Source organism: Microbacterium sp. Soil_N32 (assembly GCF_057655505.1).
The window spans coordinates 57,672-113,736 of sequence record NZ_JBDGME010000016.1; the positions used below are offsets into that span (position 1 = coordinate 57,672).

At 69.1% G+C, this 56,065-nt stretch carries 53 protein-coding genes and 2 pseudogenes (2 of these 55 only partly in view); 27 read left to right on the forward strand and 28 right to left on the reverse strand.

Annotated elements, in window-relative coordinates; all coding sequences use genetic code 11:
• Positions 1-1,027, reverse strand: partial view of a hypothetical protein gene (locus AC3A3J_RS04390; RefSeq protein ID WP_487671114.1) — the beginning only. The gene continues 1,169 nt to the left of window position 1, outside the view; 1,027 of the gene's 2,196 nt are visible here — the first part of the coding sequence; its start codon is at positions 1,025-1,027; its stop codon lies off the left edge, out of view.
• 57 nt (positions 1,028-1,084) lie between these two features.
• Here AC3A3J_RS04390 and AC3A3J_RS04395 point away from each other — a divergent pair, with 57 nt between their 5' ends.
• A complete protein-coding gene (locus AC3A3J_RS04395) occupies positions 1,085-1,468 on the forward strand; it encodes an HNH endonuclease (RefSeq protein WP_487671115.1) in 384 nt (127 codons plus the stop codon).
• Between the two features lie 132 nt (positions 1,469-1,600).
• Here AC3A3J_RS04395 and AC3A3J_RS04400 read toward each other — a convergent pair whose 3' ends face one another.
• Positions 1,601-2,185 (reverse strand): recombinase family protein, encoded by a 585-nt coding sequence (locus AC3A3J_RS04400; RefSeq protein ID WP_487671116.1) that lies wholly within the window; start codon positions 2,183-2,185, stop codon positions 1,601-1,603.
• Positions 2,186-2,361: 176 nt separating this feature from the next.
• Here AC3A3J_RS04400 and AC3A3J_RS04405 point away from each other — a divergent pair, with 176 nt between their 5' ends.
• The 3 genes and pseudogenes from AC3A3J_RS04405 to AC3A3J_RS04415 all read left to right on the forward strand — a co-directional run.
• Positions 2,362-2,901, forward strand: coding sequence for a hypothetical protein (locus AC3A3J_RS04405; RefSeq protein ID WP_487671117.1), 540 nt, complete (start codon positions 2,362-2,364; stop codon positions 2,899-2,901).
• 4 nt (positions 2,902-2,905) lie between these two features.
• Entirely contained in the window at positions 2,906-3,292 is a 387-nt protein-coding gene (locus AC3A3J_RS04410) for a hypothetical protein (protein WP_487671118.1), read from the forward strand.
• Positions 3,285-3,410 (forward strand): annotated as a pseudogene (locus AC3A3J_RS04415) (LLM class flavin-dependent oxidoreductase); the annotation flags it as partial. The gene AC3A3J_RS04410 and the pseudogene AC3A3J_RS04415, both read left to right, overlap by 8 nt.
• Before the next feature lie 114 nt (positions 3,411-3,524).
• Here AC3A3J_RS04415 and AC3A3J_RS04420 read toward each other — a convergent pair.
• On the reverse strand, positions 3,525-3,995 hold the full coding sequence (locus AC3A3J_RS04420) for an ASCH domain-containing protein (RefSeq protein WP_487671119.1): 471 nt from the start codon (positions 3,993-3,995) through the stop codon (positions 3,525-3,527).
• Between the two features lie 17 nt (positions 3,996-4,012).
• Positions 4,013-5,770 carry an alkaline phosphatase family protein gene (locus AC3A3J_RS04425; protein WP_487671120.1) on the reverse strand — a complete coding sequence of 586 codons (1,758 nt, stop codon included), beginning with the start codon at positions 5,768-5,770 and terminating at the stop codon, positions 4,013-4,015.
• Between the two features lie 100 nt (positions 5,771-5,870).
• On the opposite strand from AC3A3J_RS04425, the gene AC3A3J_RS04430 reads away from it, so the two are divergent.
• Positions 5,871-6,164, forward strand: coding sequence for a hypothetical protein (locus AC3A3J_RS04430; RefSeq protein WP_487671121.1), 294 nt, complete (start codon positions 5,871-5,873; stop codon positions 6,162-6,164).
• Between the two features lie 164 nt (positions 6,165-6,328).
• Positions 6,329-7,756, forward strand: coding sequence for a CCA tRNA nucleotidyltransferase (locus tag AC3A3J_RS04435; RefSeq protein WP_487671122.1), 1,428 nt, complete (start codon positions 6,329-6,331; stop codon positions 7,754-7,756).
• A gap of 4 nt (positions 7,757-7,760) precedes the next feature.
• Here AC3A3J_RS04435 and AC3A3J_RS04440 read toward each other — a convergent pair whose 3' ends face one another.
• From AC3A3J_RS04440 to AC3A3J_RS04450, 3 genes are read right to left on the reverse strand one after another with little or no spacing between them, the layout of a single operon-like run.
• The gene (locus tag AC3A3J_RS04440) at positions 7,761-7,913 is read right to left on the reverse strand and encodes a hypothetical protein (RefSeq protein WP_487671123.1); all 153 of its coding nucleotides are present in this window, start codon (positions 7,911-7,913) and stop codon (positions 7,761-7,763) included.
• Positions 7,910-8,971, reverse strand: a complete 1,062-nt coding sequence (locus AC3A3J_RS04445; RefSeq protein ID WP_487671124.1) for a DUF1700 domain-containing protein — start codon at positions 8,969-8,971, stop codon at positions 7,910-7,912. The genes AC3A3J_RS04440 and AC3A3J_RS04445 overlap by 4 nt, the downstream gene beginning before the upstream one ends.
• Positions 8,968-9,321, reverse strand: a complete 354-nt coding sequence (locus AC3A3J_RS04450) for a PadR family transcriptional regulator (protein ID WP_487671125.1) — start codon at positions 9,319-9,321, stop codon at positions 8,968-8,970. Before AC3A3J_RS04450 ends, AC3A3J_RS04445 begins: the two co-directional genes overlap by 4 nt.
• Positions 9,322-9,470: 149 nt before the next feature.
• Here AC3A3J_RS04450 and AC3A3J_RS04455 point away from each other — a divergent pair, with 149 nt between their 5' ends.
• From AC3A3J_RS04455 to AC3A3J_RS04465, 3 genes are all read left to right on the forward strand, one after another.
• Complete coding sequence (locus AC3A3J_RS04455; protein WP_487671126.1) at positions 9,471-10,799, forward strand: AfsR/SARP family transcriptional regulator; 1,329 nt, start codon at positions 9,471-9,473, stop codon at positions 10,797-10,799.
• A gap of 114 nt (positions 10,800-10,913) precedes the next feature.
• Entirely contained in the window at positions 10,914-12,479 is a 1,566-nt protein-coding gene (exaC, locus tag AC3A3J_RS04460; protein ID WP_487671127.1) for an acetaldehyde dehydrogenase ExaC, read from the forward strand.
• A gap of 74 nt (positions 12,480-12,553) precedes the next feature.
• Complete coding sequence (locus tag AC3A3J_RS04465; protein WP_487671128.1) at positions 12,554-12,940, forward strand: DUF779 domain-containing protein; 387 nt, start codon at positions 12,554-12,556, stop codon at positions 12,938-12,940.
• Between the two features lie 258 nt (positions 12,941-13,198).
• On the opposite strand, the gene AC3A3J_RS04470 is transcribed toward AC3A3J_RS04465, so the two are convergent.
• Entirely contained in the window at positions 13,199-14,323 is a 1,125-nt protein-coding gene (locus tag AC3A3J_RS04470; protein WP_487671129.1) for a hypothetical protein, read from the reverse strand.
• Entirely contained in the window at positions 14,320-15,288 is a 969-nt protein-coding gene (locus tag AC3A3J_RS04475) for a hypothetical protein (RefSeq protein WP_487671130.1), read from the reverse strand. The genes AC3A3J_RS04470 and AC3A3J_RS04475 overlap by 4 nt, the downstream gene beginning before the upstream one ends.
• Before the next feature lie 48 nt (positions 15,289-15,336).
• Between AC3A3J_RS04475 and AC3A3J_RS04480 the strand changes: the two genes are divergently transcribed.
• Positions 15,337-15,696, forward strand: coding sequence for an avidin-fold protein (locus AC3A3J_RS04480; RefSeq protein WP_487671131.1), 360 nt, complete (start codon positions 15,337-15,339; stop codon positions 15,694-15,696).
• Between the two features lie 34 nt (positions 15,697-15,730).
• On the opposite strand, the gene AC3A3J_RS04485 is transcribed toward AC3A3J_RS04480, so the two are convergent.
• A complete protein-coding gene (locus AC3A3J_RS04485; protein ID WP_314648235.1) occupies positions 15,731-16,318 on the reverse strand; it encodes an Lrp/AsnC family transcriptional regulator in 588 nt (195 codons plus the stop codon).
• A 152-nt stretch (positions 16,319-16,470) separates the two neighbouring features.
• Between AC3A3J_RS04485 and AC3A3J_RS04490 the strand changes: the two genes are divergently transcribed.
• The 5 genes from AC3A3J_RS04490 to AC3A3J_RS04510 are packed head-to-tail and all read left to right on the forward strand — an operon-like array spanning position 16,471 to position 21,646.
• A complete protein-coding gene (locus tag AC3A3J_RS04490) occupies positions 16,471-18,054 on the forward strand; it encodes an ABC transporter substrate-binding protein (RefSeq protein ID WP_487671132.1) in 1,584 nt (527 codons plus the stop codon).
• Positions 18,055-18,065: 11 nt separating this feature from the next.
• Positions 18,066-19,127 (forward strand): ABC transporter permease, encoded by a 1,062-nt coding sequence (locus AC3A3J_RS04495; RefSeq protein WP_487671133.1) that lies wholly within the window; start codon positions 18,066-18,068, stop codon positions 19,125-19,127.
• On the forward strand, positions 19,124-20,032 hold the full coding sequence (locus tag AC3A3J_RS04500) for an ABC transporter permease (protein ID WP_314648231.1): 909 nt from the start codon (positions 19,124-19,126) through the stop codon (positions 20,030-20,032). The genes AC3A3J_RS04495 and AC3A3J_RS04500 overlap by 4 nt, the downstream gene beginning before the upstream one ends.
• Positions 20,029-20,817, forward strand: a complete 789-nt coding sequence (locus tag AC3A3J_RS04505) for an ABC transporter ATP-binding protein (RefSeq protein ID WP_487671134.1) — start codon at positions 20,029-20,031, stop codon at positions 20,815-20,817. Before AC3A3J_RS04500 ends, AC3A3J_RS04505 begins: the two co-directional genes overlap by 4 nt.
• Positions 20,810-21,646 carry an ABC transporter ATP-binding protein gene (locus AC3A3J_RS04510; RefSeq protein ID WP_487671135.1) on the forward strand — a complete coding sequence of 279 codons (837 nt, stop codon included), beginning with the start codon at positions 20,810-20,812 and terminating at the stop codon, positions 21,644-21,646. The genes AC3A3J_RS04505 and AC3A3J_RS04510 overlap by 8 nt, the downstream gene beginning before the upstream one ends.
• Before the next feature lie 175 nt (positions 21,647-21,821).
• Here the strand turns inward: AC3A3J_RS04510 and AC3A3J_RS04515 are convergent, their stop codons facing one another.
• Positions 21,822-22,532, reverse strand: coding sequence for a hypothetical protein (locus tag AC3A3J_RS04515; RefSeq protein ID WP_487671136.1), 711 nt, complete (start codon positions 22,530-22,532; stop codon positions 21,822-21,824).
• A gap of 203 nt (positions 22,533-22,735) precedes the next feature.
• Here AC3A3J_RS04515 and rpsF point away from each other — a divergent pair, with 203 nt between their 5' ends.
• The 4 genes from rpsF to rplI are packed head-to-tail and all read left to right on the forward strand — an operon-like array spanning position 22,736 to position 24,387.
• Positions 22,736-23,104, forward strand: a complete 369-nt coding sequence (gene rpsF, locus AC3A3J_RS04520) for a 30S ribosomal protein S6 (protein WP_314648224.1) — start codon at positions 22,736-22,738, stop codon at positions 23,102-23,104.
• Positions 23,105-23,108: 4 nt separating this feature from the next.
• Positions 23,109-23,609 carry a single-stranded DNA-binding protein gene (locus tag AC3A3J_RS04525; RefSeq protein WP_487671137.1) on the forward strand — a complete coding sequence of 167 codons (501 nt, stop codon included), beginning with the start codon at positions 23,109-23,111 and terminating at the stop codon, positions 23,607-23,609.
• Positions 23,610-23,668: 59 nt separating this feature from the next.
• Positions 23,669-23,923 carry a 30S ribosomal protein S18 gene (gene rpsR, locus AC3A3J_RS04530; protein ID WP_017829850.1) on the forward strand — a complete coding sequence of 85 codons (255 nt, stop codon included), beginning with the start codon at positions 23,669-23,671 and terminating at the stop codon, positions 23,921-23,923.
• Positions 23,924-23,934: 11 nt separating this feature from the next.
• The gene (gene rplI, locus AC3A3J_RS04535) at positions 23,935-24,387 is read left to right on the forward strand and encodes a 50S ribosomal protein L9 (RefSeq protein WP_314648221.1); all 453 of its coding nucleotides are present in this window, start codon (positions 23,935-23,937) and stop codon (positions 24,385-24,387) included.
• A 363-nt stretch (positions 24,388-24,750) separates the two neighbouring features.
• Here rplI and AC3A3J_RS04540 read toward each other — a convergent pair whose 3' ends face one another.
• The gene (locus tag AC3A3J_RS04540) at positions 24,751-25,953 is read right to left on the reverse strand and encodes a chaplin family protein (protein WP_487671138.1); all 1,203 of its coding nucleotides are present in this window, start codon (positions 25,951-25,953) and stop codon (positions 24,751-24,753) included.
• A gap of 107 nt (positions 25,954-26,060) precedes the next feature.
• Positions 26,061-27,071, reverse strand: coding sequence for a hypothetical protein (locus tag AC3A3J_RS04545; protein ID WP_487671139.1), 1,011 nt, complete (start codon positions 27,069-27,071; stop codon positions 26,061-26,063).
• Between the two features lie 536 nt (positions 27,072-27,607).
• Between AC3A3J_RS04545 and dnaB the strand changes: the two genes are divergently transcribed.
• A complete protein-coding gene (gene dnaB / locus AC3A3J_RS04550) occupies positions 27,608-28,987 on the forward strand; it encodes a replicative DNA helicase (protein ID WP_487671140.1) in 1,380 nt (459 codons plus the stop codon).
• A gap of 259 nt (positions 28,988-29,246) precedes the next feature.
• On the opposite strand, the gene bla is transcribed toward dnaB, so the two are convergent.
• Complete coding sequence (bla, locus tag AC3A3J_RS04555; protein ID WP_487671141.1) at positions 29,247-30,176, reverse strand: class A beta-lactamase; 930 nt, start codon at positions 30,174-30,176, stop codon at positions 29,247-29,249.
• A 169-nt stretch (positions 30,177-30,345) separates the two neighbouring features.
• On the opposite strand from bla, the gene AC3A3J_RS04560 reads away from it, so the two are divergent.
• The gene (locus AC3A3J_RS04560) at positions 30,346-31,578 is read left to right on the forward strand and encodes an ATP-binding protein (protein ID WP_487671142.1); all 1,233 of its coding nucleotides are present in this window, start codon (positions 30,346-30,348) and stop codon (positions 31,576-31,578) included.
• A gap of 43 nt (positions 31,579-31,621) precedes the next feature.
• Here AC3A3J_RS04560 and AC3A3J_RS04565 read toward each other — a convergent pair whose 3' ends face one another.
• Positions 31,622-32,884: an MFS transporter gene (locus AC3A3J_RS04565; RefSeq protein ID WP_487671143.1), complete on the reverse strand. Its 1,263-nt coding sequence runs from the start codon at positions 32,882-32,884 to the stop codon at positions 31,622-31,624.
• Between the two features lie 102 nt (positions 32,885-32,986).
• Here AC3A3J_RS04565 and AC3A3J_RS04570 point away from each other — a divergent pair, with 102 nt between their 5' ends.
• The gene (locus AC3A3J_RS04570) at positions 32,987-33,580 is read left to right on the forward strand and encodes a CGNR zinc finger domain-containing protein (RefSeq protein WP_487671144.1); all 594 of its coding nucleotides are present in this window, start codon (positions 32,987-32,989) and stop codon (positions 33,578-33,580) included.
• A 38-nt stretch (positions 33,581-33,618) separates the two neighbouring features.
• Here the strand turns inward: AC3A3J_RS04570 and AC3A3J_RS04575 are convergent, their stop codons facing one another.
• Positions 33,619-35,103, reverse strand: coding sequence for a helix-turn-helix transcriptional regulator (locus AC3A3J_RS04575; protein WP_487671145.1), 1,485 nt, complete (start codon positions 35,101-35,103; stop codon positions 33,619-33,621).
• 271 nt (positions 35,104-35,374) lie between these two features.
• Positions 35,375-35,530, reverse strand: coding sequence for a hypothetical protein (locus AC3A3J_RS04580; protein ID WP_487671146.1), 156 nt, complete (start codon positions 35,528-35,530; stop codon positions 35,375-35,377).
• A gap of 121 nt (positions 35,531-35,651) precedes the next feature.
• Here AC3A3J_RS04580 and AC3A3J_RS04585 point away from each other — a divergent pair, with 121 nt between their 5' ends.
• A complete protein-coding gene (locus AC3A3J_RS04585) occupies positions 35,652-40,469 on the forward strand; it encodes a DUF7927 domain-containing protein (protein WP_487671147.1) in 4,818 nt (1,605 codons plus the stop codon).
• 242 nt (positions 40,470-40,711) lie between these two features.
• Here AC3A3J_RS04585 and AC3A3J_RS04590 read toward each other — a convergent pair whose 3' ends face one another.
• A complete protein-coding gene (locus tag AC3A3J_RS04590) occupies positions 40,712-41,374 on the reverse strand; it encodes a response regulator (protein ID WP_487671148.1) in 663 nt (220 codons plus the stop codon).
• Entirely contained in the window at positions 41,371-43,137 is a 1,767-nt protein-coding gene (locus tag AC3A3J_RS04595) for a sensor histidine kinase (protein WP_487671149.1), read from the reverse strand. The genes AC3A3J_RS04590 and AC3A3J_RS04595 overlap by 4 nt, the downstream gene beginning before the upstream one ends.
• 264 nt (positions 43,138-43,401) lie before the next feature.
• Between AC3A3J_RS04595 and AC3A3J_RS04600 the strand changes: the two genes are divergently transcribed.
• Entirely contained in the window at positions 43,402-44,829 is a 1,428-nt protein-coding gene (locus tag AC3A3J_RS04600; RefSeq protein WP_487671286.1) for a CitMHS family transporter, read from the forward strand.
• A gap of 28 nt (positions 44,830-44,857) precedes the next feature.
• Here the strand turns inward: AC3A3J_RS04600 and AC3A3J_RS04605 are convergent, their stop codons facing one another.
• The 6 genes from AC3A3J_RS04605 to AC3A3J_RS04630 form a co-directional block, all read right to left on the reverse strand.
• Positions 44,858-45,370 carry a metallophosphoesterase family protein gene (locus tag AC3A3J_RS04605; protein WP_487671150.1) on the reverse strand — a complete coding sequence of 171 codons (513 nt, stop codon included), beginning with the start codon at positions 45,368-45,370 and terminating at the stop codon, positions 44,858-44,860.
• A gap of 3 nt (positions 45,371-45,373) precedes the next feature.
• Entirely contained in the window at positions 45,374-45,703 is a 330-nt protein-coding gene (locus AC3A3J_RS04610) for a sugar ABC transporter ATPase (protein ID WP_487671151.1), read from the reverse strand.
• A gap of 243 nt (positions 45,704-45,946) precedes the next feature.
• The gene (locus tag AC3A3J_RS04615) at positions 45,947-46,843 is read right to left on the reverse strand and encodes an SDR family oxidoreductase (RefSeq protein WP_487671152.1); all 897 of its coding nucleotides are present in this window, start codon (positions 46,841-46,843) and stop codon (positions 45,947-45,949) included.
• 42 nt (positions 46,844-46,885) lie between these two features.
• Positions 46,886-48,694: a glycoside hydrolase family 15 protein gene (locus tag AC3A3J_RS04620; RefSeq protein WP_487671153.1), complete on the reverse strand. Its 1,809-nt coding sequence runs from the start codon at positions 48,692-48,694 to the stop codon at positions 46,886-46,888.
• A 361-nt stretch (positions 48,695-49,055) separates the two neighbouring features.
• On the reverse strand, positions 49,056-49,424 hold the full coding sequence (locus AC3A3J_RS04625) for a hypothetical protein (RefSeq protein ID WP_487671154.1): 369 nt from the start codon (positions 49,422-49,424) through the stop codon (positions 49,056-49,058).
• Positions 49,425-49,513: 89 nt separating this feature from the next.
• Positions 49,514-49,735, reverse strand: a complete 222-nt coding sequence (locus AC3A3J_RS04630) for an RNA-binding S4 domain-containing protein (protein ID WP_487671155.1) — start codon at positions 49,733-49,735, stop codon at positions 49,514-49,516.
• 117 nt (positions 49,736-49,852) lie between these two features.
• Between AC3A3J_RS04630 and AC3A3J_RS04635 the strand changes: the two genes are divergently transcribed.
• The 3 genes from AC3A3J_RS04635 to AC3A3J_RS04645 all read left to right on the forward strand — a co-directional run bounded on the left by AC3A3J_RS04635 (position 49,853) and on the right by AC3A3J_RS04645 (position 53,179).
• Positions 49,853-51,358, forward strand: a complete 1,506-nt coding sequence (locus AC3A3J_RS04635; RefSeq protein WP_487671156.1) for an AMP-binding protein — start codon at positions 49,853-49,855, stop codon at positions 51,356-51,358.
• Positions 51,334-52,593: an acyltransferase family protein gene (locus AC3A3J_RS04640; RefSeq protein ID WP_487671157.1), complete on the forward strand. Its 1,260-nt coding sequence runs from the start codon at positions 51,334-51,336 to the stop codon at positions 52,591-52,593. The genes AC3A3J_RS04635 and AC3A3J_RS04640 overlap by 25 nt, the downstream gene beginning before the upstream one ends.
• Positions 52,594-52,717: 124 nt before the next feature.
• Positions 52,718-53,179 carry a hypothetical protein gene (locus tag AC3A3J_RS04645; RefSeq protein WP_487671292.1) on the forward strand — a complete coding sequence of 154 codons (462 nt, stop codon included), beginning with the start codon at positions 52,718-52,720 and terminating at the stop codon, positions 53,177-53,179.
• Here the strand turns inward: AC3A3J_RS04645 and AC3A3J_RS04650 are convergent.
• The 3 genes and pseudogenes from AC3A3J_RS04650 to AC3A3J_RS04660 form a co-directional block, all read right to left on the reverse strand.
• Positions 53,156-53,575 (reverse strand): annotated as a pseudogene (locus AC3A3J_RS04650) (ATP-binding cassette domain-containing protein); the annotation flags it as partial. The gene AC3A3J_RS04645 and the pseudogene AC3A3J_RS04650 sit on opposite strands and share 24 nt — an antisense overlap.
• Positions 53,572-55,059 (reverse strand): ABC transporter permease, encoded by a 1,488-nt coding sequence (locus AC3A3J_RS04655; RefSeq protein WP_487671158.1) that lies wholly within the window; start codon positions 55,057-55,059, stop codon positions 53,572-53,574. The pseudogene AC3A3J_RS04650 and the gene AC3A3J_RS04655, both read right to left, overlap by 4 nt.
• A 56-nt stretch (positions 55,060-55,115) precedes the next feature.
• A protein-coding gene (locus AC3A3J_RS04660; RefSeq protein WP_487671159.1) for an iron ABC transporter substrate-binding protein crosses the window boundary here: on the reverse strand, positions 55,116-56,065 show its 3' portion. 79 nt of this gene lie beyond the right edge of the window; the window shows 950 of its 1,029 coding nt (coding positions 80-1,029); the start codon falls outside the window, past its right edge — the gene reads right to left on this strand; its stop codon occupies positions 55,116-55,118.

Here is a 56,065-nt window from a genome sequence, read left to right on the forward strand (position 1 = left end):
TGTGGCTTGCGACTGCCTCAGCGACGAGTTCCTCCGACATCTTGAGATAGGTCACCCAAAGTTTCTGCTTGAAGAGTTCGATGTTCTGGAACTCGGCAAGCAGTTCGGGACGATCGGAAACGAGCTTGAAGAAGTCGCGCGTGGCCTGGTTCGCGTTCAGCGCCTTCTCCAGCGCACTCAGTCGCTTGGTTAGCTCGTCGTCGTCTGAGATTCGTTGCTTCTCTTCGGCAATCAGGGCTGTCAGTTCCTTCTCGCTGGCCACTTCCCTCGGGCTCTCGTCGCCGGTCAACAGTAGCGCGTGCTTGGCCTTGAAGAAGCCCTGGCTGACGAGGCTCTTGCTCACGGTTTCAGCATTGTAGTAAGTGAAGGATGAGCGGCTGAAGAAAACGGAGCTATCCAGCAACTCGTTGAGCCGCGTCACATAGTCGCTGAGCGAATCCCGAAGTGCCGGGTCCGCCAGGACCTTCTCCACGCTCGCGTTGAAGATCGTGTCGTACGGGAGATCGGCGAGCGCAGTCTCCTCCAGCTGCTCCACCTCGTAGCTGACGCGTGCCAGGGCTCCGAAAAAGTTGTCATCCTGCTTCGTGAAGATCTGGGAGACAAGTGTTGCCACATCCTGCCTGGTCCGGGCCGTCTTCTTCAGCTCTTTCGTCAATGCGGCCTCGAGCTTCATCAACCCTTTGTTGATGGACTCGAACTCCGCGCGAAGTGGCGCATTGACGAGCAGTGTGGACGCGTATTCGTCGGCTGCGTAGTGCTCGTCGTAGGCGAGGAACACCGCGACACTCGAGGAATCCGGCTGGTCGCCGTTCTCGTTCGTGATCTTGCGAACGGTTTCGCGATCGGTGAAGACATGATCCGCCGATTCTTCGTCCCGAGAGAAGTCCAGAAAAGTTCGGGCGAAGCTCGACTTCATCGTGCCGTTGGGCGCATAGATGGCAACCGCCCGCTTCCTGTCGAACGGAAGCTCAGCATCGAGCTCTCGGACTCCGTGGCAGTTGCGAAGTTCGATCTGAAGAGTCTGCATGCCTGGAGCCTAGCGAGACGTCTGCCCCTGACACGCAGGACTGGAGTTTAACGAACCATGATTGGCGAGGTGATCGTCCGGATACGGGGTCCGGATACTTGCCTGATCGCTCCAGCGAAGGATGACCTCATTGATGCCGACGAACTGGAAGTGCGAGTCAGTGATCTTATCCTCGACAACGAGATGCAGAAGAGGTCTGGCATCTACGCCTATGTGCTCGACGGCGACGAACGCCATCTGAAGCTCCGATCCTTCACGGAGCAGGACAAACGCGAGGCCTACGAGCGTCAGAAGGGCATCTGTCCGATCTGCGGCGAGCACTTCACCTTTGAGGCGATGGCCGGCGACCACATCGTGCCGTGGAGCAAGGGTGGCAAGACCATCCCCGAGAACTGCCAAATGCTCTGCGCCTTCGATAACGGGAGCAAGGGCAACCGCTGACCTATCCCGTCGAAGCGGCCTTCTCTCGCTTCTTCGCGGCGGCTTCGGCTCGCGCCACATACTTGTGGTTGTCCTTTCGGCACGTAGGGCTTGGCTCGGCTCACCTGGCAGAGAACCTTCTGGACCGTGTACTCACTGACCTCGACATTCCGCTCGGCTGGGGGAGCCTTCTCGACGCGCTGAGCTCCCCATCGCTCCTGCTCGTGCTTCGCACGAATCCAGGCAACATCGTTGCTCGTTAGCTTGGGCGGGGGTCCGAGAGGGATACCGCGGGCCCGAACTGCGGCCACGCCTACGCGGGTGCCGCTCGGCGCGGCGATCCCGCTCTTGGGCCGCGACGGCCAACATGACACGGATGATGAGCATTCCCACGCTGTTCTTCGGCGTCACCATGCTCACGCCATCGGCGAGCGATGTCAGGCATCCATTGATCGGCTCCAGTTCCTTCAGTAGAGCGATTGTCTCTTCTGGTTCGCGTCCCCACCGGTCCAGCTTCGTCACGACGACCTCAACCCTTTCGTCGTGGGCCTTGACCGCCGCCATCAGCTGAGCCACCTTCTTCGAGTGAGCATTCTTGGTTCCGCTCACCCCCTTGTCCACGAAGATGCTCGCTGGCTCGACGCCATACTGGGTGAGCTGATGGCGCTGAGCCTCGAGACCGAGTTCCTGCTTGAGTGTGCACACTCGGATGTATCCGAGCTTGTAGATTCCACTCATTTTTCTTCTCCTCCGGCGCCTCAGGGCAACCACGATTAGACATATCGCTACGGCCCTCGAAGACGGGCAGTTGCCAATCGCTTGTTTAGCAACCATTTCGACGCAGACACCTCCCCCCGACGGCACGACCTGACCCGACCGCTATCATTTGGGCAAGCGCCACGATTGGGGATCAGATGACCGACGAGACCACCGATCACGACGAGCCAGGAACTCCGGACCTGTTGGAGAACACGAACGAGCCGAACGGCCCCGACCCGGTGGAGGAGCAGATCGAGTCGGAAGAGCAGATTCTTGAAAACGCTGAAGAACTGATCAAGGATCCGGCTCCACTACTGCGCAAGATCAGGCTGGACCCCAACGCGCTCTCGCACATCGGCGACGGGTTGCGCGCTCTGCGAGAGGGAGTGAGCGACTTCTTCGTAGCTGGAGATCGAAGCGCCGGACGGACGAAGGACTCCGCCGATCGGGTCATCAAGCTCATCGAGTCTGAGTTGGATCGCGAAGGATTGTCGCCGAAGGAACGGCTTGAATTCATTCGGGCTGGCGAGCGCATGGCGGGCAAGGTCGGAGACAGCGAGGGCAGCGTGCGAGACGCAAACGAACGGACCTTCGGCAAGATCGTGGGCATAGCGGCTGGGGCTACCGTAGGGGTTCTAGTGCTGGGCTACCTCGCCAAGGAGGGCAAGCTGCCTCCGATGCCGCCAACTACATAACGCCATGGCGCTGACCCACCATGTCAAGAGCAAGCTCTCTCCGGTTCGTCAGTTCCTCAATGAGAGCGCTCCTTACTCCTCCTCGCGGGAAGCCCAGGGGCATCTCGGCAAGGACATCGCTCGGGAGTTCCGCTTCGATGAACTGATGGCTCAGGAACTGGCATTCCACGTCCTAGGAGCAGTCGAAGACAAGCGCAGCCACTCCGCACCTCTGGGGACCGCCTTCGACTACCGAGCACGGATGATGCTCGGGGGCTTCACGCTCGAGGGTACGGTGGCGCTCATTGGCCTCGAGACCCTCCAGCAGGACACCCTGGGTATAAGGTGCGGCAAACACATGACACAGGTGCTCACCGAGGCCTTCGATCTCGCCTCCGAAAAAGCTGCCTAATCAGCTCGGACCGGAGTACAACCTGCACGTGCTCGAAGCGTTCGCCGAGCACGTCGCCCCCGCCCTCGGGTGGAAGCCGAACACCGAGGGACCCGTTCAGGGCGACCCGATCGTCTGATCCTGCCCTCGGCCGTCTCGCCGCACCGTCGACAACGACTCAGGACCCAGCCCCACCCGCACCCCGGATCCCGGCCGATCCGGGGCTCTGCGGCGGCCGTGTCCTGAGTTGTCGTCAGGCCGCCGGGAAGACCAGGCGGAAGCGCTCGCAGATCACGGGCATGTCGGGCGCGAAGCCCCGGGGATTCTCGGAGTGGGCGCGCCAGTACCGTTCGTGGATCTCGCGCCACGACGCGAGGGTGCGGTCGTCTTCGCCCTCGGAGTGCGCGTGCTCGGCGGTGACCTCGTCGAACGGAACTGTCTGCAGATCGGTGGTCTCGAGCACCGCCCGGGGCGTGCCGGTGCCGTCGAGGATGATGCTGAACTCGCCGACGTACGGCTCGGGGTCTCCGGTCGCCTCGTAGTCCCAGAGTGACGAGGCGGTGCCGGTCTTGATGCCCGCCAGCACCAGCTCGAGCAGCCCATCGGCGTGCGCCGGCGTCGCACCGAAGGCCCACGCACCGGGCACGGCCTCGGGAAGCTCCGGATGCTGCGCTCGCACCTCCCGCCAGAACGAGGCGAGTGTGGCGGGGTCGGCGGTGATCATCCCCTCAGCCTAGAAGCTCACGACGCGGTGGCCGGGCCGAACAGCTCCTCGCCGTGCTCGTGCAGCAGACGGTAGGCGTCGGCGAAGGTCTGCGGCTCGGGCTCGTCGGGCCTGCCGTACTTCGCGATGAGAAGCCCGAGCAGCCCCCGCGCGGGCGGGGTGAGGGGCTTCGTCTCGGCGGGATGGCCGGGCTTCGGCTCGGTGGCCTCGGGGTTGGGCGGCGTGTAGGCCGGAGTGGTGACCGGCCAGTCGGCGGGGTGCCGCGGCTGCGACAGATTCACGACCGAGTAAAGGGTGTTGGCCGATTGGTCGCGGTCATTCAGCGGCCGCAGGCCGTGCAGGCGGGAGAGGGTCGCGGTGACCGAGCCGTGGTGCATCTCGTCGTGGAGGATCGTGCCGCGGCGCGTGTACGCAGACACCGCGATCGCCGGCACCCGGCATCCGAGGCGGTCGAAGGTGAAGCCCATCTCGCCCGCCCCCGTGTCGGGGGTGGGCTTCGTCGCCGACGGCGGGGGCACGTGATCGTAGCATCCGCCGTGCTCGTCGAAGGTGATCAGCAGCAGGGTATTCACCGCATTCGAACCCGTCGGCGAGGCGCTCGTACGCACCGCCTCGTAGACGTCGTGGATCAGCCGGTCGCCGGCCCGCACGTCGGAGATCGCGCTGTCGTACACCGGCTCGCCGTCGACCTCGCTCTCGCGCGGCGACCCGAACGGCGGGTGGAAGTCGTTGTGGTCGTAGACCATGCGCGGCTCGATGAAGGCGTAGGCGGGGAGCGTGCCCGCTGCCGCCTCGGCGTAGAAGTCCTTCATCGTGCCGAAATGCTCGGTGCGCCAGTACTTCTCGAGCACCGCGGCGTGCAGCATGCCGGTGAACGACACGAGCTGCAGCTCGTCGATGTAGATCTTCCAGCTGACGTTCTCGTCTTCGAGGCGGTTGAAGACGGTGGGGGCGGCCGGAGCATCCAGCCACTTGCGGTATCCGCCGCCGCCCTGATTCGTGACGAACCCGTGCGACGTCGACGCGTGGAAGAACGAGCGGTTGCAGAACGTCTGCGACGGCACGCCCGCGAACCAGTGGTCGAAGACCGCGAACTCGTTCGCGAGCGTCGAGAGCACCGGCAGCATCTCGGGCGAGAACGAGCCCATGATGTGCGCGGCCTCCTCCGGCTTCGGCTCGGTGCCTCCGCGCAGTCGGCGGAAGTTGATGATGTAGTCGTCGAGGAACCCCGACATCGTCGCCTTCTCGCCGTGCGTCGGGGCGTTGAAGGGCGCGCTCATCTCGTCGACGAAGAGGTCGGCATTGCCCTTCGGGTCGACGGTGCCGAAGATCTGCGTGTTGACGTGCGGGTACTCCTCGCCCGGATCGGGGTCGGGGAGGCTCATGATGCGATCGGTGTCGCCCGTGTACACGTGGGCGTCCACGACGGTGCCGTCGGATGCCGTATTACTGTGCGAGCCGAAGGCGAGGCCCTCGAAGTGCTCGCCGTCCGGCAGGTTCGACGACGAGTACAGGTAGCCGAGCAGGTTGTCGAACGAGCGGTTCTCGCCCATCACCACGACGATGTGGTCGAAGCCGGGTTCGCTGCGCGGGGTGAGGCCGGCGAAGGGGTCGGGGCCGCTCGCGAAGCCGTCGCGACCGTTCGCGGTGACGGATGCTCCGATCGCCGCCCCCGCGACGCCTCCGATGGCCGCGCCCGCGAGGGCCGCGCCGCCGAGCTTCAGGAACCCGCGGCGCGACGATTCGCGGGGTGTGGGTGCCGCATCCGCTGCCATCCGCCGATCCTATGGCGGCGGTCTCCTCGGTGGAATACCCGCGTGCCGAGGACGCACTCGACCCCTGGGCATCCGGGCGCGCGGTCGATAGCGTGGAGGCATGAGCTACCCCGGGGAATCTTCGGTCGACGGTCGGGTGCGCGCGGTCGAGAAGGAGTACGCCGCGCGGCAGACGCGCATGTTCGTGCTCTTCGCGCTGATCGAGGGCATCGTGCTGCTCGTCGGCGTCGGGCTGATCTACGGTCTCGAGGTCGTCGACCCCGAACTCGGTGTGCTGCTGCTGCTCGGCGTCGCCGTCATCGGCGGCAGTGCGCTGTCGATGCTGCTCCTACGGCACATGCAGGCGCGCCGCCGCGCCGTGGCGCAGGCCCGGGGCGAGAACCCCCTGTTCTGAGCATCCGCCCCGCCGCCGGCGCGAAAACCCAGACAGGACGCTTTCGACTCGGCGTGTCGCGGCATGACTCGCCGAGAGCGACGTGGACGCCTTCCGTTTTCGCCAGGTGAGGCGAGCCCGGGGAGAACGGGGGGTGGCGACAGCCGCCGGGTACGCTGGAAACCATGCTCAACATGGCCGACGGCCTCGCCCGTCTCGGCGCGCTCGCCGAGAATCCGGTGGTCCGCACCCTCGCGGATGCCTTCGCCGCCGCGGGCTTCGATCTCGCCGTCGTGGGCGGTCCCGTGCGCGACGCGCTGCTCGGGCGCGAGACCCACGACCTCGACTTCACGACCAACGCGCTGCCCGACGACATCCTGCGCATCGTTCGGCCGATCTCGACCGCCCAGTGGGACATCGGGCGCGCCTTCGGCACCATCGGGGCGCGCGTGCAGAAGGAGCAGGTCGAGATCACGACTTACCGCGCCGACAGTTACGACGGCGTCACCCGCAAGCCGACCGTCGAGTTCGGCGACACCATCGACGCCGACCTCGTGCGGCGCGACTTCACGGTCAACGCGATGGCGCTGAAGGTGCCGTCGGTCACGCTCGTCGACCCGACCGGCGGTGTCGAAGATCTGGTCGCCGGCGTGCTGCGCACCCCCACCGACCCCGATGTCTCGTTCGGCGACGACCCGCTGCGTATGCTGCGCGCGGCCCGATTCAGCGCGCAGCTCGGCTTCGACATCGACCCGGGCACCCTCGACGCCGTCACCCGCCTGCGCGGAACGCTGAGCATCGTCAGCCCCGAGCGCATCCAGTCGGAGCTCGTGCGCCTGCTGCAGACCGACGACCCGGTGCGCGGCATCCGCGCCCTCGTCGAGACCGGCCTGATCGACGAGTTCCTGCCCGAGGTCAGCGCCCTCAAGCTCGAGGTCGACGAGCACCACCACCACAAGGACGTGTACGAGCACTCGCTCACGGTGCTGCGTCAGGCGATCGCGCTCGAGCACGCCCGCCATCCGGGTGCCGCCCCCGATGTGCCGCTGCGCATCGCCGCACTGCTGCACGACATCGGCAAGCCCCGCACGCGCAAGCTCGAAGCCGGGGGAGCGGTCACGTTCCATCACCACGACGTCGTCGGCGGGCGCATGGCCCGCAAGCGTCTGCAGGCGCTGCGCTTCGACACGGCCACGACGGATGCCGTCGTCACGCTGATCGAGCTGCACCTGCGGTTCTTCGGCTACGCGGAGGGGGCCTGGACCGACGCCGCGGTGCGCCGGTACGTGCGCGACGCGGGCGACCTGCTGGAGCGCCTGCACATCCTCACCCGCGCCGACGTCACCACCCGCAACAAGCGCAAGGCCTCGCGACTCGCCTCCGCTTACGACGACATCGAGGCGCGCATCGCCGCCCTCGCCGAGCAGGAGGAGCTCGACGCGATGCGTCCGGAGCTCGACGGCAACCGCATCCAGGAGGTGCTCGGCATCCGCCCCGGCCGCGAGGTCGGCGAGGCCTACCGGTTCCTGCTCGACCTGCGCCTCGACGAGGGCGTGCTCGGTCCCGAGGTCGCCGAGCAGCGCCTGCGCGACTGGTGGGCCGCGCGCGGCTGAGGAATCACCCCGCGGCCGGGGCGACCCCCGCGTGATCGGGCGCCTCGGGCGCCGATGCCGCCGCCGTGCCCGCGTCGGTCGCCGCCGTACCGGCGAGGGCGGCCCGCACCAGGTGGGTGAGGTCGATCGAGACGATCCGCTCGTTGCCGTTCATCACGGCGCCGGGGTCTCGACGGGGGCGGGCGCCTCGGGGGTCGCGTCCGGTGTCGGCGCATCCGGCGCCGGGGTGGCCTCGCCGAGACCGGGGGCGCGGAGGAACGGGGGGAGCGGTCGCTCGGTCGTCGATCGGCGCGGCTCGAGAGTCATCTCGTCGACCTCCGCCTCGTCGAGCGGGTACACGTTCCACAGCGGACGACCGCGGAAGTCCTCGCCGGGAATCGTGACGATCGTGCCGTCGGGCTTGAGTCCGTACGAGGCCGCAGCGTCGCCGGCGGTGGCGCTGTACCACCCGTTCTCGCCGTAGAGGTTCAGCGGTGTGCCCCGGTCGGTGTACAGCTGCACCTGGTCGAGGGGCTCGCCGTCGGCGTCGTACGCGAAGATGTTGCCCACCTGCACGCCGTCGAGCAGCAGGCCGGAGTCGTTCGGGTACTGGTCGTAGACGTACTCCACGCGCGGCGACAGCACCGACGGGATCGCCATGAGGAGCGCGAGCGCCGCCACGACGCTGAAGACGGTGCGGATGTGCCGCAGGGGGTTGCGCGGCAGCCAGAGTCCGCGGCCCCACTGCACGCTGACCAGGGCGAGCACGAGGATGACGAGCCACTCCACGGCCGAGTCGGGCACCATCCAGTGCGCCGAGTTCGCGCCCGGGGCGATGAAGAACCGCAGCACGACGAAGAACCCGTAGCCCCGCAGCACCCACCACACCGGCCGCAGGGTGACGGCGAGGTCGAGCAGCCAGGCCCCGAAGGCACTGCGTCGCATGCTCTCGGCCGTGCGTCGGCGCCAGGCGGTGAAGCGCTCGGCGACGGGCAGCTCGTGGTCGGGGGCGCCGCGCGGGGGGAGCCCGGCCGCCGATCGCAGCTCTTCGGCGTAGGCGCCGGGGTCGCCGAGGTCGAGCACGCCGTCGTTGTCGGCGGCCTGTTCGGCGAGGTCTGCGCCGAGGCCGGTCATGATCTCGTCGAGCTCGTCTTCGGGCAGGTCGTCGAGGTGCGTGCGCACGGCGGCGGCGAACGAGCGGATCTGCTCGTCGAGCGAGACGCGGGTGTCGTTCATGAGTTCTCTCCGTTCGAGGATGCTCCGGCGGTGGCGTCGGTGAGCAGGGTCGACATGGCGCCGGCGAAGCCCCGCCAGGTGAGGGACTGCGCCTGCAGTGCGGTGCGCCCCTGGGGGGTGATGGCGTAGTACTTGCGGTGCGGCCCGCCGTCGGAGGGGACGACGTAGCTCGAGAGGCTGCCGGCGGCGTAGAGGCGCCGCAGGGTGCCGTAGACCGAGGCGTCGCCGACGTCGCCGAGCCCGGCATCGCGCAGCCGGCGGACGATGTCGTAGCCGTACCCGTCTTCCGTGCGCAGCACGGCGAGCACGGCGACGTCGAGAACGCCCTTGAGCAGTTGCGTGGTGTCCATGCACCCTCCTTCACTGCGATGCACACTACCACGCAGTGCGCAGTAGTCCGCAAGGCGCAACATAAGCCGCGTGCCGACAAGACGGGTACCGCCGCGTGATCCGCGCTCCTACACTGGGACGAGGCTCCCCTCCGAGGAACGGAAGTCCTGTGACGGCGCAGTGGCAGATCTCCCGAAAGGCCTTTCCCGAGGCCTCGCGCCTCATCATCGAGCGCGCGCACGAAGAGCTCATCGCCGGCAACCTCGACGATCGGCGGCTGCAGCAGGTGCGCCCCCTGGTGCGCGCATCCTGGGAGCGATCGTGGCGTGGACGCGTCGGACCCGAGACGCCGCCCGACCTCGCCCTCGCGCACGACGAGCTGCTCGCCTACCGCGCGGCCCACCCGCTCGCCGCGGCCATGGACACGATCCGCGGCCTGCTGCTGCCGGGCAGCCCCGAGGACTCCGGTGTGCTCGTCGCGATCGGCGATCAGGCCGGGCGGCTGCTGTGGATCGAGGGCGACCGCCAGGTGCGGAACCTCACCGACGGCATGGGGTTCGTCGCCGGAGCGAACTGGGCCGAGAATGCCGTAGGCACCTCCGCCCCCGGTACGGCGCTCGAACTCGGCGAACCCGTTCAGATCCGCGGCGCGGAGCACTACAACCGCCTCGTGCATCCGTGGTCGTGCACCGCGGCACCCGTGCGCGACCCGGAGACGCGGCGGGTGCTCGGCGTGATCGACGTCACCGGCGGACCCGACGTCGTCACACCCCAGGCCCGTCTGCTCGTCGACGCGACCGTGCGGGCGGTCGAGTCCGAGACGCTCGTCACCCGCCTGCGCGCCCGCGCCGAGCACACCCCTCGCGTGCCCTCGGCCCCGACGCGTATACGGCCGGCGACCCGCGCCACGCTGCACGTGCTGGGCCGAGACAGGGCACGGCTCGAGACGGCATCCGAGCACGAGGAATCGGTCGTCGAGCTCAGCGCCCGGCACGCGGCGATCCTGCTCATGCTGGCCGTGCATCGGCAGGGTCTCTCGGCCGAACGGCTCACTGAGCTCGTGTACGGACCCGGCGTCTCGCCCGACACGCTCCGCCCCGAGATGGTGCGCCTGCGCAAGGCGCTCGAGGGTCGGATGCCCGGGCTGGTGCCCGAGTCGAGACCGTACCGCCTGCCCGCCGTGCTCGACACCGACGCCCACGACGTGCTGTCGCTGCTCGACCGCGGCGCCCACCGCGTGGCGCTCACCGCCTACCGCGGCCCCGTGTTGCCCGAATCGACGTCGCCCGGGGTCGAGGAGTTCCGCGAGACGGTGCGGGGTGCGCTGCGCGAGGCGATGCTCTCGGAGGCCAGCCTCGACGTGCTGCTCGCGTACGCCGAGATCCCCGAGGGGCAGGCGGATGCCGAGGTGCTGCGCCTCGCCCTGGAGATGTTGCCCGCGCGCTCGCCGAAGCGCACGGGACTCGTCTCGCGCATCGAACGCCTCGACCGGTCCTGAGTCGGCGGCACCGCAACCCGACGCAACGTTGCGCACCGGGCTGCAACCTCCCGCGGCCTACCGTCGTCGGAACAGCCGCGCACCGAGGCGCGGCCGCAGTCCGAGGGAGTCACCATGACCATCGTCGAAGAAGACGTGTCCACCGCTCCGGCATCCGCCGCCTATGCCGCCCCGGGGCAGCGCGGCTCGATCGCCGACTACCGCCCGCGCTACGGCCACTACATCGGCGGCGAATTCGTCGAACCCGCCAAGGGCCAGTACTTCGAGAACGTGAGCCCGGTCAACGGCAAGCCGTTCACCGAGGTCGCCCGCGGCACGAGCGAAGACATCGACCGCGCGGTCGACGTCGCCTGGAAGGCGTTCGCCGGCTGGGGTAAGACGAGCCCGGCCGAACGCTCCGTGGTGCTGAACCGCATCGCCGACCGCATGGAGCAGCACCTCGAGCGCATCGCCGTCGCCGAGACGTGGGAGAACGGCAAGCCCGTGCGCGAGACCCTCGCCGCCGACATCCCCCTGGCGGTCGACCACTTCCGCTACTTCGCCGGTGTGCTCCGTGCGCAGGAGGGCGGCATCAGCCAGCTCGACGAGAACACCGTCGCGTACCACTTCCACGAGCCCCTCGGCGTGGTCGGGCAGATCATTCCGTGGAACTTCCCCATCCTCATGGCGGTGTGGAAGCTGGCCCCGGCGCTCGCCGCAGGCAACTGCGTCGTCATCAAGCCCGCCGAGCAGACCCCTGCGTCGATCCTGTTCCTGTTCGACATCATCGGCGACCTGCTGCCGGCCGGAGTGGTCAACATCGTGAACGGCTTCGGCATCGAGGCGGGCGCCCCGCTCGCCCAGCACAAGCGCATCCGCAAGGTCGCCTTCACGGGCGAGACGACCACCGGCCGCCTCATCATGCAGTACGCGTCGCAGAACCTCATCCCGGTGACGCTCGAGCTCGGGGGCAAGAGCCCGAACGTGTTCTTCGAAGACGTCGCGCGGTCGACCAGCGACCCGTTCTACGACAAGGCGCTCGAAGGCTTCACGATGTTCGCGCTCAACCAGGGAGAGGTGTGCACCTGCCCGTCGCGCGCGCTCATCCAGCGGTCGATCTACGACGGCTTCCTCGCCGATGGCCTGGAGAGGGTCGGCAAAGTCGTGCAGGGCAACCCGCTGGATCCTGCGACGATGATCGGCGCCCAGGCATCCAACGACCAGCTCGAGAAGATCCTCAGCTACATCGACATCGGGAAGCAGGGCGGGGCGCGACTGCTCACGGGCGGTGAGCGGGTCGACCTCGGCGGCGACCTGAGCGAGGGGTTCTACGTCGCCCCGACCGTGTTCGAGGGCACGAACGACATGCGCATCTTCCAGGAGGAGATCTTCGGCCCGGTGCTCTCGGTCACCTCGTTCGACGACTACGCCGACGCGATCTCGATCGCCAATGACACCCTCTACGGCCTCGGAGCCGGGGTGTGGAGCCGCAGCGGCGACACCGCCTACCGCGCGGGCCGCGCGATCGAGGCCGGGCGCGTGTGGACCAACACGTACCACCAGTACCCGGCGCACGCCGCGTTCGGCGGGTACAAGCAGTCGGGCGTGGGCCGCGAGAACCACAAGATGATGCTCGACCATTACCAGCAGACGAAGAACCTCCTCGTCTCGTACGCCGAGGGGCCGATGGGCTTCTTCTGAGCTCGACCCCCGGGCGGGCGCATGTCGTCCGCCCGGGGTCTCGACCGCATCCGACCAACGAGGAAGGCGCTGAGATGACATCGACCGAGACGCACCGCCGGGTGGATGTGACGGATGCCGCAGCCTCGCTGCTGCGCGACCTCAGCGCGCAGCACGGGCCGCTCATGTTCCACCAGTCGGGCGGATGCTGCGACGGCTCGTCGCCGATGTGCTACCCGGTGGGGATGTTCCTCACCGGCCCGGGCGACGTGCTGCTCGGCGCCCTCGACGTGGGTCTCGACGACCCCGTCGAGGTGTACATGTCGGCGTCGCAGTTCGAGTACTGGAAGTACACGCACCTGACGATCGACGTCGTGCCGGGGCGCGGGGCGGGGTTCAGCGTGGAGGGGCCGACGGGGATGCGCTTCCTCATCCGGTCGCGCATGCTCGACCCCGCCGAACTCGCGCACTTCGGCCTCTGAGAATCGCGTGCGGTCGGGCGGGGACCGGAAGCCTGAACGATCGTGCAACCGACTGCAACCCTCAGCGACTTAGCATTTCCCCACAGCCGATATCGCCGGTCCCCAGCCGGCGACGGCGCGACGGCTCGGCCGTCTGCGGAGGGAGAGTGGATTTCCTTCTGATCCCGAGGGGGGATGGGGTGGGCCGTCGGTCCCCAGTCGGCGCCCACCCTCACCCGGGATCGCGCCCCGGTGCTGCGGGGCCGTGCGTCCCGGCGCTCAGAGCGACCGGATGACGGTCCACGCCACGATCGCCCCCACCATGACGACCAGCGGGATCCAGGTCGTGCGCTTCTTCAGCCGACGACCCTGCGGCGCCACCCCGGCCGGGGGCCGGAGCAGCCCGACCGGCGTGGCGAACGGCAGCGCGCCGGGTGCGGGCGACCCGGGTGCGGCGGCGTGCGCGGTCGGCGACAGGCTCAGGCGCTCGTCCCTCCAGCGCGCCCACTGGTCGAGTTTCGCGATGAGCGCACCGACGACGCCGAAGAGCCAGGCCCACGTGGCCGGGTCGAGCGTCGAGGCCTCGCGCTTCGTGTAGAGGAACATCCAGTCGTCGACGATCTCGACGTCGAGTTCGGCGGCGTGATCGATGAAGCGCGCCATGATGTCGGGCGTGAACAGGTACAGCGCATCCTGCTCGTAGCCCTCGGGGCAGTACAGCGTGAAGTGCTGGTCGAAGTCGCCCTCGAGCGAGAGCCGCTGCGCGCGCTGGAACGACGCGGGCAGATTCGACCCGAACCCGTTGTTGCCGAGCGCGTCGAGCACGATGTTGGGCAGCGGCACGTCGAGCTTCACCGCGACGTAGCCCCAGCGGTAGGTGGTCGAGCTCTTCCCCTGCTTGACGGTGTACTGGTAGTTGCCGAACTCGACGAACCGCGGCCGGGTGCCGCGCACGAGGTCGGTCGCCACACGACCCGAGCCGAGGCCGAAGATCATGCCAGGCAGCCCCGGGCTCGCGATGCGGTCGACGTACTCCATGCCGTTCGCCCGGGCGAACATGCCGAGACGGTAGCGGCGGATGCGGTTCGCCCGCCGCACGAACAGCCCGATCGCGATCCCGCCGCCGACGACCAGCACGAGGACGCCGACGAGGAGGGCCACGCCCGCGCCGCCGCCCGTCGGTGAGATGCTGCGCACGAGTCCGCCCACGAGGAAGACGCCGATGAGGCAGGCGAAGACGATCGCGAACGCCGCGATGATCGCCCCGACGACCGTTCCGGCCGACGCCGACGACGAGGTGCGCCCCGCCTTGAGCTCGGCTGCGAAGGCGGCGACGGCGACCGGATCGACGGGTGCGGTCAACGGCGTCGCATCGAACGACGAGGTCGGGTGCGAAGAGCTCATCGGTTCACCTCGTCGGCATCCCAGGTGAGGTCGGCGCCTTCGGGGACGGCCAGCGCCTCGACCCCCTCGGTCGCGCACAGGGCCGTGATGAGCGCGGCCGACCCGCCGACGATGGTCGAGTCGAAGTCGATCTCGCTCGCCATGATCCAGGCGCGATCGTCGGGCCAGAGGATGTTCGGCGCCTGTGCCGAGGGCGCGAACCCGTGCTCCTCGGCCACGCGGTCGCGCCAGGCGGCGTCGAGGATCCAGTCGGGGTCGGCGAATGCGCGCGGCGCCGCGGAGAACAGCACGTACCCGCGACCGGGCAGCTGCAGGCGCGGGCCCTCGGAGATCTCGCGCGACAGCATGCCCTCCTGCCAGGTCGGCTTCCGGAAGACGTTGTTGAACGGATCGTGGGTGCTGCGGTCGAGCATCGCGCGGTGCTGCGGGTCGTCGTCGACGGGGAAGAATTCGCGCGAGGGGCTGTGGCCGAAGAAGCCCAGCAGGCCGCCGTAGCCCTCCCAGATCGCGGCGACGCCGGAGTCGGGCGTGGTCGTGTGGGCGTCGAGAACCGCGGCGACCCGGGCGAGCTGGGCGCGGTCGAGCTCGCCCTCGAGCGGCGCGGTGAACTCCCGCCTGCTCGGCGAGATGCGCGAGCGCCAGTCCTCGCCCTGGGGCGTGCGCACGATCCGGTGCCACTGGGCGAGCGGGTGCAGGGTGGTGCCGAAATCTGCGGCCGCCTCGGCCCAGGTCGACTCCGCGTCGACGAAGGCGTCGAGCAGGCGGTGCTGCTCGTGCTCGGGCATCCGCTCCCATTCGTCCGTCGACGGCACCGGACGATCGGGCAGCGCACGGACGGTCGGACGGTGGAAGATGCGCGCGTACGCCGAGAATCCGCGGGGGACGACGCCGTGCATCGTCGCGTAGCTGGGATCGAGCCGCTGCCCGATCCAGTCGCCGACGCTCGGGTTCGCGATCCACTCCATGCGACCACGGTACCGGGAGCCCCCGAAGCGCCCGCCATAATCGGAGGTGTGACTGCGACTGCGACAATCCCCTCCCTCGATGGCCGCCGCTTCCGGATGATCTCGTCGACGACCTCCGTCGTCGACGACGACGCCCCGAGCATCTTCGAGTACTTCGAGCGCGACGGCGCGATCTGGGGCGGGTACACCGGCGACACCGTGACCTTCGGGAAGTTCGTCGGCACGCGCACCGGCGACACCATCTGGGTCTCCTTCGTGCACGTGCTCGTCAAGGACGGCTCGGTCGTGACCGGCGACGGCGAGAGCGAGCTCGAGCTGACCGACGACGGGCGCATCCGCCTCGTCGAGCACTACGAGATGTTCGGCCTGCCGCAGCTCAGCGTCTGCGAAGAACTCCCCGCGTCCTGACCCGCACTCCCGCTGACCCCTCGCGCCGAGCGGGTCAGCGGGGCGGAAGAGCGTCGCGGCCGGGAGAGGCCGGGGTCCAGCGGGTCATGCCGAGCGGCACCTCGGTCTCGCGCTCGGGGATGTCGGTCGGCAGCAGGAAGGGCCGCCGCACCACCTCGTCGAGCACGACGACGCTCACGACCGTTCGCACCTCGGGCAGCTGCGCGATCACCCCGGTCGAGAACTCGTGCACACCGCTGACGTCGGTCGCGCGGATCAGCAGCATCGCGTCGTGCTCGCCGGTCGTGATCGCACACCACTCCACGTCGGGCATGTCGACGATCCGGTCGCGGAAGGATGCCCAGGCCTGCGGCAGCACGGTGACGAAGACGAGAGCGCCGATCGAGAGGCCCGCCTTGGCGTGGTCGACGCGTGCGCCGAAGCCCGTGATGACGCCGTCGCTCACCAATGATTCGACGCGCGAATAAGCGCTGGCCCGCGAGATGCCGACCCGGTCGGCGAGGGCGGCGATCGAGATGCGACCGTTATCACGCAGAACGTCGAGAATTCTGTATGCGGTCTCGTCCAAAGGGGTGGCACTTCGTCCAGAATGCTTCGCCTGTTCGGCATCCTTGCTGGACATATTGCTCCTTGCGTTCGGCATTGCGGACAGAGCGTGTCGATGTGACGCGCAGTTGCTGGACACATCGTCGCATATGATGCGAATCTGATCCCCGGTCGTCCACATCGGTGGCGATCGACACCCGAATGTACTCCTCGCCCTTGGAGGCCCTCATGTCGTCACGTCGCAGCACGTCCGTCATCGCGATCGGAGCCGTCGCGCTCCTCGCGCTCGCTGGTTGCTCGGGAGGGAACTCGGCGAACAACGGCGAGCAGTCCTCGGGCTCCGACTCGCTGGTCATCGACACCGCATTCTCGATCGAGACCGCCGACCCCGGCCACACCTACGACCCGACCGGCAACATGATCGCCAAGGCGCTCTACGAGACGCTGGTCGACTTCGAGGGCTCCGACGTCTCGACCCCGGTCCCCGGCCTTGCCTCGTGGGAGCAGAACGACACGGCCACCGAGTTCACGTTCACGCTCGAGGGCGACCGCGTCTTCTCCGACGGCTCGCCGATCGAGGCGAAGGACGTCGTGTTCTCGCTGCAGCGCATCCAGGGCATGGCAGACGCCAAGCCGAACTTCCTGCTCAGCGGTGTGACCATCGCCGAGGTCGACGAGAAGACCATCTCGTTCACGACCGAGACCCCGCTGCTGCAGCTGCCCGCGATCCTCGCCAACCCGGCGCTCGGCATCGTCAACTCCGACGTCGTCATGGAGAACGGCGGAGCGACCGACGGCACCGACAGCGCCCAGGGCTTCCTCGACGGGGAGTCGGCCGGTTCGGGCCCGTTCGTGCTCGACACGCTCGACCTGTCGTCGCAGGTCGTGCTCACCAAGAACGACGAGTACAACGGCGACGAGGAGTCGGAGTTCTCGCGCGTCGTCGTGCGCAACGTCTCGGAGAGCGCCACGCAGCTCGCCAACCTCAAGGGCGGCGACTCGATGGTCGCCATGGACCTCAACGGCGACCAGGTCTCGGGCCTCGGCGACGGCCTCACGGTCGACTCCGTGCCCTCGGGCCAGACGATCTTCCTGCTGCTCAACCAGGGCACGGCGGGCGGCGACCTCGCGAACGTCAAGATCGCCGAGGCCATCCGCTACGCCCTCGACTACGACGCGCTGCTCGAGCTCGCGGGTTCGGGTGCCGAGCAGGCCACCGGTGTCATCCCGCCCGGATTCGAGGGTGCCCTCGACACCGGCGTCGAGCAGGACCTCGAGAAGTCGAAGGCCGCGCTCGCCGAGGCCGGCTACACCGGTCAGACGCTGAAGCTGCAGTTCCCGAACGACTACCCGGTCGGCGGTGTGGAGTTCACCCCGCTCGCCGAGCGCATCCAGGCGCAGCTCGAGGATGCCGGGATCACCGTCGAGCTCGCGCCGGCGCCGTTCGCCACCGAGCTCGACGCCTACGTCAACGGCACCGAGGGCTTCGGCCTGTGGTTCTGGGGCCCGGACTACGCCGACTCGGCGAACTTCCTCCCCTTCGGTCCCGGTCTCAAGGTCGGCCTGCGTGCCGGCTGGGCCGCCGAGGCGAACCCGGCGATCGCCGAGATCGCCGCGAAGGCCGCGGCCGCGACGGATGCCGATGAGCGCACCGCCCTGTTCACCGATTTCGCCGAGGCGATGCAGGCCGAGGGCCCCTTCGTGCCGATGATCGTTCCGGGCCGCAACATCTCCAGCACCGACAAGGTCACGGGCGCCGTGTACAACTCCGTCTGGGAGATGGACATCGCCGAGATCACCCCGGCCGGCTGAACGGATAACGCATGACGACGGTGGCGGTGCAGAGGCAGGCGCGCAGGCGCAGGTCTCCCCTGATCGGATACCTGCTGCGGCGGGCCGGCACCTCCCTGCTCCTGTTGGTGGGCGTGACGATCGTCACGTTCCTGCTCACCAACCTGGTGCCGGGAGACCCGGTCTCGGCGGCCCTCGGCGAGGGCGCATCGCAGAACCCCGAGACGCGTGAGGCCTTCATCAAGGCCCAGGGACTCGACCAGCCGTTGATCGTGCAGTACTTCATCTATATGGGGAACCTGCTCCGCGGGGACCTCGGTACGTCGCTGGTGACCGGTCGCCCGGTCACCAGCGACCTGGCCACCGCGGTGCCGGCGACGATCGAGATTGCCATCGGCGCGATCATCCTCAGCCTCGTCGTCAGCACCGTGCTCGGCACCCTCGCCGCGTACCGCCGCGGTCTGGTGACCGACCAGGTCGTGCGCGTCGTCACCCTCGTCGGTCTCAGCGTGCCGACGTTCTGGCTCGCGCTCGTGAGCTTCTACGTCTTCTTCCTCGAGCTGCGCATCGCCCCCGGATCGGGTCGCATCTCGCCGTCGATCACCCCGCCCCCGCGGGTGACCGGCCTCTACACGGTCGACTACCTATTGAACGGCGACGGCGTCGGCTACTTCGACGCCCTCGCCCACCTGGCTCTGCCGGTGCTGGTGCTGTCGCTCGTCACGATCGGTCTGCTCACCCGCTTCATCCGCACCTCGGTGCTCGAAGTGCTCGGCAGCGACTACGTGCGTGCGGCCCGCGCCAAGGGGCTGCCCGCGATGACCGTCATCATCGGCTACGTGCTGCGCGGTGCATCCCTCCCGATCCTCACCGTGGTGGGCGTCGCGTTCGGATCGCTGCTGTCGGGCACCGTGCTCGTCGAGTCGGTCTTCGCGTGGCCGGGACTCGGCACGTACGCCTACAACTCGGCGGCCAACCTCGACCTGCCCGGCATCATGGGCGTCGGCCTGGTGGTGGGCGTCATCTACCTGCTCATCAACTTCATCGTCGATCTCCTCTACGGCGTGCTCGACCCGAGAGTGAGGATCGCATGAGCCGCATCGACGCCGCATCCGGGCCCTGGCGCTTCCGATTCCGCTGGCCGCGCGCCTGGCGCACGCCGCTCGGCATCATCGGCTCGGTGATCGCCCTCGCCTGGGTGATCGTCGCCTTCACCGCCCAGTGGTGGGTGCCCTACGGACCCAACGCGCAGGTGTTCCCCCGTCTGCAGGAGCCCGGGGTCGAGACGCTGCTCGGCACGGACGGCAACGGCCGCGACATCTTCTCCCGCCTCATGACCGGCGCCACCGTGAGCCTGCCGCTCGCGCTCATGCTCGTCATCGCCGCGATGATCATTGGCACGACGATCGGCGCGCTCGCCGGGTACTTCGGCGGCTGGGTCGACGAGACCCTCATGCGCATCACCGACCTGTTCATGGCGTTCCCCACCGTGATCCTCGCGATGGTCGTCGCCGCATCGCTCGGCCCCTCGCTCTTCAACGCGGTGATCGCCGCGATCGTCGTGTCGTGGCCCCAGTACTCCCGCGTCACCCGCAGCATCGTGCTCGGTCTGCGCGGGCAGAACTACGTCATCGCCGGACGCCTGCTCGGCCACTCGCCGTTGCGCACGCTGTTCGTCGACATCCTCCCCAACATCGCCGGACCCGTGATGGTGCTCGCCACCCTCGACATCGGCGCGGCCATCCTGCTGCTCTCGGGCCTGTCGTTCCTCGGTCTCGGCGCCCAGCCGCCGACGGCGGAGTGGGGATCGATGATCTCGGCCGCGATGCAGAACTTCGACGCCTGGTGGCTCGGGGTCTTCCCGGGGCTCGCGATCCTCACGGTCGTGCTCGCCTTCAACTTCCTCGGCGACGCGATGCGCGACATCCTCGACCCGACCGCCGAGGTCGCACACGAGAAGCAGGCCGAGAAAAAGGACTCCGCGGGGGTGACGGCATGAGTGCACTCAGCATCCGCGACCTGACCATCGACATCGGACGCCCGCTCGTGAGAGGCGTCTCGCTCGAACTCGAGGCGGGTCGCATCCACGGCCTCGCCGGCGAATCCGGCTCGGGCAAGACGCTCACCTCGCTCGCCGTGCTCGGCCTGCTGCCACGTCAGGCGAAGGTCGGCGGGTCGATCCGTCTCGCGGGCGATGAGCTCGTCGGGCTGAAGCGCCGCGGCATGAACCGCGTGCGGGGGAAGCGCATCGCGATGGTGTTCCAGGACCCGTCGGCGTCGCTGCACCCGCAGTTGCCGGTCGGTCGCCAGCTCACCGATCACATGCGCGTGCACCTGGGTCTTCGCGGCGCCGCCGCCCGCGACAAGGCCATCGAGCTGCTCACGACCGTGCAGGTGCCGAACCCGGCCGAAGCTTTGAAGCGGTACCCGCACCAGTTCTCGGGCGGACAGCGCCAGCGCATCGCGATCGCCTGCGCTCTCGCCTGCGACCCCGAGGTGCTGCTGGCCGACGAGCCGACGACCGCGCTCGACGTGACCGTGCAGGCCGGCATCCTCCGGCTGCTGCGCGATCTCGCCACCGAGCGCCAGCTCGCCGTGCTGCTCGTCACGCACGACCTCGGCGTCATGAGCGCGATCGCCGACGAGGTCGCCGTCATGAAGGACGGACTGATCGTCGAACGGGCCGACCGCGAGACGCTGTTCCGCGACCCGCAGCACGCCTACACGCGGATGCTGCTGGCCGCACTGCCCGGTTCCCGCATCGAGGAGGACGCCGATGAGTGAGATCGTGCTCGATGCGACGGACGTCGTCGTGCGCTACCCGGGCCACCCTCCCGTGGTCGCCGTGAACGGCGTCTCGATGACCGTCGCCCCGGGGGAGACCGTGGCACTGGTCGGCGAGTCCGGCAGCGGCAAGTCGAGCTTCGCGCGCGCCGTCGTCGGGATCGAGAAGACCGCGGGCGGCACGGTGCTGTTCGACGGCGCCCCCGTCGCCCCCCTCGGCATCCGCCGCCGTTCCGTGGCGATGACCGGAATCCAGATGGTCTTCCAGGACCCCTCCACCTCGCTCAACCCGCGCCGCCGGGTGGGCGACCAGATCTCCGACGGCATCGCCACCGCCCGAGCGCGCGGTGCCGCCGGATCCACCGTCGACGAGTGGCTCGAGCGCGTCGGGCTGCCCACCGAGGTCGCCTCGCGCTTCCCGCACCAGTTCTCGGGCGGGCAGAAGCAGCGCATCGCGATCGCCCGGGCGCTCGCCGCCCGCCCGTCGCTGCTCGTCGCCGACGAGCCGATCTCGGCGCTCGACGCCTCGACCCAGACCAGCGTCGCGGGTCTCATGCGCGACCTCGTCGCCGAGTCGGGAGCGGGGATGCTGTTCATCTCGCACGACCTCGCCGTGGTGCGCCGCATCGCCGACCGCACGTTCGTCATGTACTCGGGCCGGGTGCTCGAGTCGGGGCCGACCGCCGAGCTGTGGGCGGCGCCTCAGCATCCGTACACGCAGGCGCTGCTCGCCGCGATCCCCGAACCCGACGGCGCAGGGCGCATCCCCGAGGCGCCCGCCACCGGCGACCGCGAGGTCTGGTCGGAGGTCCCGCCCGTCCTGCGCTGAGCGCGCGCGGCCGCGAAAACGCAGATCATCTGCCGCTCGCAGGGCGCGTCGCCGGGCGACATGCCGCCCGCGCATCCATTCATCTGCGTTTTGCTCAGGACGAGCCCCGCACGCAGAGAGGCCCGGCATCCGTGGTGGATGCCGGGCCTCTCTCATGCAGAACGATCCGCGAGGATCACATCGGGGCGGTGATCTCCTGCGGCGTGTCCCAGTCGGTGATCTCGAGCGAGGACTCGATGGGCTGACCCTGCACCTCGGTCTTCGTCATCGTGGCGAGGATGATGTAGTCCTCGGTGACCTCGAAGGTCGCGTCGACCGCGACACCCTGGGTCTCGGTCGTCCCGCTGACGAGGTAGACCTTCTGGCCCAGGCGCTCGCTCGTGCCGGTGACCGTGAACTCGCCGTTCAGCGCCGCGATGGCCTGAGCCGGGTCCATCGAGGTCGCGGTGGTCGCACCCGCGCTGAGGCCGGCGATGATGGGGTCGCTCGAGTTCGGGTCGGCGACCTGCCACTCGCTGCTCGGGCTCTTGACCCAGGCCTGGTCGCCGATGACGACCATCGAACCGATCGACGAATCGACCGCGACGGCCTTCTCCGACGGGTTGTAGCGGGCCGTCGACTCCATACCCATGGTGGTGGACGTGGCGGCGTAGCCGGCCGACTCGTCCATGCGCTCGGTCGAGCAGGTCGCCAGCGCCGCGATGTCGACGGTCGCGCCCTCTTCGAGCTTCGGGCAGTCCGACGACGGCGCCGTGGTCTCCTCGGCGGAGCTGGAGCTGCTGGGCTTGCTGTCCGACGGCTTCTCAGCCGGGCCCTGACCCGAGCATCCGGTGAGCAGGATCGCCGCGGCGATGACGGCTCCGGCCTTCCATGTGTTGACGCGCATCGCGTCCCCCCTTTCACATCGGCCGATGGCTGTCATCGGCACCGCACCAGCATGCCAAAGTACAGGGCGGGCCGCGTGGTGCGGACTCCGGGTTGCGTCCGCTAGACTGTGCAGGTTGTCTGCCCTCGGGCAGGCACGTGCTACACACCCTCCTGCTTCCGGGAAATCCTCGGAAGCCGTTCTAGTCCGAAGGAGGTGGGTAAGTGACGCACCAGTACGAACTCATGGTCATCTTGACCCCCGAGGTCGACGAGCGCCAGGTCGCACCTACGCTCGACAAGTTCCTCAAGGTCATCACCAACGATGGCGGCTCGATCGACAAGGTCGACATCTGGGGCAAGCGCCGTCTGGCCTACGAGATCCAGAAGAAGACCGAAGGCATCTACGCCGTCGTCAACTTCACCGCGACGAGCGAGGCCACCCAGGAGCTCGACCGTCAGCTGAAGCTCAACGAGCAGATCATGCGCACCAAGGTCCTCCGTGCCGAAGAGGCGCAGGCGATGGTGGCTGCTGAGGCGAAGCGCTCCGAGGAGAAGGCCGCCCGCAAGTCCGCCAAGGCTGCGAAGGCCTGAGTCCATGGCAGGCGAAACCGTCATCACCGTGGTGGGCAACCTCACGGCCGACCCCGAGCTGCGGTACACGCAGAACGGGCTGCCGGTGGCGAACTTCACCATCGCATCGACGCCTCGCAACTTCGACCGCGCCGCGAACGAGTGGAAGGACGGCGAAGCGCTGTTCCTCCGCGCGTCGGTGTGGCGGGAGTTCGCCGAGCACGTGGCGGGCTCGCTGACGAAGGGCATGCGCGTCATCGCGCAGGGCCGTCTGCGTCAGCGCTCCTACCAGGACCGCGAGGGCAACCAGCGCACCGCGATCGAGCTGGAGGTCGACGAGATCGGCCCCTCGCTCCGTTACGCGACGGCGCAGGTCACCCGGGCGGCCTCGAACGGTGGCGGCGGACAGTCTCGCCCCGCTCAGCAGCAGCAGGTGTCGGAGGAGCCGTGGTCCACTCCCGGCTCGTCGACCAGCGCCGACGCCTGGAGCACTCCGGGCAGCTTCGGCGACGACACCCCGTTCTGATCAACACTTCTGGAGTCCGCCCTCACCGGCGGGCATCCGCTCATCATTAAGGAAAAACCATGGCTGGAAAGTCGAGCGGCGACCGCCGCAAGCCGCGGAAGGGTGGCAAGCCCACCGCTCCCGCGAAGTCCATCCGGGTGGGTGTCATCGACTACAAGGATGTCGCCACCCTTCGCAAGTTCGTTTCGGAGCGCGGCAAGATCCGTGCCCGTCGTATCACCGGTGTCTCGGTGCAGGAGCAGCGTCTGATCGCCACCGCGATCAAGAACGCCCGTGAGATGGCGCTCCTGCCCTACGCTGGCGCCGGCCGGTAAGGGGTATCGAGATGGCAAAGCTGATTCTCACGAACGAGGTCGCCGGGCTGGGTAGCGCCGGTGACGTGGTCGAGGTCAAGAACGGGTTCGCCCGCAACTACCTCATCCCCCAGGGCTTCGCTACGGCGTGGACCCGTGGTGGCGAAAAGCAGGTCGCGTCGATCCAGGCCGCACGCCAGGCGCGTGCGATCCACGACCGTGACGAGGCCGTCGCGCTGAAGGATGCCCTCGAGGGCACCAAGGTGCGTCTCGCCGTCAAGGCCGGCGCCGCCGGTCGTCTCTTCGGCTCGGTCAAGACCGAGCACGTCGCGGACGCCGTCGAGGCCGCCGGTCTCGGCAAGATCGACAAGCGCAAGGTGCACATCACCTCGCCGATCAAGGCCACCGGTGAGCACGAGGCCACGGTTCGTCTGCACGACGACGTGACCGCGGTCATCACCCTGCAGGTCGTCGCCGCCAAGTAAGCAGCGACAACGCTTCGAACGCCCTCTGTCCTCCCGGGACAGGGGGCGTTCGGCGTACCGGGGGCTGTCTGCGTCGCGCAACAGCTGTGTGCACGGACTTCGCACGTATGCACGGGGTTTCAGTCGCATCCTCCGTGCATCCGTGGGACTCCCGTGCAGTTGGAGGGGGTCGACGTGGGCGGATGCCTGCGCGCGGCCGGTGGGCGGCGGGCGCGACGGATGCCCCGTGCTGGGGACACGGGGCATCCGCCTTTCAGCGCTCGTCAGCTCGACGGGGAGTGGGGACTCCGCGCCGGGTAGGCGACGGCGCTCCGGTGGTGCGATGCCTCCTCCCTCCAGGGCACCACACCACCGGGGTGTGCGCTACGCCGTGCGGCGACGCAGCAGACCCAGGCCGGTGATCAGCAGCAGGGCCGCGACCAGCGCGAAGCTGATCTGCGACTCTCCGCCGGTCATCGCCAGCGCCTCTCCGGCCTGAGCCGAGCCCGCCTGGGCCGAGCCGCTCGTCGTCACAGCCGCAGCCATGGCGGCGCCGGAGCTCGAGCCGGTCGCGGGCGTGGTGCCGGGCGTCGTGCCCGGGTCCGTACCCGGGTCGGTTCCGGGGTCGGTGCCGGGGTCCGTGCCGGGGTCGGTTCCGGGATCCGTGCCGGGGTCGGTTCCGGTCGGGTCGGTCACCGTGCTGTCACCCGTGATCGAGATGGCGTTGCCGCCGATCGTGATCGGAAGGGTGATCGGTGCGGTCACCTGGGTGCCGCCGAGGGTGCTGTCGTCACCGGTGGTGTTGCTGCCGGTGGTCGAGCCGCCCGTGGTGCCGCCCGTGGCGGGGGTGGTGCCGGTGGTCTCGCTGTCTCCCAGCAGGGAGATCGCGTTGCCGCCGACGGTGACCGGAACGGTGACCGGTGCCACGACCTGCGTGCCTCCGGCGACGGAGTCGTCACCCGTGGTGCTCGGTGCGGAGGCATCCGTCGTGCCAGACGACGACGCCGGTGCCGCGGCGCCCCCGGTCGACTCGGAGTCGCCCAGCAGCGAGATCGCGTTGCCGGTGACGGTGACGGGCACCTCGACGTCGATCAGCGCCTGCGAACCCGACAGGAGTCCGTCGACGCCGCTCGTCGTGACCGACGGAGCGGGTGCGGGTGCGGGTGCCGGGGCAGGTGCCGGAGCGCCCTGCTCGGCGTTCGAGTCGCCCAGCACGCTGATCGCGTTGCCGTCGACCGTGACGGGCACGGTCACCTCGACCACGGCCTGCGTGCCCGAGCCCACGCCCGAGTCACCGCTGGTGGCGGGTGCGGGTGCGGGTGCGGGTGCAGGGGCCGGAGCGGGGGCCGGAGCGGGTGCGGGTGCCGGGGCGGGAGCCGCCGGAGCCTGCGCCGTCGAGTCGCCGATCAGCGAGATCGCGGTGTCGACGACCGTGACGGGCACCGAGACCGGTGCCTGAACCTGGCTCCCCGAGAGAAGACCGTCGTCTCCCGAGGTGTCCGCCGCGTTGGCGGCGGTGGCGCCGAGCAGGGTGACCCCGCCGGCGATGAGCGTGCCCCACAGGGCCCGCTTGAGGTAACTGCGCATGATGAGTCTCTCCTTGACTGGACTGAACTGTCTGATGGGGTGCACGCGAGATCAGGTGCGCGCGCAGCACGTCATCTGCCGTTCGCGAGGAACGGCGCGACAGGACGTCAGTCAGGAGAGACGTCGGTGTCGGCGACCGTCGACGTCGGGAGGACGTCGTCGGATGCGCCGGAGAAGAGCTCCCAGGCACGGAGCTCGGGAAGGTCCACGCCGCTGACGCGGGCGTGGGAGAGTGCGGATGCTCCGCCGGGGGTGGCGGAGGAAGACGGGATCGCGGGAGCGTCGAGGCCGGGAGCCTGGGCCCCGCCCGCGGTGCGCTCGACGGGCGCAGAGGTGGCCGGAGCCGTGTGCACCGCGGGCGCGGCGACGTCGACGAGCGCGGCCGTCGAGGAACCGGGCGCGGACACGGGCGCTCCGCCTGCCCGCCCCGGAGCCGCAGCGGCGAACCCGGAGGCCGCGTCCGCGGCGAGGATGTCGGCGATTGCGGGAGCCGGGACGAGTCCCTCGAGGACCGGCGGCACCGTGGTGTCGACGACGCCTCCCACGACGGAGACGGCCTCGTCGACGATGTCGACCACCTGGTCGACGACCGGAGTCACGCCGAGATTCGCGAGGAGATCTCCGACGATGGGCAGTGCCGAGACGGCATCCCGCACGGGCTGAGTGATCTGCGCGACCGGGGCATCCGTCACCAGGTCTGCGACCGGCTCGACGACGCCGGTGGCGACCTCGGTCACGGTCTCGACCACCGGTGCCGTGGTTGCACCCACGACGGGGACGGCGGCGACGGTGTCGGCGACGGTCTGTACGACCTCGGGCGCCGCCTGCTGCACCGGCGCCGCGACCTGCTGGACGACGGGCTGCGCGACCTGCTGAACCACCGGCTGCACGACCTGCTGGACGACGGGCGTGGCGACCGCGGTGACCGTCTGGCCGACCGTGTCGACCGTCTCGGAGACGACGGAGGTCACACTGCCGAGGAGCGACGGGTCGCTCCCGTCGTCGGCGTGCGCATCGCCCCCGCCGACGACCGCAGTGAACGCCGCCCACGCGAGCACGCCGAGACCACCCCAGAGAATCGCGGCTGGTGCGCCGCGACGGGTGGCCTGAGCGTTCACGTCGACTTCCTCCCCGAAGGTCGATCGTTCGGACGCGGTCTGCGTCGTGGCGAAGACGATACTCCCGGTATATCGCTCTGTCCAGACCTCTTTTCACGAAATCGAGGACGATTCCCGCATGTTTCCGCGGGTGCATCGGCGTGACGCGCCCGGTGGAAATCCAGCTTGACTTTCCCCAAGTTCTACACATGTGAACAGCGTGTGACGCAACCTTCAACGCGCAGTTGAAGTGCGTTGCTGTCCACAGGGTGGGGAAACGATAAACGCCAGGTTAGAAGCCAAATAAAAGTTTGGTCCGCCAGTACTCCACCGGGTTATCCACACCCTTTCTGCACAGACACTCCAGACTTCTCCGCAAGCTCTCCACAGAGTTATCCACAGGCCGTGTTGCAGGGGGATGAGCGCGCTCGTAGCGTGGTGCAGCGACCCGATGTCGGAAGCCTCTGCTGTGCTGTGCAGGTGGCAATCGCGACCCCCCACCCCGTTCGACGGGTCGGGGAGCGCCACCGGGGGAACGCCGCGTCGAAGGGAGCACTGTGTCGATTGCCGACATCTCAGAAGAGCGTCTGGGCGGAGCATCGTCTCGTGGACCCGAGCGCACCCCGCCGCACGACCTGCTCGCCGAGCAGAGCGCGCTGGGCGGCATGCTCCTGTCGAAGGATGCCGTCGCCGATGTGATCGAGACGCTCAAGGGCGCCGACTTCTACGTGCCCAAGCACGAGCTGATCTTCGAGGCGATCCTGTCGCTGTACTCGCACGGTGAGCCGACCGACGTCGTCGCCGTCACCGACGAGCTCATCAAGACCGGCGAGCTCGGCCGCGCCGGCGGAGCCGACTACCTCCACACGCTGACCTCGATCGTCCCGACCGCGGCCAACGCGGGGTACTACGCGGGCATCGTGTCGGAGCGGGCCATCCTCCGCCGCCTCGTCGATGCCGGCACGCGCATCGTTCAGCTCGGCTACGCCGGCGAGGGTGACGCGACCGACATCGTGAACAACGCCCAGGCCGAGATCTACTCGGTCACCGGCACCGAGACCGCCGAGGACTACGTGCCGCTGACGACCGCCGTCGACGCGGCGATCGAAGAGATCGAGGCCGCGAACGGCCGCGACGGCTCGATGACCGGCATCCCGACCGGTTTCCGCGAGCTCGACGAGCTGACCAACGGCCTCCACGGTGGACAGATGATCGTCGTCGCCGCCCGACCCGCCATGGGTAAGTCGACGCTCGCCCTCGACTTCGCGCGCGCGGCATCCATCGGCCATGACTTCCCCTCGATCTTCTTCTCGCTCGAAATGGGCAAGAGCGAGATCGCGATGCGTCTGCTGAGCGCCGAGGGCGCGATCCCGCTGCAGAACATGCGCAAGGGAACGCTCGACCCGCGCGACTGGACGACCGTCGCCTCGACCCGCGGCCGCATCAACGATGCTCCGCTCTACATCGACGACAGTCCTAACATGACGCTCGTCGAGATCCGTGCCAAGTGCCGGCGCCTCAAGCAGCGCGCCGGTCTGCGCATGGTCATCATCGACTACCTGCAGCTCATGACGTCGGGCAAGCGCGTCGAGTCGCGTCAGCAGGAGGTCTCGGAGTTCTCGCGAAGCCTCAAGCTCATCGCCAAGGAGCTCAACGTCCCGGTGATCGCGCTCTCGCAGCTGAACCGTGGCCCGGAGCAGCGGCAGGACAAGAAGCCCGCCATCAGCGACCTGCGTGAGTCGGGATCGATCGAGCAGGATGCCGACATGGTGATCCTGCTGCACCGCGACTCGGTCTACGACAAGGACGTGCGCCCGGGAGAGGCCGACCTCATCGTCGCCAAGCACCGTAACGGCCCGACCGCGACGATCACCGTCGCGTTCCAGGGTCACTACTCGCGCTTCGCCGACATGGCCCCGGGCGGCGACTTCAACTGACCCCGGGCCTCCGACCGGCATCGGGTGAAACTCACCCGCGGTTCACCCGCCGACCCGCATAACGGATTTCGGGGAACCCGGTCTCTGACAGTGGGCGTCGCCGAAGGTGCGGCGACGGCGACGCACGCTCGCGCAGCGCCACCGGTGCAGGGGACCGCCGGTCGCGCGCGGGCACGCGGGGCGGATCGTATGGGGCGGTCCGCCCCGTTCTCGCCCTGCGTGCGTTACGCCGTCGGCGCAGGCGTCGGGGTGGTCAGGGTCAGCCGGTCGACGGGGTGAACTCGGCGAGGACGACCCGCGCGACCTCTTCCACGACGGCATCCGAATACGTCGCCGTAGGGTCGTTCTCGGCTGTGAAGATCGCGACGTAGACTCTCTCGCCCGTCGGGGTCGTGACGACGGCGATGTCGTTGCGCACCCCGCCGGCGCCCCCGGACTTGTCGGCCACCGTCCAGCCCGAAGGCGCGCCCGCGCGGATCAGTGCATCGCCGGTGGCGTTCTCACCCATCCACTCGAGGAGCATCCGCCGGTCCGCTCCGGGGAGCGAGTCGCTCTCGAACACCTGCTGCAGTGCCGTGGCGAATGCCATCGGAGTGGTGGTATTCCGATCGCTCCCGGCGGTGACGGTGTTGAGCTCGGGTTCGTGATCGGTGACCACCGAAGCGGCGTCACCGAGTTCGCGCAGATACGCCTCGACCCCGGCGGGACCACCGGCGGCGTCCATCACGAGGTTCGCCGCCGTGTTGTCACTCGTGCGCACCGCGGCCTCGGCCAACGCCTCGAGCGTCGACCCCGCATCGATGTGCTCCGAGGTCACGGGGGAGTACCCCGACGCGTCAACCTGCGCCTGCGTCCAGCGGACAACAGCCGCGCGGTCGTCGGCCGGCACAGCGTCCAGCAGGGCGGCCGCCACGAAGACCTTGAGGGTGGATGCATAGGCGAACCGATCATCGCCCGCGTACTCGATCGTCCGGCCGCCGTTTCCGAGAGCCGCGAACCCTACTGAGACGTCGTGCTCCCTCTGGATCGCCTCGATCGCCGCGATCCCAGAGAACGAGGTTGCAGGAGTTGTCGCTTCAGATGCGTTCGGCTGGGGAGAGGGGGAGGCGTCGGTGGTGCTGCCGCAGCCCACGGTGGCCGTCAGGGCCAGGGCGACGAGTGCGACAAGAGCGGGAAGGCGTCGTCTCATAGATATCTCCGTTGAACGAGGTGGGGCGGGAGCGGCAGGGCTCACTCGACTCGCTGATGGGTTGCCCCGAGGGTGGTGCGGCTCACTGACCATCGAGACGCATCCGAGCGCGGGACGGTGCTGATAAATTTATCAGCCACCCGTCAGGCCCTCTGATAAACTTATCAACGTGCGCAACGCTCTAAATAACCCCTTCCAGCCCGGCTCCGATGTCGTGCCGGCGATCTGGGCTGGGCGAACGGCTCAGCTCAGTGACTGGCGCGACGTTCTGCGTCCGCGGCTCGAAGCGGGGCTCTTCGAACGAGGGCGCACGATTCTCGGTGAGCCGGGACTGGGGAAGTCGTCGCTCGTCCGGCGCATCGCGAACGAGGCGGAGCGCCAGGGGGACTGGGTCACGCCCCAGATTCGTATCGCGGTCGGCTCGGACCCCATCAAGCGCTTGGCCGCCGAACTTCTCGTCATCGCAGACAAAGCGGGGTTGTCGACGGGCCGTGAACAGCGCCTGACGCGACTGCTGCAGCGCGTGGAATCCATCGCGATCAACGGCGTCTCTCTCGCGCTGTCGCCGTCCGAGGGGCAGGAACCGCACAGCGCGCTAACCGAACTCCTCGTCGAGGTCGGACGGGTCGCGATCGGCCGAGACGCTGTCATCCTGATCCATATCGACGAAATTCAGAACATCGACGACGAGCGCACGTTGTCGCAACTGCTCATCGCACTCGGGGATGCGATCACCCGCATCGTAGAGGTCGACGTACCGGGAGTCGGGCCGCTGGAACGTTCCCTGCCGATCGCCGCCTACCTCACGGGCCTCCCGGAGTTCGACGAGGCGTCCGGATCGCGCAAGGGCGCGACGTTCACTCGACGGTTCGCGACCACCGTTCTGGCGCCACTCGATGACGACGACCTCCGCACCGCATTGCGCCCCCTCGTGATCGACGGCTGGGAGGTCGCGGACGGCGAAGGAGCACTCACCCGCATTCGGATGCAGGCATCCGCGGCCGAGGCGATCGTTGATCTCTCGCGCGGCGAACCGTTCCTCTTCCAACTCGCCGGACAGAGGGCCTGGTACGCAGGCAGAGGCGATGTGATCACGTACGAAGAGGTCATACGCGGGTGGCGAGAGGCTCAGGCGGAGGCGGCCTCGCACGTCGAGCGCATCCTCGACCGACTCCCTTCGCGTGAGCGCGAGTTCCTCGAAGCGATGGCCGATCTGGAGCCGAGCGATCGAACGCTCACCCGGATCGCTGCGGAGGCGGGATTCCCGAAGTCCACCGATGCGGGGCCTCCGTCGCAGCGTCTCGATCGCGTCCGCGGCATCATCACGCGGGGCAAGCCGTACAGTTTCCGTCATCGAGCTCTGGAGGCATTCCTCACCAGCGGGTGGCCCGACGTCGAATAGCGTCGCGCACATTCCGCTCGTGCGCATCGTCGCGCGCAGTGGGCTAGCCGACCCGCTCCACCGACGCGGTGTCGCGCAGCCGCAGCATCGACGGCGTGAGCATCGGCACGATCGACAGCACGAGCGCGATCGCGCCGACCATCACCGCGGTTCGGCTGCCGAGGCCCTGGCCGATGATGCCGGCGAGGGCGCTGCCGATGGGGATCGACCCGTACATCACCTGCGTGTACGCACCGGCCGAGCGGGTGAGCTGGTCTTTCGCGATCACGCTCTGCCGCAGGGTGAGGGAGTAGACGTTGGCGTTGCCGAGGCCCACGCCCGAGACGAACATGATCCCGGCGATCACGATGGCGAGCGGCAGGCCTTCGAGAGGCCAGACCGCGGTGAGCAGCGGTGTGCCGTACGACAGCACCAGCGAGACGAGGAACGCGGGGCCGAGGCCGATCCGTGTCGAGAGCAGCATCGAGGTGACCGTGCCGACGAGAGCGCCCAGCCCGATGGCGCCGAGAGCGACGCCGTAGACCGCGGCAGGCACGTGCTGCTGCTGCACCGCCCAGAGCACGAGGTTGAGCAGGAGGATCTGCTCGGCGAGGTTGTAGATCGCGGCGTGCAGGGTCAGGGGACGCAGGTGGCGGTCGGTGAAGAGGATGCGCAGGCCGTCGGTGATGCGGCCCACCGGGGCCGGTCGCCCGGTGCTCGCGAGCGACGGATGCTCCGACGCCGGCCGAGCGCGGAACACCCCGAAGGCCGACACCAGGTGCCCGACGGCGGTGGCGATCATCGCGATCGGAGCGCCCAGCGCGCTCACCAGCACCCCCGCGCCCGCGGGTGCGACGACCTCGGTCAGGGTGCGCGACCCCTGGAGCGCCCGGTTCGCGGCAGCCAGGTCATCGGCGCCCACGAGGTCGGGCACAAACGAGAAGCCGACCACCCCGAAGCAGAGCGCCGCGGTGCCCGAGAGGAAGGCGACGACCGCGACGAGCGGCACCGACAGCATTCCGCAGAGCCAGGCGATCGGGATGACGCCGATCAGCGCGGCCTGTGCGAGGTCGGCTGTCACCATCGTGCGGCGACGCGGTCGCCCCTCGAGCAGGTGGCCCGCCAGCAGTGAGAACAAGAGATAGGGGAGCGTGGCGGCTGCGGCGACGAGACCCACCTCGGCCGCCGACCCGCCGAGAGCCGCGGCAGTCACGAGCGGGAGAGCGAAGAGCGCCACCTGACTGCCGGCGCTGCTCATGGTCTGCCCGAGCCAGAACCACCCGAAGGCCGGGTTCGTCCGGATCACGCGCACGCTCGGATCGCGCATGCCGCCCCTCTCATGGATGATCGTCGATATATCCATGAAGCATGACAGGCGCGCATTCTCATGCGCAATACTCGTATTACCCATGAACCGGGAGGAGGAGCGATGCCCCAGTTCAGCCGCATCGCCGGAGATGCCGTGCTCGACCTCGTAAACACGGTGGAGTGGCGCCTCGACGAGGAGACGCGTATCGAAGATCTCCGCTCCTATGACGACGTGCTCGACTGGTGTCTGCAGGCGGGCTTCGTGACGGCATCCGAAAAGGAGGCGCTCGCCGCAGCCGCGGGCGACGACACCGCTGCGGCCGAGCGCCAACGCGCATCCGTGATCGCACTGCGGGAAGCGCTGTACCGGGCCCTGTTCGACGGCGATGCTGAGGCGGCCCGGCACCTCACGGAGGCGCATCGACGCTCCCTGCGCTACGCCTCGCTCACGCCAACCGACGTGGGTTGGGAGTGGCGCGACGCCGAGCTCACCGTGAGAACGCCGGTCGATCGCATCGCCCGGGCGGTTCCCGCCCTTCTCGCGCGCCCCGACCTCGACCGGCTGCACCAGTGCGAGGATGCCCGCTGCGGATGGGTCTACCTCGACACCTCGCCTCGCCGAAACCGTCGGTGGTGCGTCGCGTCGGACTGCGGCGACCGCAATCGCGCCCGCGCCTACTACGCCCGCAAGACCGGTCGGGCCGACGCCGGCTGACCGTCGACGCCCTCTAACCGAACGGAACGGAGCCCCGGTCAGTCGTGACGCGATGCTCGTGACGGCGAGAACTCGGGGCGCGACTGCGCGTAGTCGACCGCGCCGGCGCGAGTGGTGACGCCGAGCTTGCGGTAGAGGCGCCGGGTCAGAGTCTTGAGAGTGTTCCGGGTCACGAACATCCGCTCGGCAATCTCATCCATGCTCAGCTCGGTCACCAGCATAGACAGCACGTCGTTCTCGCGCCGACTGAGCCCGGGGTCGTCACGACGGGCCGAGTGCACGCGGAGCGCCTCTTTCTCCTCGGCGCCCGCCAGGGCGATGAGACGCTCGAGATCGGCGTGGGCGATGGTCTCGTAGTTCACGTGCAGACCGTGGTGCTGGATGACGGCATCCGCTCGCTGGAAGGCCGAGACCGCCGTCTGCATGCGTCGGAGTGCGAGCGCGGCGGCAGCGTGGACGAGCAGGGCGTTGGACTGCAGCCGTGGCTCGGACGGCTCCTCCGTGATGGGACGGGAGAGGTCGAACGCCTCCTGGTGGTCACCGCGGAAGAGGTGCAGGGCCGCCGCGACGACCTGGTCGGAGAGCGAGAGATCGAGATGGGTGTCGAGATCGCGCTCGATGCGTCCTCGGAGCACGAGCGCCCGGGCCCGGGCCGCACGCACGAGGCGACCCGCGAATCCCGGGGCGTCGAGCACGCCGGGATGCCGCCGCACGCGCCCCTCGATCATGCTCTCGGTCACCGCGGCCGCGGCGAGGTCGTGGGCGAGGAGCGAGCGGACCCAGAGCGCCGCCGGCCAGTGGTCGGCGACCCCCGCTTCCTCCGCCCGGCCCAGGAGCACGGCCGCCTCCGCGTGCGCGTTGCGGTCGATGAGGAGAACCGCTTCGGCCAGGCAGGCCGCCGCATGGGGAGCCGCATCGTCCGCGGTGCGGGCGCGCTCGATCCACAGTCGTGCCTGAGCCGTTCGACCGATCTCGGCGTGCAGCCAGGCGGCGCCAGCCGCCGCGCGCGACGCGATGACCGGGATGCCGACGGAGCGGGCGATCTCATAGGCCCGCTCGTAGTCGAGACAGGCCTCGGCGAAACCGGCGGCGTCGAGGGACCGAGCCCACTCCCAGAGGAGCACGGGCAAGGCATCCGCCACGACATCGGTGGCGGCGGCGTCACTGCTCTCGAGGGTGTCTCGGGCCTCGCGAGCCAGACGGCCGGCGGTGAGGGGGTCGCCCGCCTCACGCGCGACTTGGGAGCGATGCGTGAGACGGCTCAGTCGACCCATCAGCGCCGCAGGATCGGCTGACCGGCTCGGTCTGACGGGCCGCTCGACCGCCACGGAGGATCCTGCAACGCGAGCCGCGGGCCGCGGCGCCATGACGGCGAGATGCGGGTTGCGGAGCAGAGCCGCGGCCGGGAGTTCCTGCAGGGCGAGAAGCAGTTCCGGCTGATGTCGGGTCGCTAACCGCTCCCAATGCTGCTCGATGAGGGCGACGGCTGCGTCGACCGACCCCGACCGGACGAGAGTGGCCACGGAGGGTGGGAGGTCGTGTGGGTGCATGAATTCGATGAGGGCTGCGGGGGGCGTGCACTGCTGAATATACCCAGAACCGTGTGGACGGTGGCGGAACGGATCGTGCGGGGTGAACGCGGAGTGCCGAGGGTGACAAAAGCCGCTTTTCAGCCCGTTCACAGGTTGCAGAGCGGAGAGACTCAGCGGGAATGCCGTCGCCGCACCTGCGTCCGACGCTGCTTCAGGAATGTTCCTTGGGAGGGGAAACAGTGTTCACACGGAGAGATTCAGGTCACGCGGCGCCCGCGTGGCAGCGCGTCCGAAAGGTCATGGCGCTCGCCGTCACGGGCATGCTCGTCACCGCGGGCATGACGGTGGTCGCAGCGACGAACGCGGCGCCGGCGGTGGCAGCGGTGTCGCCGTCACAGCAATGGGTGACGGCTGCCACTGCCGGTAACGGGTCAGGGACTGCCACGTTCGGTACCACGGGTGTGACTGCGGCTATCCGGTCGAGCGTATCGACGGGAGCGGCGCCTTATGTGCTTCCGATTGTGGGCGGAGCGAACAGCATGGTGGTCGCGAACCCGTACCTGTCGCCCGACACTCCCGCCGGGCTGCCTGCGCTCGCTCAGCAGCCGCCGAACGCAAACGGTGCGCTGCTGACGAGCACGGTCACCCTGAGCAAGCCGGTCATCGCTCCGATGGTGCACTTCTTGAACATGGATGGCTCCACGCTTCAGATCACGGGCACCACGACCACGGGTGCGGCGATCGCCGCTTCTCGTGTTTCGGGGAACAGCGTGTTCACAGTCAGCAGTAACGTCATCAATGGTTCGCCGCGACCGGCTGCGAACGGCGGATGTCAGACCGATGCGGGAGCGAACCCGGCTGGAGCCTGTGGCTCGATCCGGCTCGGTGGTTCCAGCGGCCTCGTCAGCCAGTTCGGGATGGTGAACAACGACCGGGGTCTGAATGGAGACTCCTGGCTGTGGACGATGTCGTTCCCCACCGCCCCCCTGACGAAGCAGTTCTCGCCGAACGCGATCACGCCCGGCGGTTCGAGCACTCTCACGTTCTCCATCGCCAATCCGGCGAACGAGGCGCAGACGACGCTCACGCCGCTCGGATTCACCGACGCCCTGCCCGCAGGCGTGACGCTGCGGGACGGCAACGTGAGCACCACCAGCTGCGGGTCTCCGACTTCTGCCGGTCTGAGCGCCGGTAGCTCGGCCATCTCGTTCGACCAGATCACCGTCGCGGCCGGCGAGACGTGCACGATCAGCGTGAACGTCACCGCCGCAGCTGCGGGCGTTTACACCAACGACAACTCGAACCTGACCACGACTGTCGCGAACCTCGTTCCGAACGCGAACACGTCGCTGACGGTCGCGCCGAACCTGCCAATCGTGACCTGCACCACGGACCCGGTGATCTTCAACACCGGCTACAACTCCGCGACGGGCGGTCAGCTCGCCAACGGCGGCGTGGACGAGCGCTGGACGGTCGCCGGTGGTCTCGACGGTTTCAACCACTCGCCGACTCCCATTCAGGGCCCGTCCGCCCCCGCGCTGCCTCCGGCGAATGCGGTCTACAGCGCGGCTTATGCAGGCAAGGCGAATTCGCTGTGGACCGACAGCCAGTCGGGTGAATCCCAGTGGATCTCGGCTGTCTACCCGCCGACCGCCGAAGGCTTCAACCAGTCCGTCGGCGGCGGCGACTGGTACTACCGGTACCAGTTCAGCCTCGCACCCGAGGTCGACCCTTCGTCGTTCGAGCTGGGCATGCGTTGGTTGGCGGACAACAGCGTGGCCGGCGTCTGGGTGAACAACGTCGCTCAGACGGGTGCGAACCTTCCTCAGTCTCCCGCAGCCCCCTACGACGGGGGTGGATTCCTCGGCGGGAACGCTGCCACGACCACGATGGCAGGCCCGTGGCAGACCGGCCTGAACACGATCCTCGTTCAGGTGAAGAGCAACGCGGCCGCTGAGGGGTTCATCGCCGAGGTCACCTCGAGCGCCCTGTGCCCGGAGCCGACCTACTCCGTCGAGAAGGTCGCGAGCACCGCGACGGCCGAGCCGGGCGACACCGTCACCTACAGCGTCACGGTCACCAACACCGGTGAGGTGGCCTACACGGCGGAGAACCCGGCCTCCTTCACGGATGACCTGTCCGGCGTGCTCGACGACGCCGCCTACAACGGCGACGCCACTCAGGGTGCGACCGTGACCGGCGAGACGCTGTCGTGGTCCGGCCCGCTCGCAGTCGGCGCGTCGACGACCATCACCTATAGTGTGACGGTCACCGCTCCGCGCTCCGGCGACGGGGAGATGGTCAACACGGTCACTCCGACCGGCGACGGCGGCAGCTGCCTCGAAGCAGGAGACTGCACCACGACCACGGAGCTCGTGAGCCTCGACATCGACAAGACGACATCGATGACCGAAAACTCCCGCCCCGGAGACACCGTGACCTACACGGTGACCGCCACGAATGAGGGCCCCGGCGACTACACCGCCGAGATCCCGGCGTTCGTCGCCGACTCCCTCGCGGGCGTGCTCGATGACGCCACTTACAACGGCGACGTGGTCGCGACGATCGGTGGCGACACGGTCGGGGCGCCGACGTTCGCCGGCGACCAGATCCGCTGGTCGGGCCCGCTCGCTGCGGGTCAGACCGTCACACTGACGTACTCGGTCACCCTGACCGGCGCCGGTGACGGTGAGGTCCGGAACGTGGCGTGGGCGCCGCCCGTGCCCAACGACCCCAACGGCCCGCCCCCCACGCCTCCGGTGTGCGACCCGGCGACCGAAGACGGCACGGACCCGGTGACGGGCGAGCCGTGCGCGGGCACCGTGAACGACCTGCCGCGCCTGACGATCGACAAGACCGCCGACACGACGGAGCTTCCCGCTGACGGTGGCGTGGTGACCTATACGGTGACGGTCACGAACGTCGGTCCCGGCGCGTACACGGCCGCGGCTCCCGCGACGGTGACGGACGACCTCTCCGAGGTGCTCGACGATGGCGAGTTCGGTGAGATCATCGCTCCCGCCACGGGCGCGGCGTTCGATGCTGACGCGGAAGAGCTGACCTGGTCGGGCCCCCTCGCCGCCGGTGCATCCGCCACGATCCAGTACACGGTCACGTACGACTCCACGTCCGGTGACAACGTGCTCTACAACGTGGTGTGCGTGCCCGAGGGGCAGCAGGCGCCGGGCGCCGAGGCCTGTGCCGACGTGCAGATCCCGGGCGCAGCGCTCGAGGTCGACAAGTCCGTCGACCCCGCCAGCGGCACCGCTGTCACGCAGGGCCAGACCCTCGCCTACACGCTGACGTTCACGAGCACGGGTGAGGCCGCGGCCGCAGTCGACAAGGTCGACGACCTGTCCGACGTGCTCGACGACGCCACGCTGGTCGCCGGCTCGATCACGGTCTCTTCGGATGACCTGGATGCCACCCTCACCGGAACCGACCTCGCCATCACGGGCAGTGTTCCGGCCGGGGAGACCATCACAATCACCTACCAGGTGACGGTGAACGCGTTCGCCGATCAGGGAAACCACGTCCTGGCGAACGTCGTGCAGAACCCGGACGGGACGTGTGAGGTCGACGGATGCCCAGAGACGGAGAACCCGATCCGCCACTTCTCGGTGACGAAGACAGCCGATCCGAGCGAGGACGTGCAGACCGGTGACGTCGTGACCTACACGGTGACGGTCGTCAACGACGGCGCAGCCGCGTACACCGGTTCGGTCCCGGCGGGTGTGTCCGACGACATGACCGACGTTCTCGACGACGCGACGTACAACAACGACGCGGATGCCGTGGCATCGGACGAGTCCTTCGTTCAGGACCCGACGTTCACCTCTCCGATCCTCAACTGGTCGGGCCCGGTGGCCGTGGGTGAGTCGGTGGAGATCACCTACTCCGTCATCGTGACGAACCTCGGTAACGCGAACCTGGTCAACACGGCATCCCCGGTGTGCGCACCCGGTGAGTTGTGCGACCCGCCGGCTCCGCCGGTAGAGATCCCGCTGCCGCGGGTGACGCCGTCGAAGTCCTCCGACCCCGCGGCGGACGCGCCGGTCGTTGCCGGCCAGGTCGTGACCTACACGCTGACGTTCACGAATGACGGCCAGGCGGCCGGTCCCGTCGACGCGACGGACGACATGTCCGACGTGCTCGACGACGCGACCTTCTCCGACGGCCCGGAGGTGAGCGCCAACGGAATCACCGCCGTGTTCGACGGGGACGCGCAGACCATCCGGATCGAGGGCGACCTCGCTGCGGGAGCGACGGCGACGGTCACCTACCAGGTCACCATCCGCCCGGACGGTGAGCGTGGAAACAACCGGGCGACGAACATCGTCACCCCGGACAACCCGCCGGTGCCGAACTTCCCGCCGCCCTCGATCAACCACCCGATCGGTGAGCTCGACGACTGGAAGACGGTCGATCCGGCATCGGGCACCACCGTGCGCCCCGGCCAGGTCATGACCTACACGCTGCACTTCGAGAACACCGGGACGGCGCCGGTGGCTGTGGACCGCGAGGATGTGCTCACGCAGGTGCTCGACGACGCCACGGTGACGGCCGCTCCGACCAGCTCCGACCCGGCGCTCACGGCCTCGACCATCACGGACGGACGGTTCGCCGTGACCGGATCCCTCGCCCCGGCGCAGGTGGTGACGGTGACGTACCAGGTGACCGTGAACGCCGACGGCGCGCGCGGCGATGACCGTCTCGGCAACTTCCTCGTGGACACGGGGGATGTGCCGCCGGAGGAGTGCGTGCCGACGGATGACGAGCGCCCGGACTGCACGGTCAACTACGTCTCGAACGTGGTCGTGACGAAGTCGGTCGATCCGGCCTCGGGCACCCACGTGGTCGACGGGCAGAAGGTCACCTACACGGTGACGTTCCGCAACGTCTCCACGAACCCCGACGCTGCGGACAGCCCCGTCGACTACACCGACCACATGGCCGGCGTGCTCGATGACGCGACCCTCACCACCGGGCCGCAGGCTTCTGCGGATGCGGTGACGGCAACCGTCGACGGTCAGACCATTCGCATGGTCGGCGTCGTGGCCTCGGGACAGACCGTGACCGTGACCTACGCGGTCACCGTCAAGGCCTGGGCAGCTCAGGGCAACCACACGCTCGGCAACATCGTCGCCGTCACCGGCACGGAGCCGATCTGCGCACCGGGCAGCCAGCTCTGCACGCAGAACATCGTCGATCCGCCGGCGCCCGGTCTCGCCGTCACCGGTGGACAGGTCGCGACCTGGGTCGTGGTCACGGGGCTCGTGCTCCTCGTCGGCGGTGCGGCTCTGGTGCTGATCCGTCGCCGGCGCGCGAGCGAGTCGGCCAACGAGCCGACTGCCTGACGCGGCTCCTGTGCGGTGCACGCGATGAGCGTGCACCGCACAGCCGTGCCTACGGGGCGCGTCTCAAGAGAGCGCGCCCTCCATAGACCCCAGCTGTCGATCGCCGCTCTTCGGGGGAAGAGCCCCGATCCACTGGGAACCGACTGGTGGCCTGCCTCCTCCCTTCCCACAGGCGGGCCGCCAGTCATCATCATGCGACCACCCGCCGCGAGCTCGCACGCGAAGACGCGGCCCGCCGCGCGCTACCGCGCTCCGGCGCGGACGTACCGGTGCTCGGGGCGGCCGGTGGTGCCGTAGCGCAGACGCACCTCGACCTGGCCACGGGTGGCGAGGGCGGCGAGGTGTCGCTGCGCCGTAGCCCGCGAGATGCCGACCCGCTCGGCGATCTCCGAAGCGGACGCCTCCTCGACCTCGCCGAGGCCGTCGAGCAGAAGCTGCTCGGTCGCGGAGCGCGACACGCTCGCGGGCTCGGCGCCTCCGGCCAGGATCGACAGGGCCCGGTCGATCTGGTCCTGCGCGAGCGGACGGTCGGCGCCGAGCACGTTGCGCATGCGGGCGTAGCGCTGCAGGCGGTCGACGAGCACCGCGGACTCGAACGGCTTCACGAGGTAGGCAAGGGCGCCCGACTGGATCGCGCGACGCACGGTCGGAGCATCCGTCGCGGCCGACAGCACGAACGCATCCACTCCGGCATCGGCGACGAAACGGATGCCGTCGCCGTCGGGAAGGTAGGCATCGGCGAGCAGCAGGTCGGGCTGGTGCATGCGCACGGCCTGACGAGCGGCGTCGAGGGTGCGCACAGGGTCGAGCGCGGTGAACCCCGGCACCGTGGCGACCGCGTCGCGGTGCAGTCCGGCGACGCGGAAGTCGTCGTCGATCACGAGCACGCGGATGTCGTCGGTCATCGTTCCTCCGAAGGGCCGGTGGTCGGGGCGGATGCGGGAGTCGGACAGGTCTGGGGAAGGGCGGCGGATGCGGCGGACGCCGTGGGCATGACGGCGGACGGGAGACGGGCGCCGAATACGGCACCGGTCGCAGCATCCGACGAATCCGCGCCGCCGCGGGCGATCAGCCAGACGTCACCGCCCCGACGGCGAGCGATATCCCTCGCAAGCGGGAGCCCGAAGCCGTGGCCGTGCACGCGGTCGAGATGTGCGGCGGCATCTCCGTCGCCCTTCTCGGTCCCGGCGGCGAAGGGGTCGCGCTCCCGCGGCTCGATGCCGCGCCCCGAGTCGGCGACGGTCAGCACGAGCGCGTCGCCGTCGATGAGCAGGGCGACCTCGACCCACCGCGGTGCGTCGCCCGCGACGGCGGCGCGCACCGCATTGTCGATCAGGTTGCCGAGCACGGCGGCCACGTCTTCCGCGGCCTCCACCTCGCCGAGCACGAGGGTCTCGTCGGCGATGCGCACCTCGACACCCCGCTCGCGGGCCGCGACGGCGGTCGCCCCGAGGAACGACTGCAGGAACGGATCGGGCACCCGCTCGATCCCTTCGACCCCCACGCCGACGGCGCCGCGCCCCGTGAGCTCGGCGAGGAAGGCGCGGGCCTCCGGCATCCGGTCGGCGTCGAGCAGCCCCGACACGGCGTGCAGCCGGTTCGCGAACTCGTGACGCTGCGCCCGCAGCGCCTCGGTCGTGGCGCGCACCGTCTCGAGCCGCCCGGCCAGCGCTTCAATGTCGGTGCGGTCGCGCACCACCACGACGGCGCCCAGCGACCGACCGTCGCGCACGACCGGGTGCGCGTCGAGGTAGAGCACGCGGTCACCCACGACGGTCTCCACGCTCCCGGACCCGGCTCCGGTACCGGCGGCGGTCCCGCTCCGGGTCGCGGCCACGGTCTCGACGAGCCTCCGCACCGCGTCGCCGACCGCGAGCTCGGCGAGCCTCCGCCCCACGGGGTCGGTGAGTGCGAGCATCCGCGCCGCCGCGTTGTTGCACACCCGCACCACGCCGGTCTCGTCCACGGCGAGCACGCCGTCGCCCACCCCGTCGAGCACGGCGGCCTGGTTCTGCACGAGGGCGACGAGCTCTTCCGGCTGCAGCCCGAGCGTCTGCCGCTCGAACCGGCGCGTCAGCAGCAGCGTCGCCAGCGCGGCGAGCAGCACGGCGCCCACGGCGGCGATCGCGATCGTCGAGAGCAGGGCGGGCAGGTCGTCGAACACGCTGGCGCGCTCGAATCCGACGCTCACCTCGCCGACCGGCACCCCGCCGGACTCCGCGTAGATCGGCACCTTGGCGCGCGCCGACTCGCCGAGCGTGCCGACCTCCCAATCGACGACCTCCGCCCCGCGCAGCACCTCTTCGAAGGGAGTCGACACGACCTGCCCGAGCAGGCTCTGATTCGGATGCGCGAGGCGGATGCCGTGGTCGTCGGTGATCACGACGAACAACGCATCGGTGCGCTCGGCCACGTCGACGGCGATCCGCTGCAGCGTTCCGTCGACGAGGGCTGCGGCCTCGGGCGTGCCGGGGTCGGCGGAGTACTCCGCGACCTGCTGTTGCACGTCGGGATCTTCGGCCATCGTGCGCGCGATGTTCAGCGCTGTCGCCTCTGATTCGGCGCGGAGCTGCTGCACACCCAAGAACCCGAACACGAGCGTGCACACCGCGACGACCGCGACGACGGTCGCGAGCTGCACGAGCAGCAGACGGGTGGCGAATCGCATCGTCCCTCCTCTCGGCCGCGACGACGAGCACAATGCGCAGAACACACGCTACGCGCACAACGTGCAGCAATGCGACATAGCGCGCGCCGCGGCGACCGCCGACCTAGTCTCACGGGATGCGCCGCCCGCGGTGCTCCGGTCCGACCACGACACGACGAAGGAGTCGATGTGAACGTGCATGCTGCAGTCCCGCTCGCCGCGGAGGAGGGCTACGCCACGGCGTTCGTCCCGCCCGAGGGCGTGCTCGTGGCCCTCGGGTTCACGATGGTGCTCGTCTTCATGGCGCTCATCATGACCCGCCGCCTCACCCCGATGGTTGCACTCATCCTCGTGCCGACGGTGTTCGGCCTGTTCGCCGGTGCGGGTCTGGGCCTCGGCGACATGATCATCGACGCGATCTCCGACATGGCGCCCACCGCGGCGCTGCTGATGTTCGCGATCATGTACTTCGGCATCATGATCGACGTCGGCCTGTTCGACCCGCTCATCCGCCTGATCACTCGGCTGCTCGGCGACGATCCCGCGAAGATCGTGCTCGGCACCGCCATCCTCGCCGGCGCGGTCTCGCTCGACGGCGACGGCTCGACGACCTTCATCATCACCACGTCGGCGATGCTGCCCATCTACCTGCGGCTCGGCATGAACCCCGTCGTGCTCACCTGCGTCGCCGGGCTCATGAACGGCACCATGAACATCGTGCCGTGGGGCGGACCGACCGTGCGCGCGGCGACGGCCCTCGGCCTGCAGCCCACCGACGTGTTCGTGCCGATGCTGCCGTCGCTCGCGGCGGGTCTCATCGTCGCGCTGCTGTTCGCGTGGTTCCTCGGCCTCGGAGAGCGCAAGCGCATCGGCCAGATCGACCCCGAGCGCATCGGCGGCGGCACGGGAACGCCCGGGCCGCGCCTGTTCCGCGGCGGCGACGCCACCCCCGGCGCCCGCGCCACGCTGCGCACCGGCAACATCGTGACCCTCGCCGGCGGACGCACGCGCCTTCCCGCCGCGACCGCCGTGCTCGACCGCGACGACACCGCCATGGCCGACACCATGCTCGACCCGAACCGCGCCACGCTGCGCCCGAAGCTCATCTGGGTGAACCTCGCCCTGACCGCCGCGGTCATGGTGCTGCTCGTCGCCGACATCTTCCCGCTCGCCTACGTCTTCATGGTCGGAGCGGCGGTCGCGCTGATCATCAACTTCCCGCGCCTGAAAAGCCAGGCCGACGAGATCGTGGCGCACGCCCCCAGCATCGTCGGCGTCGTGTCGATGGTGCTCGCGGCCGGCGTGCTGGTCGGCGTGCTCAACGGCACCGGGATGGTCGACGCGATGGCCACCTGGATCACCACCGCCATCCCCGACGCGATGGGGCCGTTCCTCGCGGTCATCACCGGGGTGCTGTCGATCCCGCTGACGTTCTTCATGTCGAACGACGCGTTCTACTACGGCATCCTGCCCGTGCTCGCGCAGAGCGCGGAGCACTTCGGCATCGCGCCGGTCGAGATGGCGCGGGCGTCGATCACCGGGCAGCCGGTGCACCTGCAGAGCCCGCTCGTGCCCGCGATCCTGCTGCTCGTCTCGCTCGCGAGCGTCAACCTCGGCGACCACCACAAGAAGGTGCTCTGGCGGGCGACGATCGTGTCGCTGGTGATGCTCGCGGTCGGCGTGCTCGTCGGGGCGGTGCCGCTGGCCGCCTGAGTCGTCGGCGCGGCGGGGTCCGGTGGGTTCAGCCGCGATCGACGGGGACCACGGTGACGTCCGTCACCCGGTCCCCGTCGATCGTCGCGGTCATGAGGGTGCACACCGGCTGCCGGCGGCGGTCGGTGGGCGACCCCGGATTCAGCAGACGGATGCCCTGGGGCGTCGTCGAGTCCCACGGGATGTGGCTGTGGCCGAACACGAGCAGATCGAGCACTCCGTCCGGGTAGCGGGCATCCATCCGGGTCTCGCGACCGCGTGCGGCGCCCGTCTCGTGCACGACGCCGAGGTTGACGCCCTCGATGCGCGCGACGGCGAACTCGGGCATCCGCTGCCGAAGCTCGTCGCCGTCGTTGTTGCCCCAGACGGCGATCAGTCGGCGCGACCGCTCCTCGAGCGCCTCGAACGTGGCCAGGTCGACCCAGTCCCCGGCGTGCACGACGACGTCGGCCTCGTCGACCGCCCGCCAGACGTCGTCGGGCAGCCGCCGGGCCCGCGCCGGCACATGGGTGTCGGCGAGCAGGAGCAGCCGGGTCGCCACGGCTCAGATGTCGTTGGGCGAGAGGTCTCCCTCGCCGTCCTCGCCGATGTCGGCGATGATCGGGTCGCCCTCCTGCGTCTCGGGCTGCAGGCCGCTCGACGGCAGGTCGTCGGCGGGGATCTGGTCGTCCTCCGAGGGGATCTCGTCGGGGTCGGCGCCCGTGGCGGTCGCGTCGTCGATGTCGGCACCGGCGTCGAGGGCTTCGGTGCGCTCCCACTCGGCCTGTGCCGGGTCGTCCGACGGGTCGGCGTACGAGGTGGCCTCGCCGTCGCGCACGGGCTGGATCGCGTCGGGGGTGTCGACGATGTGGTTCTCGCGGTTGTCGGCGTCCATGAGGGTCCTCCTGAGTCGGCGGGTGGTGAGGATTCCACTGTGCCCGGCGGGGCGGACCGGTGCGACGGGGTTGACGGTGGGGATGCGCGCGGGTATCCCCCTGGCATCCGCCCCAAGCATCCGTGCGAACTGCAGGCAGAAAACACGGATGCAGGGAGGGAACACGGTGTCCCTCCCTGCATCCGTGAGAAGTGCCTGCAGGTCGCGGCGCGAAACGCAACCGGACCCGCCGGGCTCACCTGATCACGGGGTCGGCATGCCGCCGTTCACGTTCAGCGTCTCGCCGGCGACGTAGCTCGACTCGGCCGAGGCGAGGAACACGTAGGCGGGAGCGAGCTCGGCGGGCTGGCCCATGCGGCCCAGGGGGGTGTCCTTGCCGAACTCCTCGATCTTCTCCTGCGGCTGTCCGTCGCTCGGCTGCAGCGGGGTCCAGATCGGTCCCGGTGCGACGGCGTTCACGCGGATGCCCTTCGGAGCGAGCTGCTGCGCGAGGCCCTTGGTGAACGCGTTGATCGTCGACTTGGTCGACGCGTAGTCGACCAGGATGTCGGACGGCGAGTACGCCTGGATCGACGTGGTGTTGATGATCGCCGAGCCCGCGGGCAGGTGCGGCAGCGCCGCCTTCGTGATCCAGAACATCGCGTAGACGTTGGTCTTGAAGGTGTCGTCGAACTGCTCGTCGGTGATGTCGGTCAGCGACTCCTGGAAGATCTGCTTGCCGCCGTTGTTGACGAGGATGTCGAGGCCGCCGAGCTCCTCGACCGCCTGCGCCACCAGGCTGCGGCAGTATTCGGGGTCGCGCAGGTCGCCGGGGATGGTCGCCACGGTGGCGCCCGCCTCGCGGAGGATGCCGGCGATGCGCTCGGCGTCCTTCTCCTCCTCGGGCAGGTACGACATCGCGACGTGCGCGCCCTCGCGGGCGAACGCGATCGCGGTCGCGGCGCCGATGCCGGAGTCGGCACCGGTGATGAGCGCCTTGCGGCCGGTCAGGCGACCGGAGCCGCGGTAGCTCTCCTCGCCCAGGTCGGCCTTCGGCGTGAGGTCGGCGTCGAGACCGGGCTCGGGCATCTTCTGCTTCTGCGGCTCGATGTCGGCGTACAGCTCGGCGGGGTTGGTGAAGGTGTACTGGTCACGGGACATGGTGTCTCCCTTTCCTTTTCCTGTCGGTCTTCGGTCGGTCGGTCAGGTCTTGTCGCGCAGCTTCTCGGCGGGGACGACGTCGCGGATCGTCATGGCCGCGCTGAGGAACGCGAGGTGGCTCAGCGCCTGCGGCACATTGCCCCACGCCGAGCCGTCGTCGGCGTCGATCATCTCGGCGTAGATGCCCACGTCGTTGCCGAGTGCGATGAGCTCCTCCATCAGGGCGATCGCCTCGTCGTGGCGTCCGACGCAGGCGAGCGCCTCGGCGTGCCAGAACGCGCAGGCCACGAACGTCTTCTCCTCGGCATCCACGCCGCTGTAGCGGTACATCAACGGGCCGGCGCCCAGCTCGTCGGCCAGCGCATCGATCGTCGACGACATGCGCTCGCCGCGGTCGAACCCCGACGGCGCGTGCAGCAGCACCGATGCGTCGAGCTCGTCGCCGTCGGCGTAGAACAGGTACGCGCCCCGCTCGTCCGACCAGCCGTGCTCGTCGACCCACAGGCGGATGCGCTCGCGCTCGGCCCGCCACCGGTCGGGGCTGCCGGGGATCGCGCCCGCCTCGGCGAGTACGACCGCGTCGTCGAGGGCTTTCCAGCAGCCCATCTTCGACGACACGTAATGGCGCTCCTCGGGCAGCTCCCACATGCCGGAGTCGGGGTTGCGCCACAGGTCGCAGGTGCGGTCGGCGACGCCCGCCAGCATGCGCGCCGTGCCGATGTCGAGCACGTTGCCCGCCTCGACGTAGGTGCGGCAGATGGCCAGCAGATCGCCGTAGACGCCGAGCTGCAGCTGGCCGCCCGCCGGGTTGCCCGTGACGACGGGGCCGATGCCGCCCCAGCCGGGCACGTGGTACTCGTGCGGCTGCGGCACCAGGTCGCCCGCGAGCGTGTACATCACGTGCACGTCGGGCCCGTGGTCGCGGATGGTTCCGAGCATCCACGACAGCGCGGCCTGGGTCTCCTCGCGCAGGCCGAAGCGCACGAGCGCGTGCGTCGTGTAGGCGAGGTCGCGCACCCACGCGTGCCGGTAGTCCCAATTCTTGCCGCCGTCGGGGCTCTCGGGCAGCGACGTGGTCGCGGCGGCCGCGATGGCGCCCGTCGGGCTGTGGATCAGCAGCTTGAGCGCGAGCGCGTTGCGCTGCACGTGATCGCGCCACGGCCCGTCGTAGGAGAACACCTGCGACCAGTGCCGCCAGTTCTCGATCGTGCGGTCGATGCCGTCGTCGACGTTGTGCGGGTCGGGGATGTGCAGCGGCTCGTCGTGCGTCGCCGCGAGGGCGATGAGGTGGCGGGAGCCGGGCGAGGTCGTGAAGGCGCCGTCGAGACGCGGACCCGCGATGCCGTCGGGGTCGGGCTTCTCGGGGCCGTGCTCGAACCCCACCACGACGAAGGCCGTGGCGCCGCTGCGCACGATCTCGCCGTGCTGCGTGTGCTCGATCCACGGCGACGCGGTGCGCAGCGAGGTGCCGGGCTGCACGCACCAGCGCATCGCGACCTCGCCGTCGAGACCGTCGATCCGGCGGGCGAGCTCGGCCCACGGCAGGCGTCCGGCGACGCCCGAGACGAGGGCGTCGGTCACCCGTACGCTCCCGGCGTCGGTGATGAACGTCGTCTCCAGCACGTTCGTGTCCGGCACGTACCGCCGCTCGGTGCGGAAGTCGTCGACCGGGCGCAGTTCGAGGCATCCGCCGGTCTTCTCGTCGAGCACGCGGGCGAAGACGGGCAGGTCGGTGAGGTCGGGGAGGGGCAGCCAGTCGATGCATCCGTCGTCAGCGATCAGGGCGACGGTGCGGCCGTCGCCGATCGGGGCGTAGGCCGCGAGAGGGCGACCGGAGGGAGCGGAAGGCATGACGCCATGGTGCGCCGCGCAGGCGATCCGAACCAAAGCCTTGCGCGATCGGCGAACGCTCGCTATCGCGCGAGGAAATGCGGATTAGCAGTCGCGGGGACTCCGCGTCAATGGTCGGATGCGGATGCCGTGAAAACCGTTTCCGCCCGTAGGCTCGACTCACAACGAGTCGGCGAACGTCGACTCCGCGTCGGTCGAACCGGACGGCCCCCCTTGTTCTCTCTCGGTCGAGGGCGCCCGTCACGGGGGCGGAACGCTACGCGGACCTCTCGTCGACTTCGCCGGTCCTCCATCTTCGGGTGGTGGAGGACCGGACAGCTTCCCGCCGCAGCGGGCACTGACGGCCCCGGAGGGGCGGCCGTCAGTGTCCCTGTTCGGCGCGTGCGCTCGCGTCGAGGTCGACGTCGAGGTCCCACTCCCCGAACGGCTTGTCCTCGGCGATCACGGTGCCGTCCATGATGCGCTTCGGGTAGAACGGATGCGCGCGCAGTCGCGCGGCGTGCTCCGCGAAGTCGGGGTCCGCTCCCGTCGAGGCGTGGGGGCCCACGAGCACGTCGTTGCCCAGTCCCACCACGAGTTCGGCCACGTCGGTCTCCCCGTCGACGACGATCGGGATCTGCACCGCCTGCGACCCGCCCTCGTTCGCGACTTCGGCGGCGAGGACGACCAGCGCCTCCGCGACGTCATCGGTGGTGACCAACTGCTGACCGGCGTAGGAGACGAGTTTCATGCGGCCAGCATCCCATCCCCGACGAATCCTCGTCACGGGCTTGTGCCCGGTATGCCGATTGGGTAGCGGAGGAGGCCGCGGGCCCCGGTTCAGGGGCGCACGCGGACGGTGCGACCCTCGAAGGTCACCAGGTCGCCGTCGCGCAGCTGCCGCCCTCGGCGACGATCGACCTCGTCGTTCACCTTCACGAACCCGTCGATGATCGCCTCTTTGGCGTCGCCGCCCGAGTCGATGAGTCCCGAGAACTTGAGGAACTGGCCGAGGCGGATCACGTCTCCGCCGATGGAGACGTCGTCGATCGGAGAGCTCATCCCTGCATCGTATCCGCCCGGGTACGGGTCGACCCGATGAGGGGTCTTCCACCGCCCCACGATCCGCAGAGATTAGGGTACCCTTCCCTCTGCCCGTCCACTCGGAAGGTGAATCCCATGACTCTCCCGTCGCCCGCGTCTGCGCTGTGCGCTGGCGCGTCCGCTGCCCCAGCGCTGGTCACCGAAGACACGGTCGTCACTTACGGAGAACTGGCTGAACGCGTGGCGGCACGCGCGGCGGAACTGGGACCGGCTCGGCGTCTGGTCATGATCACGGCGGGCGCGGCGGTTGAGCCGATCGTCACGTATCTCGCCGCTCTGGAGGCGCGGCATCCGCTGATGTTCGTCACCGACGATGCCGCAGGGAGGCCGCACCGGGATGCGCTGATTCGTGGGTTCGATCCCGATGTCGTCGCCGTTGGAGCGGACGACGGCTGGGTGCTGCGAGAGCGTCGTTCCGGCACGCGGCACGATCTGCATCCGGACCTCGCGATGCTCGCGAGCACCTCGGGATCGACGGGATCGCCGAAGCTCGTTCGGCTCTCTCGAGAAAATCTCTTCAGCAACGCCGCGGCGATCGCCGAGTATCTCCGCCTGCGTCCGGGGGACCGGGCTGCCACCACGCTCCCGTTGCAGTACTGCTATGGACTGTCGGTGGTGAACAGTCACCTACGAGCGGGGGCGAGTCTGCTCCTGACGGATCGAAGCGTCGCCGACGAGGAGTTCTGGACGGAGTTCGTCCACCACCGGGCGACATCGTTCGCCGGCGTTCCGTACACGTTCGATCTGCTCGAGGCGAGCGGGTTCGAAGGCCGCGACCTGCCGAGTCTGCGCTACATCACCCAGGCGGGCGGGCGCCTCGCGCCGGAGCGTGTTCGCCGTTTCGCGCGGATGGGCCGCGACCGCGGATTCCACTTCTTCGTGATGTACGGACAGACCGAGGCGACGGCACGAATGGCCTACCTGCCCCCGGAGCACGCGGAGACGGCGCCGGATGCCATCGGGCGCCCGATTCCGGGCGGAACGCTGCGTGTGGACGCGGAAGCCGACGCGGAGGCGGGCGAACTGGTGTACTCCGGCCCCAACGTCATGCTCGGATACGCGGAGGGCCCCGCTGACCTCGCGCTCGGGCGCACGGTCCACGAACTCCGCACGGGAGACCTGGCGCGCCGACGCGATGACGGCCTCTTCCAGGTGGTCGGGAGGATGAGCCGGTTCGTCAAGATCTACGGTCTGCGGGTCGACCTCGATGAGCTCGAGCGTCGCATGCACGAGCGGGGCATCGAAGCGCGGACCGCATCGGTCGAGGAGCGGCTCCTGGTCTTCGTGCGCGCCGAACGTCTCGTGGCGGATGCCGCTTCCTGCGCGGCATCCGTCGTCGGGGTACCCGCGCATGCCGTCGAAGGCTTCGCGGTGGCCGAGTTCCCGCGCACGGCCAGCGGCAAACCCGACACGGCGGCGCTCGTGAGACACGCTCTCGACGCAGACAGAACAGAACCCGCCGAGACGCATTCCGAATCGGCGACGGAAGAGAGCATCCGTGCGCTGTACGCTCGCCTGCTCGCGCGCGCGCTGACGCCACCGCGGACGATTCGTTCGTGGCGCTGGGGGGCGACTCTCTGAGCTTCGTCGAGGTCTCGCTGCGACTGCAGTCCCTTCTCGGGAGACTGCCCAGAGACTGGCCGACGCGGACTCCTCGCGAGCTGGCCGAGGACGCCGCAGGCCACCGGGCGCCGATCGGCGTCGAACCTCCCGCCGCGCCTGCCCTCGATCCCGCTCGTGACGCGAGGACCGAACGACCGCTTGCGGGCCGACGGTGGGGGTGGCGATGCGTCGACACCGCGGTCGTGCTGCGTGCGGCGGCCATCGTTCTCGTGGTCGGGTCGCACGCAGACCTCTTCCTGTTGCAGGGTGGCGCGCATCTGCTCCTCGCGGTCGTCGGTTTCAACCTCGCCCGCTTCCCCCTCGCCGCAGTGCGGGCACGCAGCACACGGTTGTTGCGCCTGGCGGCGCAGATCGCCGTCCCCTCGGTGATCTGCATCGGCGCGATCGCCGTGCTCTCGGGCCAGTACCGTGCCACCACGGCCCTCCTGGTCAACGGCTTCCTGCCGGCGCAGGGCATGTGGAGCGAGCAATGGCAGTTCTGGTTCCTCGAAGTGACCGTCTGGACCTCCGTCGGGCTGGCGATGCTCTTCCGGGTGCCCGTCGTAGACCTACTCGAACGACGGGCACCGTTCGGGTTCGCGTTCGGAGCGTTGGGGCTCGCACTCATCCTGCGCTTCGCCGTCACCGGTATCGAAGCCGGACCCACGGAGCGATACACCATCGTCGCCGGGCTGTGGCTGATCGCTTTCGGATGGGCGGCCGCTCGCGCGACCGCCTGGTGGCAGCGCGTGTTGCTGTCGGCGCTCCTGCTGGGCGCGACCAGCGGTTTCCTCGGCAATCCGGTGCGTGAGGGCGTCGTCATCGTCGGCATCCTCGTGCTGCTATGGGCCTCCTCCCTGGCCCTCCCGTCCGCGCTCCTTCCCGTGGTGCGCCCGTTGGCGGCGTCGTCGATGTTCGTCTATCTGACGCACTGGCAGGTGTACCCGGCGTGGGAAGACAGTGCGCCGATCATCGGGGTCGTCCTGTCGTTCGCGGTGGGCATCTGCGTGTGGTTCGCATACCGTTTCGCATCGGATGCAGCCGCGCGCCGACGTGCGCTCACTCGTGCGACACGAGTCCTGTCGGGCTGGGGGCCGCGGCCGCGGCGGAACCCGCGGACGTCGGATACAGCACGGCAGCGCCCTGAACACGCACGGCCGCGGTCCGCCCCGGTACGAACCGGTGGGACTCGCGAATCGGCACCCGGTGCGTGATCTGTGCAGGAGACGTCGTGGACGACGGTGCATTCCCATCGCCCAGTCGCACCACGATTTCGGCTGAGACACCCCGTCGGCGTACCTCGACGACCGTGACGGGGCGTCCGCCTTCGGCCTCGGGGTGTGCGACGTCCGCGTACAGCCGCAGCTGATCCGGGCGGAGCATCGCGACCGCACGCTGCGAACCGCTGCTTCGATCGTGCCTCACGCGCAGTCTTCCGATGCGTGTCGCCACGTGATCTGTTCCGTCGCGCAGCCCATCGATGAACACCACGTCCCCCAGAAAGCGGGCGACATCGGCCGTCAACGGTGCGTCGTACACATCGTCGGGAGCGCCCGCCTGCACCAGGCGGCCCTGCACGATCACGCCGAGACCGTCACCGAAGCAGACAGCCTCCTCCTGGTCGTGCGTCACCAGCACGGTCGTGACGCCGCTTCGCTCGAGCACTTCCACCACGGCCTCGCGCGTCTGCGCGCGCAGCCCCGTGTCGAGGGCGCTGAACGGCTCGTCGAGAAGGATCATCTTCGGCTCCGCGGCGAGAGCACGGGCGAGAGCGACACGCTGCTGCTGGCCCCCCGATAGCTGGTGCGGGAGACGATCGGCGAGGTCGCTGTCGAGGGAGGCGAGATCCATCAGTTCCGCCACGCGACGACGCCGTGGTCCGCGACGCATCCCGAAACCGATGTTCCCGGCAACCGTGAGATGAGGGAAGAGAGCTCCGTCTTGAGGGACGTACCCGACCCCTCGTCGATGCGCGGCCACGAAGCACCGTTCCGACGAGAGCGTGCGACCCCCCAGGGTGATCGATCCGCGGTCCGGCCGTTCAAAGCCGGCGATCAGGCGCAGCAGCGTGCTCTTCCCGCTTCCCGACGCACCGACCAGAGCCATACGCGACCCGGCGGCGATGTCGAGCGAGATGTTTCGCAGCACTTCGGTCGTGCCGAACGACTTCGACACCTCTTGGATACGCAGCGTCATCGGATCCTCCGTTTCCGGGTTGCTTCGGTGAACAGCAGCGCGGCCGCGGGAACCGAGATCACGACGAGGAGCAGAGCATAGGGGGCGGCACTCGCGTAATCGATGGCGGCCGCCGCCGACCAGAACTCCGTGGCCACGGTGCGTGTGCCCGTCGGAGCGAGCAGCAGCGTGGCGGTGAGCTCGTTCGCCGCCCCCAGCGCCACGAGCGCGACAGCCGCCCCGATCGACGGCAGCAGCAGCGGCAACGTCACCCGCACGCGCGAGCGCAGCGGTGACGAGCCGAGCGAACGAGCCACCTCTTCGTACGACTCGGGCACCTGGGCGATGCCCGCTCGCAGCGACACGAGGGCCCGGGGGAGGAACACGATCACGTAGGCGGCGACGACGGTGAAGGCCGTCTGGTAGAGCGCCGGCGCAAGCCGCACGGTGAGCGTCACGAGCGAAAGCGCGACGATGATGACGGGAAGGCTGCTGGAGACCGACATCGCTGCTTCGAGGCGTCGGGATGCGCCACTGGGATAGCGTGCCGCGAACCACACGACGGGCAGAGCGACCAGAACGGTGGCGACCGCGCCGAGCAGCGACAGCGTGACCGTGCCCTGTACTGCCGCGAGCATCCGATCGAGAGGAGCGGAATCCCACGCGGCGAGCCAGCGCACGACGACCAGGAGCGGAAAGATGACGGCGACACCGATGAAGGTCGTCATCAGAATCAGTGTCGGTACGGCCGCTCGACCGAGGGACGCGAGGGTGGGCGGATGGGGACTGCCGCTTCCGACACGGGCGTATCGGCGGTGGCCGCGTGCCACGCTCTCGCCCGCGAGCACGAGCAGGCAGAGCCCGGTGAGAACGATGCCGAGAGCCGCCGGATTCGGCCCCGCGAACGTCGACTGGTACGCCACCACGATTGCGGTGGTGAAGGTCTCGAACCGCAGGAAGGCGAAGGCACCGTACTCGGCGAGGAGGTGCAACGCCACGACGAGCGCCCCGCCCAGCGTCGCGAGTCGCAGGTGGGGCATGACGACGCGCGTGAAGACGCGCCACGGCCCCAGGCCCAATGACCGCGCAGCTTCTTCGCCCGCCGGGTCGAGACCGCGTAGCGCGGCGAGCACCGGCAGGTAGACCAGCGGTGTGTACGCGGAGACCGACACGAGCACCGCACCGCCCAGACCCTCGACCCACCCGAACGTGCTCCCCCAGGCGTAGCTGCTCACGAAGGCGGGAATCGCGAGTGGGGCCGCCAAGAGGACGGCGAACACGCGTCGTGCAGGAAGGCGGGTGCGTTCCACGCACCAGGCCCCGGCGACGCCCAACACGATCGTGCAGGGCACGCTGAGCAGGAGCACGAGAACAGTGTTCGTCAGCAGTTCGCCCATGCGGGGGCGAAACATCAGTGCGAACAGCGCATCCGCACCGAAGGAGAACGCCGCCTGCACCACGTATGCGACCGGCACCAACGAGCCGACGCACAGCACCACGACCACCGCGACCAGTCCGGCCGGCGGTCGGGCCCGGACGCGCCCGCGGGTCAGGACGGGGGTCAGAGCAGCCCGGCCTGGGTCATCAGTTCGATGACCTCCGATCCGTTGAGGATGGAGGGTTCGACGATCGGCGCGTCGAGGGAGTCCAGTGCGGGCAGGGGTGGTTTCGCTGGAACCGACGCGACGAGCGGGTATTCGAAGCTGTAACCCTCGCCGAGGATTCGCTGGCCCTCCTCGCTCGTGAGGAAGGAGAGGAACTTCTGCGCGGCGTCCTTCCGCGTGCTCGAGGCCAGCACGCCCCCGCCCGAGATGCTGACAAAAGCACCGGGATCCTCTGCCCCGAAGTAGTGCAGCCGGGTGTGCTGCGAGTTCTCCTTCGTGCCGTCCTGGTCGCGGTACCAGTAGTAGTGGTAGATCACGCCGACGGGGACATCGCCGGCGTTCACCGCTTTCATCGTGGCGATGTTGTTGCTGTAGATCTCGGCGTTCGCCTTCATTCCTTCCAGCCAGGCGCCGGTCGCCTCCGAGCCCTGCGTGGCGAGCACCGCCGAGACGATCGCTTGGAAGTCCGCTCCGCTGGGGGCGCCTCCCCAGCGGCCCTTCCACTCTGGCTTCGCCAGGTCCATGAGCGACGCCGGAAGCTCGTCGACCGAGATCTCTTCCGGGTTGTAGACGAGCACAGTGGAGCGGGCAGCGATCCCGGTCCACATCCCCGATGCCGGCCTGTACTGCTCCGGCACCGATCCAAGCGTCTGGTCGTCGACCGTCGCCAGAAGCCCGTTCCGCTCGACGAGGGACATGGCGGGGGAGTTCTCCGTCAGGAACACGTCAGCGGGGGAAGCCTGGCCCTCAGCCACGAGCTGGTTCGACAGCTCTGCGTCACCGCCGTTGCGCAGCTCCACCTCGATTCCCGTCTTGTCGGTGAAAGCGCCGACCCATTCCTCGGTGAGCTGCTCGTGCTGGGCGTTGTAGACCACGAGGGCATCCGCCGGTGCGGCGGATTCATCCG

Coding starts and splice junctions, on each gene's coding strand:
- AC3A3J_RS04610 (WP_487671151.1), bottom strand. CDS start 45,703: ATGGACGCCGACAACCGCGAGAACCACATCGTCGACACCCCCGACGCG.
- AC3A3J_RS04435 (WP_487671122.1), top strand. CDS start 6,329: ATGCTCAACATGGCCGACGGCCTCGCCCGTCTCGGCGCGCTCGCCGAG.
- AC3A3J_RS04395 (WP_487671115.1), top strand. CDS start 1,085: ATGATTGGCGAGGTGATCGTCCGGATACGGGGTCCGGATACTTGCCTG.
- AC3A3J_RS04570 (WP_487671144.1), top strand. CDS start 32,987: ATGCCCCAGTTCAGCCGCATCGCCGGAGATGCCGTGCTCGACCTCGTA.
- AC3A3J_RS04475 (WP_487671130.1), bottom strand. CDS start 15,288: ATGGAGTGGATCGCGAACCCGAGCGTCGGCGACTGGATCGGGCAGCGG.
- AC3A3J_RS04510 (WP_487671135.1), top strand. CDS start 20,810: ATGAGTGAGATCGTGCTCGATGCGACGGACGTCGTCGTGCGCTACCCG.
- AC3A3J_RS04430 (WP_487671121.1), top strand. CDS start 5,871: ATGAGCTACCCCGGGGAATCTTCGGTCGACGGTCGGGTGCGCGCGGTC.
- AC3A3J_RS04505 (WP_487671134.1), top strand. CDS start 20,029: ATGAGTGCACTCAGCATCCGCGACCTGACCATCGACATCGGACGCCCG.
- AC3A3J_RS04615 (WP_487671152.1), bottom strand. CDS start 46,843: ATGTCCCGTGACCAGTACACCTTCACCAACCCCGCCGAGCTGTACGCC.
- AC3A3J_RS04635 (WP_487671156.1), top strand. CDS start 49,853: ATGACTCTCCCGTCGCCCGCGTCTGCGCTGTGCGCTGGCGCGTCCGCT.
- AC3A3J_RS04420 (WP_487671119.1), bottom strand. CDS start 3,995: ATGATCACCGCCGACCCCGCCACACTCGCCTCGTTCTGGCGGGAGGTG.
- AC3A3J_RS04565 (WP_487671143.1), bottom strand. CDS start 32,884: ATGCGCGATCCGAGCGTGCGCGTGATCCGGACGAACCCGGCCTTCGGG.
- AC3A3J_RS04465 (WP_487671128.1), top strand. CDS start 12,554: ATGACATCGACCGAGACGCACCGCCGGGTGGATGTGACGGATGCCGCA.
- AC3A3J_RS04490 (WP_487671132.1), top strand. CDS start 16,471: ATGTCGTCACGTCGCAGCACGTCCGTCATCGCGATCGGAGCCGTCGCG.
- AC3A3J_RS04405 (WP_487671117.1), top strand. CDS start 2,362: ATGACCGACGAGACCACCGATCACGACGAGCCAGGAACTCCGGACCTG.
- AC3A3J_RS04600 (WP_487671286.1), top strand. CDS start 43,402: ATGGTGCTCGTCTTCATGGCGCTCATCATGACCCGCCGCCTCACCCCG.
- AC3A3J_RS04595 (WP_487671149.1), bottom strand. CDS start 43,137: ATGCGATTCGCCACCCGTCTGCTGCTCGTGCAGCTCGCGACCGTCGTC.
- AC3A3J_RS04620 (WP_487671153.1), bottom strand. CDS start 48,694: ATGCCTTCCGCTCCCTCCGGTCGCCCTCTCGCGGCCTACGCCCCGATC.
- rpsR (WP_017829850.1), top strand. CDS start 23,669: ATGGCTGGAAAGTCGAGCGGCGACCGCCGCAAGCCGCGGAAGGGTGGC.
- AC3A3J_RS04625 (WP_487671154.1), bottom strand. CDS start 49,424: ATGAAACTCGTCTCCTACGCCGGTCAGCAGTTGGTCACCACCGATGAC.
- AC3A3J_RS04525 (WP_487671137.1), top strand. CDS start 23,109: ATGGCAGGCGAAACCGTCATCACCGTGGTGGGCAACCTCACGGCCGAC.
- rplI (WP_314648221.1), top strand. CDS start 23,935: ATGGCAAAGCTGATTCTCACGAACGAGGTCGCCGGGCTGGGTAGCGCC.
- AC3A3J_RS04410 (WP_487671118.1), top strand. CDS start 2,906: ATGGCGCTGACCCACCATGTCAAGAGCAAGCTCTCTCCGGTTCGTCAG.
- AC3A3J_RS04445 (WP_487671124.1), bottom strand. CDS start 8,971: ATGAACGACACCCGCGTCTCGCTCGACGAGCAGATCCGCTCGTTCGCC.
- AC3A3J_RS04540 (WP_487671138.1), bottom strand. CDS start 25,953: ATGCGCAGTTACCTCAAGCGGGCCCTGTGGGGCACGCTCATCGCCGGC.
- exaC (WP_487671127.1), top strand. CDS start 10,914: ATGACCATCGTCGAAGAAGACGTGTCCACCGCTCCGGCATCCGCCGCC.
- AC3A3J_RS04400 (WP_487671116.1), bottom strand. CDS start 2,185: ATGAGTGGAATCTACAAGCTCGGATACATCCGAGTGTGCACACTCAAG.
- AC3A3J_RS04585 (WP_487671147.1), top strand. CDS start 35,652: ATGGTGGTCGCGAACCCGTACCTGTCGCCCGACACTCCCGCCGGGCTG.
- AC3A3J_RS04515 (WP_487671136.1), bottom strand. CDS start 22,532: ATGCGCGTCAACACATGGAAGGCCGGAGCCGTCATCGCCGCGGCGATC.
- AC3A3J_RS04630 (WP_487671155.1), bottom strand. CDS start 49,735: ATGAGCTCTCCGATCGACGACGTCTCCATCGGCGGAGACGTGATCCGC.
- AC3A3J_RS04590 (WP_487671148.1), bottom strand. CDS start 41,374: ATGACCGACGACATCCGCGTGCTCGTGATCGACGACGACTTCCGCGTC.
- AC3A3J_RS04500 (WP_314648231.1), top strand. CDS start 19,124: ATGAGCCGCATCGACGCCGCATCCGGGCCCTGGCGCTTCCGATTCCGC.
- AC3A3J_RS04470 (WP_487671129.1), bottom strand. CDS start 14,323: ATGAGCTCTTCGCACCCGACCTCGTCGTTCGATGCGACGCCGTTGACC.
- AC3A3J_RS04450 (WP_487671125.1), bottom strand. CDS start 9,321: ATGGACACCACGCAACTGCTCAAGGGCGTTCTCGACGTCGCCGTGCTC.
- AC3A3J_RS04495 (WP_487671133.1), top strand. CDS start 18,066: ATGACGACGGTGGCGGTGCAGAGGCAGGCGCGCAGGCGCAGGTCTCCC.
- AC3A3J_RS04485 (WP_314648235.1), bottom strand. CDS start 16,318: ATGTCCAGCAAGGATGCCGAACAGGCGAAGCATTCTGGACGAAGTGCC.
- bla (WP_487671141.1), bottom strand. CDS start 30,176: ATGAGACGACGCCTTCCCGCTCTTGTCGCACTCGTCGCCCTGGCCCTG.
- AC3A3J_RS04425 (WP_487671120.1), bottom strand. CDS start 5,770: ATGGCAGCGGATGCGGCACCCACACCCCGCGAATCGTCGCGCCGCGGG.